This window comes from Rhizobium sp. BT03 (assembly GCF_030053155.1).
Lineage (GTDB): Bacteria > Pseudomonadota > Alphaproteobacteria > Rhizobiales > Rhizobiaceae > Rhizobium.
Genome location: NZ_CP125642.1, coordinates 284,702 through 342,372, shown reverse-complemented (window position 1 = coordinate 342,372; position 57,671 = coordinate 284,702). Strand labels below are relative to the sequence as shown.

At 63.0% G+C, this 57,671-nt stretch carries 48 protein-coding genes (2 of these 48 running past the window's edge); 34 read left to right on the top strand and 14 right to left on the bottom strand.

Going from position 1 to position 57,671, the window contains the following annotated elements:
* The 8 genes from QMO80_RS26340 to QMO80_RS26305 all read left to right on the top strand — a co-directional run.
* Positions 1 to 366: the 3' end of an ABC transporter ATP-binding protein gene (locus QMO80_RS26340; RefSeq protein ID WP_283200842.1), read on the top strand. It extends 1,524 nt beyond the left edge of the window; only the last 366 of its 1,890 coding nucleotides appear in the window; its start codon lies off the left edge, out of view; its stop codon occupies positions 364 to 366.
* Positions 366 to 2,273 carry an ABC transporter substrate-binding protein gene (locus tag QMO80_RS26335; RefSeq protein ID WP_283200841.1) on the top strand — a complete coding sequence of 636 codons (1,908 nt, stop codon included), beginning with the start codon at positions 366 to 368 and terminating at the stop codon, positions 2,271 to 2,273. The genes QMO80_RS26340 and QMO80_RS26335 overlap by 1 nt, the downstream gene beginning before the upstream one ends.
* Before the next feature lie 3 nt (positions 2,274 to 2,276).
* A complete protein-coding gene (locus tag QMO80_RS26330; RefSeq protein WP_003595069.1) occupies positions 2,277 to 3,275 on the top strand; it encodes an ABC transporter permease in 999 nt (332 codons plus the stop codon).
* Positions 3,275 to 4,447 (top strand): ABC transporter permease, encoded by a 1,173-nt coding sequence (locus QMO80_RS26325; RefSeq protein ID WP_283200840.1) that lies wholly within the window; start codon positions 3,275 to 3,277, stop codon positions 4,445 to 4,447. The genes QMO80_RS26330 and QMO80_RS26325 overlap by 1 nt, the downstream gene beginning before the upstream one ends.
* 96 nt (positions 4,448 to 4,543) lie before the next feature.
* The gene (locus tag QMO80_RS26320) at positions 4,544 to 5,749 is read left to right on the top strand and encodes a glycosyltransferase family protein (RefSeq protein WP_283200839.1); all 1,206 of its coding nucleotides are present in this window, start codon (positions 4,544 to 4,546) and stop codon (positions 5,747 to 5,749) included.
* Positions 5,750 to 5,758: 9 nt separating this feature from the next.
* Complete coding sequence (locus tag QMO80_RS26315; protein ID WP_283200838.1) at positions 5,759 to 7,006, top strand: glycosyltransferase; 1,248 nt, start codon at positions 5,759 to 5,761, stop codon at positions 7,004 to 7,006.
* The gene (locus QMO80_RS26310) at positions 7,003 to 8,151 is read left to right on the top strand and encodes a glycosyltransferase family protein (protein ID WP_283200837.1); all 1,149 of its coding nucleotides are present in this window, start codon (positions 7,003 to 7,005) and stop codon (positions 8,149 to 8,151) included. The genes QMO80_RS26315 and QMO80_RS26310 overlap by 4 nt, the downstream gene beginning before the upstream one ends.
* 111 nt (positions 8,152 to 8,262) lie before the next feature.
* Complete coding sequence (locus QMO80_RS26305) at positions 8,263 to 8,958, top strand: YafY family protein (protein WP_283200836.1); 696 nt, start codon at positions 8,263 to 8,265, stop codon at positions 8,956 to 8,958.
* A 66-nt stretch (positions 8,959 to 9,024) separates the two neighbouring features.
* Here QMO80_RS26305 and QMO80_RS26300 read toward each other — a convergent pair whose 3' ends face one another.
* Positions 9,025 to 9,642: a TetR/AcrR family transcriptional regulator gene (locus tag QMO80_RS26300; RefSeq protein WP_283200835.1), complete on the bottom strand. Its 618-nt coding sequence runs from the start codon at positions 9,640 to 9,642 to the stop codon at positions 9,025 to 9,027.
* A gap of 96 nt (positions 9,643 to 9,738) precedes the next feature.
* On the opposite strand from QMO80_RS26300, the gene QMO80_RS26295 reads away from it, so the two are divergent.
* The 6 genes from QMO80_RS26295 (at position 9,739) to QMO80_RS26270 (ending at position 15,567) form a co-directional block, all read left to right on the top strand.
* Positions 9,739 to 9,966, top strand: a complete 228-nt coding sequence (locus tag QMO80_RS26295; protein WP_283200834.1) for a hypothetical protein — start codon at positions 9,739 to 9,741, stop codon at positions 9,964 to 9,966.
* Positions 9,967 to 10,045: 79 nt separating this feature from the next.
* Entirely contained in the window at positions 10,046 to 10,879 is an 834-nt protein-coding gene (locus QMO80_RS26290) for an SDR family oxidoreductase (RefSeq protein WP_283200833.1), read from the top strand.
* A 235-nt stretch (positions 10,880 to 11,114) separates the two neighbouring features.
* Complete coding sequence (locus tag QMO80_RS26285; protein WP_283200832.1) at positions 11,115 to 11,489, top strand: VOC family protein; 375 nt, start codon at positions 11,115 to 11,117, stop codon at positions 11,487 to 11,489.
* A gap of 3 nt (positions 11,490 to 11,492) precedes the next feature.
* On the top strand, positions 11,493 to 11,945 hold the full coding sequence (locus QMO80_RS26280; RefSeq protein ID WP_283200831.1) for an EVE domain-containing protein: 453 nt from the start codon (positions 11,493 to 11,495) through the stop codon (positions 11,943 to 11,945).
* 341 nt (positions 11,946 to 12,286) lie between these two features.
* A complete protein-coding gene (locus QMO80_RS26275) occupies positions 12,287 to 15,001 on the top strand; it encodes an ABC transporter ATP-binding protein (RefSeq protein WP_283200830.1) in 2,715 nt (904 codons plus the stop codon).
* A gap of 98 nt (positions 15,002 to 15,099) precedes the next feature.
* Positions 15,100 to 15,567, top strand: a complete 468-nt coding sequence (locus tag QMO80_RS26270; protein WP_258156801.1) for a cyclic nucleotide-binding domain-containing protein — start codon at positions 15,100 to 15,102, stop codon at positions 15,565 to 15,567.
* An 88-nt stretch (positions 15,568 to 15,655) separates the two neighbouring features.
* Here QMO80_RS26270 and QMO80_RS26265 read toward each other — a convergent pair whose 3' ends face one another.
* From QMO80_RS26265 to QMO80_RS26250, 4 genes are all read right to left on the bottom strand, one after another.
* Complete coding sequence (locus QMO80_RS26265; RefSeq protein ID WP_283200829.1) at positions 15,656 to 16,111, bottom strand: hypothetical protein; 456 nt, start codon at positions 16,109 to 16,111, stop codon at positions 15,656 to 15,658.
* 349 nt (positions 16,112 to 16,460) lie between these two features.
* Positions 16,461 to 16,751 (bottom strand): type II toxin-antitoxin system RelE/ParE family toxin, encoded by a 291-nt coding sequence (locus tag QMO80_RS26260; RefSeq protein ID WP_283200828.1) that lies wholly within the window; start codon positions 16,749 to 16,751, stop codon positions 16,461 to 16,463.
* On the bottom strand, positions 16,748 to 17,206 hold the full coding sequence (locus QMO80_RS26255; RefSeq protein WP_283200827.1) for a hypothetical protein: 459 nt from the start codon (positions 17,204 to 17,206) through the stop codon (positions 16,748 to 16,750). Before QMO80_RS26255 ends, QMO80_RS26260 begins: the two co-directional genes overlap by 4 nt.
* Before the next feature lie 285 nt (positions 17,207 to 17,491).
* Positions 17,492 to 18,823, bottom strand: a complete 1,332-nt coding sequence (locus tag QMO80_RS26250; RefSeq protein WP_071087075.1) for an MFS transporter — start codon at positions 18,821 to 18,823, stop codon at positions 17,492 to 17,494.
* A 376-nt stretch (positions 18,824 to 19,199) separates the two neighbouring features.
* Between QMO80_RS26250 and cyoA the strand changes: the two genes are divergently transcribed.
* The 6 genes from cyoA to QMO80_RS26220 all read left to right on the top strand — a co-directional run bounded on the left by cyoA (position 19,200) and on the right by QMO80_RS26220 (position 25,530).
* Positions 19,200 to 20,384, top strand: a complete 1,185-nt coding sequence (gene cyoA, locus QMO80_RS26245) for a ubiquinol oxidase subunit II (protein WP_283200826.1) — start codon at positions 19,200 to 19,202, stop codon at positions 20,382 to 20,384.
* A 42-nt stretch (positions 20,385 to 20,426) separates the two neighbouring features.
* Entirely contained in the window at positions 20,427 to 22,430 is a 2,004-nt protein-coding gene (gene cyoB, locus QMO80_RS26240) for a cytochrome o ubiquinol oxidase subunit I (RefSeq protein ID WP_283200825.1), read from the top strand.
* 2 nt (positions 22,431 to 22,432) lie between these two features.
* On the top strand, positions 22,433 to 23,053 hold the full coding sequence (cyoC, locus tag QMO80_RS26235; RefSeq protein WP_049735264.1) for a cytochrome o ubiquinol oxidase subunit III: 621 nt from the start codon (positions 22,433 to 22,435) through the stop codon (positions 23,051 to 23,053).
* Positions 23,050 to 23,451, top strand: a complete 402-nt coding sequence (gene cyoD / locus QMO80_RS26230) for a cytochrome o ubiquinol oxidase subunit IV (RefSeq protein WP_283200824.1) — start codon at positions 23,050 to 23,052, stop codon at positions 23,449 to 23,451. The genes cyoC and cyoD overlap by 4 nt, the downstream gene beginning before the upstream one ends.
* A 46-nt stretch (positions 23,452 to 23,497) precedes the next feature.
* Positions 23,498 to 24,256, top strand: a complete 759-nt coding sequence (locus tag QMO80_RS26225) for an SURF1 family protein (protein WP_283200823.1) — start codon at positions 23,498 to 23,500, stop codon at positions 24,254 to 24,256.
* A gap of 122 nt (positions 24,257 to 24,378) precedes the next feature.
* Positions 24,379 to 25,530, top strand: a complete 1,152-nt coding sequence (locus QMO80_RS26220) for an acyltransferase (protein WP_283200822.1) — start codon at positions 24,379 to 24,381, stop codon at positions 25,528 to 25,530.
* A 74-nt stretch (positions 25,531 to 25,604) separates the two neighbouring features.
* On the opposite strand, the gene QMO80_RS26215 is transcribed toward QMO80_RS26220, so the two are convergent.
* From QMO80_RS26215 to QMO80_RS26205, 3 genes are all read right to left on the bottom strand, one after another.
* A complete protein-coding gene (locus QMO80_RS26215; protein WP_283200821.1) occupies positions 25,605 to 27,533 on the bottom strand; it encodes a PAS domain-containing sensor histidine kinase in 1,929 nt (642 codons plus the stop codon).
* 69 nt (positions 27,534 to 27,602) lie between these two features.
* Positions 27,603 to 29,009, bottom strand: coding sequence for an FAD/NAD(P)-binding protein (locus QMO80_RS26210; protein ID WP_283200820.1), 1,407 nt, complete (start codon positions 29,007 to 29,009; stop codon positions 27,603 to 27,605).
* Positions 29,010 to 29,289: 280 nt separating this feature from the next.
* A complete protein-coding gene (locus QMO80_RS26205; RefSeq protein WP_283200819.1) occupies positions 29,290 to 29,907 on the bottom strand; it encodes a flavodoxin family protein in 618 nt (205 codons plus the stop codon).
* A 278-nt stretch (positions 29,908 to 30,185) separates the two neighbouring features.
* Here QMO80_RS26205 and QMO80_RS26200 point away from each other — a divergent pair, with 278 nt between their 5' ends.
* From QMO80_RS26200 to QMO80_RS26185, 4 genes are all read left to right on the top strand, one after another.
* The gene (locus QMO80_RS26200; RefSeq protein ID WP_283201228.1) at positions 30,186 to 31,994 is read left to right on the top strand and encodes an ABC transporter ATP-binding protein; all 1,809 of its coding nucleotides are present in this window, start codon (positions 30,186 to 30,188) and stop codon (positions 31,992 to 31,994) included.
* A 220-nt stretch (positions 31,995 to 32,214) separates the two neighbouring features.
* On the top strand, positions 32,215 to 34,113 hold the full coding sequence (locus QMO80_RS26195) for an ABC transporter ATP-binding protein (protein WP_283200818.1): 1,899 nt from the start codon (positions 32,215 to 32,217) through the stop codon (positions 34,111 to 34,113).
* Positions 34,114 to 34,208: 95 nt separating this feature from the next.
* Positions 34,209 to 34,523: a hypothetical protein gene (locus tag QMO80_RS26190; protein ID WP_283200817.1), complete on the top strand. Its 315-nt coding sequence runs from the start codon at positions 34,209 to 34,211 to the stop codon at positions 34,521 to 34,523.
* A gap of 413 nt (positions 34,524 to 34,936) precedes the next feature.
* Entirely contained in the window at positions 34,937 to 35,974 is a 1,038-nt protein-coding gene (locus QMO80_RS26185; protein WP_283200816.1) for a LacI family DNA-binding transcriptional regulator, read from the top strand.
* 5 nt (positions 35,975 to 35,979) lie between these two features.
* Here the strand turns inward: QMO80_RS26185 and QMO80_RS26180 are convergent, their stop codons facing one another.
* Complete coding sequence (locus QMO80_RS26180; RefSeq protein ID WP_283200815.1) at positions 35,980 to 37,272, bottom strand: MFS transporter; 1,293 nt, start codon at positions 37,270 to 37,272, stop codon at positions 35,980 to 35,982.
* Between the two features lie 138 nt (positions 37,273 to 37,410).
* Complete coding sequence (locus QMO80_RS26175) at positions 37,411 to 38,610, bottom strand: multidrug effflux MFS transporter (RefSeq protein WP_283200814.1); 1,200 nt, start codon at positions 38,608 to 38,610, stop codon at positions 37,411 to 37,413.
* Positions 38,611 to 38,783: 173 nt separating this feature from the next.
* Here QMO80_RS26175 and QMO80_RS26170 point away from each other — a divergent pair, with 173 nt between their 5' ends.
* Positions 38,784 to 39,524, top strand: a complete 741-nt coding sequence (locus QMO80_RS26170) for a TetR/AcrR family transcriptional regulator (protein WP_283200813.1) — start codon at positions 38,784 to 38,786, stop codon at positions 39,522 to 39,524.
* On the opposite strand, the gene QMO80_RS26165 is transcribed toward QMO80_RS26170, so the two are convergent.
* Entirely contained in the window at positions 39,525 to 39,965 is a 441-nt protein-coding gene (locus tag QMO80_RS26165) for a response regulator (protein ID WP_283200812.1), read from the bottom strand. It abuts the gene before it with no gap.
* 281 nt (positions 39,966 to 40,246) lie between these two features.
* Here QMO80_RS26165 and QMO80_RS26160 point away from each other — a divergent pair, with 281 nt between their 5' ends.
* Positions 40,247 to 40,786, top strand: a complete 540-nt coding sequence (locus QMO80_RS26160; RefSeq protein WP_283200811.1) for a murein L,D-transpeptidase family protein — start codon at positions 40,247 to 40,249, stop codon at positions 40,784 to 40,786.
* A 7-nt stretch (positions 40,787 to 40,793) separates the two neighbouring features.
* Here QMO80_RS26160 and msrA read toward each other — a convergent pair whose 3' ends face one another.
* A complete protein-coding gene (gene msrA, locus QMO80_RS26155; RefSeq protein WP_283200810.1) occupies positions 40,794 to 41,501 on the bottom strand; it encodes a peptide-methionine (S)-S-oxide reductase MsrA in 708 nt (235 codons plus the stop codon).
* 207 nt (positions 41,502 to 41,708) lie between these two features.
* Here msrA and QMO80_RS26150 point away from each other — a divergent pair, with 207 nt between their 5' ends.
* The 5 genes from QMO80_RS26150 to cueR all read left to right on the top strand — a co-directional run bounded on the left by QMO80_RS26150 (position 41,709) and on the right by cueR (position 55,041).
* Complete coding sequence (locus QMO80_RS26150; RefSeq protein ID WP_283200809.1) at positions 41,709 to 47,180, top strand: alpha-2-macroglobulin family protein; 5,472 nt, start codon at positions 41,709 to 41,711, stop codon at positions 47,178 to 47,180.
* A complete protein-coding gene (pbpC, locus tag QMO80_RS26145) occupies positions 47,177 to 49,258 on the top strand; it encodes a penicillin-binding protein 1C (protein ID WP_283200808.1) in 2,082 nt (693 codons plus the stop codon). Before QMO80_RS26150 ends, pbpC begins: the two co-directional genes overlap by 4 nt.
* Positions 49,259 to 49,385: 127 nt before the next feature.
* The gene (treY, locus tag QMO80_RS26140) at positions 49,386 to 51,995 is read left to right on the top strand and encodes a malto-oligosyltrehalose synthase (protein ID WP_283200807.1); all 2,610 of its coding nucleotides are present in this window, start codon (positions 49,386 to 49,388) and stop codon (positions 51,993 to 51,995) included.
* A gap of 121 nt (positions 51,996 to 52,116) precedes the next feature.
* Positions 52,117 to 54,642 carry a heavy metal translocating P-type ATPase gene (locus QMO80_RS26135; protein WP_283200806.1) on the top strand — a complete coding sequence of 842 codons (2,526 nt, stop codon included), beginning with the start codon at positions 52,117 to 52,119 and terminating at the stop codon, positions 54,640 to 54,642.
* Positions 54,643 to 54,651: 9 nt separating this feature from the next.
* On the top strand, positions 54,652 to 55,041 hold the full coding sequence (gene cueR, locus QMO80_RS26130) for a Cu(I)-responsive transcriptional regulator (protein ID WP_116276478.1): 390 nt from the start codon (positions 54,652 to 54,654) through the stop codon (positions 55,039 to 55,041).
* 27 nt (positions 55,042 to 55,068) lie between these two features.
* On the opposite strand, the gene QMO80_RS26125 is transcribed toward cueR, so the two are convergent.
* Positions 55,069 to 55,350, bottom strand: coding sequence for a hypothetical protein (locus QMO80_RS26125; RefSeq protein WP_064842889.1), 282 nt, complete (start codon positions 55,348 to 55,350; stop codon positions 55,069 to 55,071).
* Between the two features lie 155 nt (positions 55,351 to 55,505).
* Here QMO80_RS26125 and QMO80_RS26120 point away from each other — a divergent pair, with 155 nt between their 5' ends.
* The 3 genes from QMO80_RS26120 to QMO80_RS26110 are packed head-to-tail and all read left to right on the top strand — an operon-like array spanning position 55,506 to position 57,530.
* Positions 55,506 to 56,045, top strand: a complete 540-nt coding sequence (locus tag QMO80_RS26120; protein WP_283200805.1) for a sigma-70 family RNA polymerase sigma factor — start codon at positions 55,506 to 55,508, stop codon at positions 56,043 to 56,045.
* Positions 56,032 to 56,799 carry an anti-sigma factor gene (locus tag QMO80_RS26115; RefSeq protein ID WP_283200804.1) on the top strand — a complete coding sequence of 256 codons (768 nt, stop codon included), beginning with the start codon at positions 56,032 to 56,034 and terminating at the stop codon, positions 56,797 to 56,799. Before QMO80_RS26120 ends, QMO80_RS26115 begins: the two co-directional genes overlap by 14 nt.
* A gap of 20 nt (positions 56,800 to 56,819) precedes the next feature.
* Positions 56,820 to 57,530 (top strand): Bax inhibitor-1/YccA family protein, encoded by a 711-nt coding sequence (locus QMO80_RS26110; protein WP_283200803.1) that lies wholly within the window; start codon positions 56,820 to 56,822, stop codon positions 57,528 to 57,530.
* A 124-nt stretch (positions 57,531 to 57,654) separates the two neighbouring features.
* On the opposite strand, the gene QMO80_RS26105 is transcribed toward QMO80_RS26110, so the two are convergent.
* Positions 57,655 to 57,671, bottom strand: the 3' portion of a protein-coding gene (locus tag QMO80_RS26105) for an RHE_PE00001 family protein (RefSeq protein ID WP_283200802.1). The gene runs 1,117 nt beyond the window's last position; 17 of the gene's 1,134 nt are visible here — the last part of the coding sequence; the start codon falls outside the window, past its right edge; its stop codon occupies positions 57,655 to 57,657.

The following is a 57,671-nucleotide window of genomic DNA, read 5'->3' as shown; positions in this document are numbered from 1 at the left end:
CTGCAGAAGGAGCTGGGGCTTACCTATCTGTTCATTTCGCACAATCTCGCCGTCGTCGATTACATGGCCGACCGCATCGCCGTCATGTGCAAGGGCCGTATCGTCGAGATCGCGCCGCGCGAGATCATCCTGCGCGATCCGGTGCATCCCTATACGAAATCGCTGCTCGCCGCCGTCCCCTTCCCCGATCTCGACCGGCCGCTCGATTTCAAGGCGCTCCGGGAAAACGGCGCCGCCGACAAGCAAAACTGGGGCGTGACCTTTACCGCCGAGCATGACGACGCCTCCGAGCTTGCCTATGCCGATCTCGGCGACGGCCATCTGGTGCGCGCCCGCAAAGGCGCCGATGCCAAGGAGTTGCGCTGATGGTGACGCGTCGCACTTTTCTCGGCGGCCTCGTCGGCGCGGCGATCGCGCCCACCGTGCTTCGGGCCGAGCAGGCCGTCGAGCCTGAGTTTCTCAAGGAGCGGCTGGCATCGGGCAGCCTGCCTGGTATGGCCGAGCGCATTCCCGCCCGCCCGCGCATCGTCAACTTGAAGGAGATGGGGCTCGAACCCGGCAGCTACGGCGGCACGGTGCGCACCATCATCGGCAGCCAGCGCGATATCCGCTTCATGACGATCTACGGCTATGCCCGCCTGATCGGCTACGACAAGCACCTGCAGTTCCAGCCTGACATTCTCGCCGATTTCAGCTCGGAAGACGACACGGTCTTCACCTTCAGGCTGCGCGAAGGCCATAAATGGTCCGATGGAGAACCATTCACGGCCGACGATTTCCGCTACTGGTGGGAAGACGTCATCCTCAACGACAAGCTGACGCCGGGCGGCGGCGCGCTGGAGCTTCGCCCGCATGGCAGCCTGCCGCGCTTCGAGATGCTCGATCCGCTGACGGTGCGCTATAGCTGGGACAAACCCAACCCGATGTTCCTGCCGACGCTCGCCGGCCCCATACCGCTCGTCATCGTCGGGCCGGCGCATTATCTCAAGCAGTTCCATAAGAAGTTCCAGCCCGACCAGGCGAAGATGGAACAGATGATGCAGGCCAACCGCGTCAAGAAATGGCAGGACCTGCACATCAAGATGGCCCGCTCCTACCGGCCTGAGAATCCCAACCTGCCCACGCTCGATCCCTGGCGCAACACGACGGCGCTGCCGGCCGAGCAATTCGTCTTCGAGCGCAACCCGTTCTTCCACCGCGTCGACGAGACCGGCCGGCAGCTTCCCTATCTCGACCGCTTCATCCTCAACGTCTCCTCCTCGTCGATCATCGCCGCCAAGGCGGGCGCCGGCGAAGCCGACCTGCAGGCGACCGGCATCGATTTCAACGACTATACGTTCCTGAAAGAAGCTGAGAAGCGCTTCCCGGTGAAGGTCAATCTCTGGAAGGTGGCGCGCGGCTCGCGCATCACGCTGTTGCCGAACCTCAACTGCGCCGACGAGGTATGGCGCGGCCTTTTCCGCGACGTGCGCCTGCGCCGCGCCTTGTCGCTGGCGATCGACCGGCATGAGATCAACATGGTCGCCTTTTACGGGCTCGGCACGCCGAGCGCCGATACCGTCCTGCCCGACAGCCCGCTGTTCAAGCAGGAATATGCCGATGCCTACGTGAAGTTCGATGCCGACGAGGCCAACCGCCTGCTCGACGAGATCGGCCTGACCAAGCGCGGCGATGACGGCATCAGGCTGCTGCCGGACGGGCGGCGCGCCGAGATCACCGTCGAAACCGCCGGCGAGAGCAATCTCGATACCGACGTGCTGGAGCTGGTGCACGATCACTGGGCCAATATCGGCCTTGCGCTCTATACCCGCACCTCGCAGCGCGACGTCTTCCGCAACCGCGCGATGAGCGGCTCAATCATGATGTCGATCTGGTACGGCCTCGACAATGGCGTTCCCACAGCCGACATGTCGCCCTCGGGACTGGCGCCGACCCTCGACGATCAGCTGCAATGGCCGCTCTGGGGCATGCATTACCTCTCCGCCGGCCAGGAGGGTGCAGCCCCCGACCTGCCTGAAGCGGCCGAACTGGTCGACCTGCTCAAACAATGGGGCTCGACGGCGAAATTCGAAGAGCGCCAGGTGATCTGGCACAAGATGCTGTCGCTCTATACGCAGCAGGTGTTCTCGATCGGCCTGATCAACAGCACGCTGCAGCCGATCCTTCGCGCCGCCAAGCTGCAGAACCTGCCGGAGAAGGCCCTCTACGGCTTCGATCCCACCTCCTATCTCGGCATCTACATGCCGGATGCATTCTGGTACAAGGAGGCCTGAGGCGTGCTCAGATACATTCTCTGGCGCATCGCCGCCATGGTGCCGACGCTCTTCGTCATTTCGGCGCTGGTTTTCACCATCATCGAGCTGCCGCCGGGCGATTTCTTCGAGAGCCAGATCGCCGAGCTGCGCGCCTCGGGCGAGACCGCCAATCTCCAGGAAATCGAGGAGATGCGCCAGCAATACGGCTTCGACAAGCCGGAGATCGTGCGCTATTTCTACTGGGTCGGCGGCATGCTGCACGGCGATTTCGGCTATTCCTTCGAATACCAGATGCCGGTTTCCGACGTGGTCGGCGAGCGCCTGTGGCTGACGATCCTGGTCTCTTTCACGACCATCCTGCTCACGTGGCTGATCGCCTTTCCGATCGGCATCTATTCGGCCACGCACCAGTATAGCTGGAGCGATTACGGGCTGACCTTCCTCGGCCTGCTCGGCATCGCCATCCCGAACTTCATGCTGGCGCTGATCCTGATGTATTTCGCCAATATCTGGTTCGGCATTTCGATCGGCCATCTGATGGACCAGCAATATATCTCGGCGCCGATGAGCTGGGAGAAGGCACGCTCGATCCTCTCCCACCTGTGGATCCCCGTGATCATCGTCGGCACGGCGGGTACGGCCGGCATGATCCGGCGGCTGCGCGCCAACCTGCTCGACGAGATGCAGAAGCAATATGTGACGACGGCGCGCGCCAAGGGCCTGCATCCGATGCGGGCGCTGCTCAAATATCCGCTGCGCATGGCGCTCAACTTCTTCGTCGCCGATATCGGCTCGATCCTGCCGTCGATCATCTCCGGCGCCGAAATCGTCGCCATCGTCCTGTCGCTGGAGACGACGGGGCCGATGCTGATCAAGGCACTGCAGAGCCAGGACATGTATCTCGCCGGCTCCTTCCTGATGTTTTTGGCCTTCCTCAACGTCATCGGCGTTTTGATCTCCGACATCGCCCTCGGCTTCCTCGATCCCCGCATCCGTCTGCAAGGCAGGAGCACCAAATAATGTCGCCCCTTCCCGCACCCGGCGCGCCGCTTCCCCATTACGTCTCGACCGCGCCTTTCGATCCCTTGGCGACCGAGACCATGACGGCGGCGCAATCGCGCATCCATCTTGCATCGCAGAAGCAGCTGATGTGGTGGAAGTTCAAGCAGCACAGGCTGGCCTTGACTTCAGGCATCTTTCTCGCCGCCGTCTACCTGATGATCCTGATCGTCGAATTCCTTGCGCCCTACGGCCTGCACACCCGCAACGTCGATTTCATCCATGCGCCGCCGCAGCGCGTTCACTTCTTCGACAAGGGAGAGTTCGTCGGTCCCTTCGTCTACGGCCGCAGCATGACGCTCGATCTCGACACGCTGCACCGCGTCTATACCGACCGGCCGAACGACGTGCAGCCGATCCGCTTCTTCTGCCGCGGCGATTCCTATAAATTCTGGGGCCTCGTCGCTTCGAACTATCATCTGGTCTGCCCGTCGATCGGCGGCCAGATGTTCCTGCTCGGTACCGACCGGCTCGGCCGCGACGTGCTCTCGCGCATCCTTTACGGCGCGCGAATATCACTGACGATCGGCCTGATCGGCATTTCGATCAGCTTCGTGCTCGGCATCGTCATCGGCGGTCTCGCCGGCTATTGGGGCGGCGTGTTCGATCTCGTCGTCCAGCGCCTGATTGAAGTGCTGCAGTCGCTGCCGAGCCTGCCGCTATGGATGGCGCTGGCCGCCATCATGCCGGTGACCTGGAGCCCGATCGTCATCTATTTCGGCATCACCGTCATCCTCGGCATCATCGACTGGACCGGGCTAGCACGTGCCGTGCGCTCCAAGCTCCTGGCGCTGCGCGAGGAGGATTACGTCCAGGCGGCCCAGCTGATGGGCGCCAGCACGCCGCGCATCATCGGCCGGCATCTGGTGCCGGGCTTCATGTCGCATCTGATTGCCTCGGCGACGATTTCGATCCCCGGCATGATCCTCGGCGAGACCGCGCTCTCCTTCCTCGGCCTCGGCCTTCGCCCGCCGATCACCAGCTGGGGTATTCTGCTGACCGAGGCAAAAAGCGTCAGCGTCATCGCCTTTTATCCTTGGCTGCTCTATCCGATCATTCCTGTTGTTCTTGTCATTTTGGCGTTCAACTTTCTGGGAGACGGCTTGCGTGATGCGGCAGATCCCTACAAATAGCAGAAAACCCGGCGGCGCCTCATGGCACCGCCCCCGCCACGTGGCCTCCGGACGGTGGGGGTGCTAACTATGTTGTTCACCCCGGAGGGAACACCCATGGCCAGACGTCTCGAAGATGCGCGCATCCTCATGTACAGTCACGACACCTTCGGCCTCGGCCATCTCAGGCGCTGTCGCGCCATTGCCCATGCGCTGGTCGAGGATTATCGCGGCCTCAACATCCTGATCATTTCGGGCGCGACGATCGCCGGCGCCTTCGACTACCGCGCCCGCGTCGATTTCGTGAAGATCCCGAGCGTCATCAAGCTGCGCAACGGCGAATATACCTCGCTTGCCAGCCATATCGACCTGCACGAGACGCTGAAGATGCGCGAATCGAGCATCCGCCACACGGCCGAAACCTTCCAGCCCGATATTTTCATCGTCGACAAGGAGCCGATGGGACTGAAGGGCGAGGTCGAGGATACGCTTGCCTATCTCAAGGCCCGCGGCACCGTGCTGGTGCTCGGCCTGCGCGAGATCATGGACGCGCCGCATCTGCTCGAGGCCGAGTGGAAGCGGAACGGCATCATGCAGAAGATCGACCAATATTACGACAGCGTCTGGGTCTATGGCCCGCCGGATTTCTACGATCCGCTTGTCGGTCTCGACGTGCCGGCGAGCCTGCGCCGGAAGATGGATTTCGTCGGTTTCCTGCAGCGCAGCGTCTCCAAGGGCAAGACCTCGATCAACGCCCGCAAGGATAACTACCTGCTCGTCACCACAGGCGGCGGCGGCGACGGCTCCGATCTCGTCCACGACGTGATGAACGCCTATGAGGCCGATCCGACGCTGACGCAGAAAGCGCTCGTCGTGCTCGGTCCCTATATGCCGGCCGCCGAACGCGCCAAGCTGGTGCAGAAGGGCGAGGCCATTCCCTATATCGAGGTGATCGAGTTCGACAACCACATGGAAGAGCTGATCGACGGCGCCACCGGCGTCGTCGCCATGGGCGGCTATAATACCTATTGCGAGATCCTCTCCTTCGACAAGCCTGCCCTCATCGTGCCGCGGGTCAAGCCGCGCGAGGAACAGCTGCTGCGCGCCCAGCGGGCAAGCGCGCTCGGCCTCGTCGATATGCTGCTGCCGGACCAATCGGCCGATCCCACCATCATGTCCGAGGCGCTGAAGCGTCTGCCTTCCCGCCTGCCGCCGTCGAAGAGCGGCAGCAACATGCATCTCGAAGGGCTCGACCACATCTCGCAGACGGTCGGCCGATGGATCGATGGCCGCGCCAGCCACCTTTCCCTCGTCGCGGAATAGGGCACAGCCTTGCCGCCACGCCGCAAGATCCTCGTCGTGCTGAAAGGCTATCCCCGCCTATCAGAAACCTTCATCGCCCAGGAGCTGCTCGGCTTGGAAAAGGCCGGCTTCGACCTGACGCTGATTTCGATGCGCCGGCCGACCGACAAGAAGCGCCATCCCGTGCATGACGAGATCAAGGCGCGCGTCGTCTACCTGCCGGAATATCTGCACGAGGAGCCGATCCGCGTGCTGAAAGGCCTGATCGCCGGCTTCTCGAAGCCCGGCTTCAAGGCGCTGATCAAACGTTTCCTCGCGGATCTCCCACGCGACATCTCCCGCAACCGCTTCCGCCGTCTCGGCCAGGCGCTGGTGCTGGCACGCGAATGGCCGGATGGAGGCGAATGGCTGCATGCCCATTTCATCCACACGCCGGCTTCGGTGACGGAATATGCGAGCATCCTCACCGGCACACCCTGGACCTGTTCGGCGCATGCCAAGGACATCTGGACGTCGCCCGACTGGGAGCTGCAGGAAAAACTCGGCAGCGCCCGCTGGGCCGTCACCTGCACCAGGACAGGTTATGAGCACATGCGCGCCCTGACATCCCGCAAGGATGCCGTGCACCTCAGCTACCACGGTCTCGATCTCGCCCGGTTCGGCGCCTTTGCCGGCGAGCGTTCGGAGAGGACCGGCAGCGACCCGGCAGATCCCGCCTTCATCTTGAGCGTCGGCCGCGCCGTCGAGAAGAAGGGCTATGACGTGCTGCTGCGCGCACTCGCCCTGTTGCCTAGCGATCTCCACTGGCGCATGGACCATATAGGCGGCGGCGAGGAACTGGCGAAGCTGAAGGCATTGGCCGCCGAGCTCGGCCTCTCCCACCGCATCGTCTGGAAGGGCGCCCTGGCGCAGGAAGACGTGCTCGATCATTACCGCCGCGCCGACCTCTTCGCGCTCGCCTGCCGGATTGCCGCCAACGGCGACCGCGACGGCCTGCCGAACGTGCTGGTGGAAGCCTCTAGCCAGCGGCTCGTCTGCCTCTCGACCGCGGTATCCGGCGTGCCGGAACTTTTGGAGGACGGCGAAAACGGCCTGGTGGTGCCGCCGGAGGATCCGGCGCTACTGGCCAAAGCGCTGGAGACGGCGATCCGCGACCCGGCGCTTCGCAAGCGCCTCGGCGACGCCGCCGAAAGGCGGGTGCGTGACGATTTCGACTATCACTCCAGCATCCGGCAGCTCACCGGCCTGTTCGAGGCCGAATGGCAGAAGGCGTCATGACGGCACCGCGTATCTTCTTCTACGTCCAGCACCTGCTCGGCATCGGCCACATCGCCCGCGCCAGCCGCATCGCCAATGCGCTGGTCAAGGACGGTTTCGACGTCACCGTGGTCACCGGCGGCCTGCCGGTGCCGGGTTTTCCCGGCGAGGGCGTCAAGACTGTGGCCCTGCCGCCGGTCGTCGCCAGCAATGCCGGCTTCTCCGGCCTGGCCGACGCCGATGGCCGCCCAGCCGGCGAGGATTTCCTCAATGCCCGCCGCGATCTGCTGCTCGATGCCTTCCATGCCGCAAGGCCGGATGTCGTCATCATCGAAGCTTTCCCCTTCGGCCGGCGGCAGATGCGCTTCGAACTGCTGCCCTTGCTTGCGGCGATCGACAAGACCGAACCGCGGCCGAAACTCTTGAGCTCGGTGCGCGACATCCTGCAGGAAAACCGCAAGGCCGGCCGCGACGCGGAGACCGCAGCCCTGGTCAGGGCGCATTTCGATGCCGTGCTCGTCCACGGCGATCCCGGCTTCACCAGGCTGGAGGACACTTTCCCGCTGACGGCGGAGATTGCCGACAGGCTGCGCTATACCGGCCTCGTCGCAGCGCCGCCGGCGCCGGAACCGGGCGAAACCTTCGACATCATCGCATCGGCAGGCGGCGGCGCGGTCGGCGCCGCGCTGATCGGCGCGGCGAAAGAGGCGGCGGCCCTGCTGCCGGCCGATCTGCGCTGGCTGCTGATCGCAGGCCCGAACCTACCGGAAGCCGATTTCGCCGCGCTGTCGCAGGATGCCGCCCCAAACGTGACGCTGGTGCGCTTCCGCAAGGATTTTCCCTCGCTGCTGCGCGGCGCGAAAGTGTCGATCTCGCAGGCAGGCTACAACACGGTCGGCGACCTCCTGCGCAGTCAATGCCGGGCGATCCTCATCCCCTTCGTCGCCGGCGGCGAGACCGAGCAGACGGTGCGCGCCGAACGGCTGCAGGCGCTGGATCTCGCCGACATCCTGCCGGAAACGGGACTGACGCCAGGCCATGTCAAGGAAGCGGTCGAAAAAGCGCTCGCCGCGCCGCGCCGCGGGGCGGTCTCGCTCGATCTCGACGGCGCCGAGAAAACCGCCGGCATCATTCGCTCCATGCTGGCCGGCAATTCGACGTTTTGAGGATATCGATGAGCGCGGGCGGCTAAAGACATGGGCGCACGGCTTCGGCAAAGCTGTCCCAATCTCATGCTGCCACTATCTGGCAGCAGCAAGCCTGTATAAGCTTACCGCATGTCCCGCTCCGAACGCCTCCTCGACCTTCTCCAGGTACTGCGCCGCCACCGCCGGCCGGTCAGCGGCGGGGTGCTGGCCGACGAGATCGGCGTCAGTATCCGCACCCTCTACCGGGATATCGCCAGCCTTCAGGCCCAGGGCGCGGCAATCGAGGGCGAACCGGGCGTCGGTTATGTCCTGAAACCGGGATTTCTGCTGCCGCCGCTGATGTTTCCGCCTGAGGAAATCGAAGCGCTCGTGCTCGGCTCCCGATGGGTAGCGGACAGAGGGGACGATCACTTACGCGATGCGGCGCGAAATGCGCTGGCGCGGATCGCAGCCGTGCTGCCGCCCGAATTGCGCGACGCATTGGAGGCCTCCGCCCTTCTGGTGGGGCCAGGCGTCAAAATCCCCGTCGACTCGGTCGATCCGGCCCTGCTGCGCAAGGCGATCCGCACCGAACGCAAGCTTTCGCTCTCCTATAGCGACGGCGCCGGCGTGGCGTCGGAGCGTGTGGTGTGGCCCTTCGCGCTTGCCTTTTTCGATCAGGTGCGCGTCCTCCTCGGCTGGTGCGAACTCCGCCAGGATTTCCGCTCGTTTCGCACGGATCGAATCGTTCAAGCGCAAGCGCTCGACACACGTTATCCCAAGCGCCGGCAGGCGCTGCTGAAGCAGTGGCGGGAGATCCAGGGAATATCGACCCCTAAACATTAAAAGGGCACAGTGTCCGCTCGCGATCCGGCCCATCTGCCGGAGCGCCTGGGCAGGACCGCTCTTCCGCTAAGTGCTCGGCTGCGGGATTGCCAGCCCATCCACCAGAGTGGCAATGGCTGCCTCCAGCGGCGCCGATCCGACCTTTTCTGGCACCAGAAGTCCATCGATCGCAAGCAGGGTGATGCCGTGAATGAGCGCCCATGCGGCGGTCGCCTGTCCCCTGACTGGCCGCTTGCGAATGGTGCCAGCAGCCTGACCGCGTCCGAGCATGTCCAGCACGACGTCAAATACCGCGAGCGCCCTTTGATCGAGATGCATTCCCACGGCCCGCCCCTCCTCCGCGCTGAACATCAGGCGATATAAGGCCGGGTTGTCGGTTCCGAACGCGACATATGCCAGAGATATCGGAGTGATCTCCTCGAGCAGCGATCTGGGGGCTTCGGGTTTCGCCTCCACCAGCGCCTCGCGTAGTCGATCGAACCCAATCATGGCGAGTTCTACCAGAAGGGCAGTCCTATCCGGAAAGTGCTTGTAGGGCGCCGCGTGGCTGACGCCTGCCCGACGGGCGACTTCCCGCAGCGTGAACTGCCAGTCCTTCTCTGTCCGAAGCATGTCCAGAGCAGTTTCAATAATTGCGCGGCGGAGATCACCGTGATGATAGGGGCGGTGGGGTGCAGCCTGCATGGGACCTCAAAGTTTCTCATGGATACATTGTTGACACTGGTAACTTTGTCGCCTATCTAAAGGCGTATGTTTCTTCTGTCTACATCGGAATGCACCATGCACGCCATAGCAAAAATCAACGGCACCATCATGCATGCCGCGCAGGACGTGCCTTTCAGCAGCGTCGGCGCCAGCGGAATAGGTGCCGATCACGACGTAGTGGGTTTCAGGCGTCTGAGCCATGCCAAAGGCATCTATGAGCAGGGACGGTGGAACGCCGTCAAACTGTTCCATCCCCCAGACGGAAAGCTGACCGGGCGCATCCCGAACGTCATGCTCCGGTGAAGATTCAACTTTGCAGGGGCGAACAAGCACGACCCGTGTCAGCTCCTCCGAAATATCCATGCAATTGAAAGGAAAACCAATGCAAAATGTTGTTAACGCGGAAACGCAAACGTCCCTCGTAGGAAAACCGAATAGTGCCGCGCCGAAGCGGGCCCTGATCACCGGTGCGTCCAGCGGCATGGGTCTCGAATATGCCGAACTCTTGGCAGCGCAAAAGGTAAATCTCGTGCTCGCCGCCCGGCGCAGGGAGCCGATGGAGAAGCTCGCCATAGAGCTTCGACAAAAATACGGTGTCGAGATCGTCGTCGAACCGATCGATCTTGCAGTCCCTGGTGCTGCCGCTCGTTTGAAAAGCAGCCTGGACGACAAGTCGCTGCAGATCGATATTCTCGTGAACAATGCTGGCTACGGGCTGCATGGGGACTTTCTGGACACCCCGCTGGAGCGCACGACCGATATGATGCAGCTCAACATCACGGCGGTAACGGAACTGAGCTTTATCTTCGGACAGGATATGGCAACTCGCGGATCCGGACAGATTCTCCTCATCGCGAGCATTCTGGCATTTCAGCCTGTCCCTGGGTTTTCAGCCTATGCAGCAACGAAGTCTTACGTCCTTTCCTTTGGAGAAGCTTTGCACGACGAACTCAGCCCCCGAGGCGTGACTGTCACCTGCCTTTGCCCAGGACACACCGAAACCGGATTCGATTCGGCCGCTAGCGCCCCTGTTTCGCGCATGCTGCGCCTTCTGACGATGAAGCCCCGCCCTGTCGCCGAAAGCGGTCTCCGCGCGCTGTCACAAGGCAAGCCCTCCGTAGTTGCCGGGTTCATGAACAAGATCATCATATTTTCTAATCGCCTGACACCGCGCTCGATGCAGCGAGCCGTCATGAAAAGCGTTACGGGGGGATGAACCGCAGTCGGCCGGCGACCGACGCGTCCGTTGCCGGCCTGTTGATCTTCGCAGCCAGTGTGCATTTTCGGGAAGGTTGTACGGCAATGGCAAACGCCGCCCGTATCACCATACCGTATATCTGTACCCCTTTAGTGTTGGGGGGCCAATATCGCATCGAGACGGATGATACTGCCAGAATTTGGCAGTATCAGGTCATAAGGTTCTGCTGTCCAACGAACAACAGGAGACCCTTATGACCGCCAGCAACAGCATTCTTCTCTACGTGACCGACGCGCCGGCGAGCGCCCGCTTCTACGCCAAGCTGCTCGGGAAGGAGCCCGTGGAAGCGAGCGAAACCTTCGCCATGTTCATCCTGCCTTCCGGCTTGGGGCTCGGTCTCTGGGGCAAGGCCGGCGTCGAGCCCGCGCCGGCAGCAGCCGGCGGCGGCTGCGATATAGGGTTCAAGGTCGCCGCATCAGAGATGGTCGATGCGACCCACGCCGATTGGCAGGCCAAGGGCGCCGATATCGTCATGGCGCCGACCGATCTCGATTTCGGCCGAAGCTTCGTCGCCGCCGATCCCGATGGGCATCGCCTGCGTGTCTATACCGTGGCCGAGGAGGTTTGAGCCATGGCCAAAGCCTGGATCGCCGTCGCCTCCGCAGAGCATGTCCGCATCGGCCGTCAAGCCGGTTTCATGCAGGTCTGTCACGGCAAGGCGTCACCCCTCCGGCGGATCACGCCTGGGGATCGCGTGATCTATTATTCGCCGACCGTCGTCTTCGGCGGCAAGGACCGCCTGCAGGCTTTCACCGCGATCGGTGTGGCCCGCGACGGCGCGCCCTACCTGGTGGAGATGGAAAGCGGTTTCAGGCCCTGGCGGCGGGATGTCGACTGGCGGCCTGCGGAGGAAACCCCGATCCGGCCGCTGCTCGGCCGGCTGGCCTTCACCCGGGTCGGCCCCAATTGGGGCTATCAGCTCCGCTTCGGTTTGTTCGGCATCGGCGATGAGGATGCCGATATGATCGCGGAAGCGATGAGCCATGCCGATCCGAACGCCATGCTTCGCGACGTCGCGGCATGAACCCGGCCGCCTAAAAGAACGTCAATGGCCAACCCCCGGATTTTTCCGGGGGTTTCTTTGCTCGCAGCACCGATCTCAACTTAAATCGGTATCGATTCAGCGATAAAATTATCCAGCAATTCCAAGTGCTGCAGCGTCCTTTGCACGTCTTTTCGGACGTGCGGCGCTGCAATCCAAAATTCCTGTGATATAAGCAAAGTTCGGGCGAGAATCGGCACGTCTGCAGCCGGTCGCTTCGCCTTGTTTTCATTGCGATATCGGCGGTCCGGCTGCATGGTCCTGTTCTCAAGAATCCTCCCCATCCCGGCCCCCGGAATTTCCCAGCACGCTGACGGTTAGCCATGGAAAAAAGCCTCGCCCGCTACATCTGGAAGAACACGCGGCTGCAGCAGCTGTGGATTCTGGCTGTCGTCGCCGCCTCGATGGTGCCCTATTTCCTGTCTTTCGACCTGCCGAAGCAGATCGTCAACGGACCGATCCAGGGCGACGGTTTCGAAGGTCCGGGCGCAAGGCAGACCTTCATGCACATCGCCTACGACATTCCGCTGATCGGCCATGTCGAATTCTTTCAAGGCCTGCAGCTCAACCGCTTCCAGATGCTGATGGCCCTCAGCCTGGTGTTTCTGGCGCTGGTGGTGCTGAACGGTCTCTTCAAGTTCTATATCAACACCTATAAGGGCCGGCTCGGCGAGCGCATGCTGCGGCGCATCCGCTTCGAACTGATCGACCGGGTGCTGCGGTTTCCGCCCATCCACTTCAAGCGGGTGAAATCGGCCGAGATCGCCACGATGATCAAGGACGAGGTGGAGCCGATGGGCGGCTTCACCGGCGATGCCTTCGTTTCGCCCGCCCTTCTCGGCGGTCAGGCAATCACGGCGCTCGCCTTCATCATCGTCCAGAATTTCTGGCTCGGCATGATCGCCGCCGGCATCGTCGGTGTTCAGGCCGTCGTCATTCCCCGCATGCGCAAGCGCCTGCTGGATCTCGGCCGCCAGAGACAGCTGACGGCACGCGAACTGTCCGGCCGCGTCGGCGAAATCGTCGACGGCATCGGCACGATCCACGGCAACGACACCTCCAACCTCGAACGCGCCGACATCGCCTCGCGGCTCGGCCGGATCTTCTCGATTCGCTACGACCTTTACCAGTGGAAGTTCCTGGTGAAGTTCATCAACAACTTCCTCGCCCAGGTCACGCCCTTCCTGTTCTACGCGATCGGCGGTTACCTGGCGCTGCAGGGCCGGCTCGACATCGGCCAGCTCGTTGCCGTCATATCGGCCTATAAGGACCTGCCCGGGCCGCTGAAAGAACTGATCGACTGGGACCAGATGCGCCAGGACGTGCAGGTGAAGTACCAGCAGGTCTACGAGCAGTTCAACGTCGAGCCGCTGATCGACAGCCGCATTCAGGAGCTCGCCACCGCCCCCGTCGGCGCGCTGACCAGCGCGCTCGTCGTCACCAACCTCTCGCTTTCCGACGACAGCGGCGCCCGCCTCGTCGATCACGTCTCCGTCGAGATCAAGCCGAACGAGACGGTGGCGATCGTCGGCCCGAACGGCAGCGGCGCCGAAGCCTTCGCCGAAGCGCTCGGCCGCATGGTCTGGCCCGATTCCGGCCGCATCACCATTGACGGGCGCGACCTCCTGGACTTGCCGGAATCGATCACCGGCCGGCGCATCTCCTATGCCTCGGCCGACACCTTCTTCTTCCACGGCTCGCTCGCCAGCAATCTGCTCTACGGCCTCAAACACGCGCCGATGACCGATCCCGTCTACGACGAGAAGGAAGCGCTCGAGTATAAATGGCATTCCGTCGAGGCGGTGAAGGCCGGCAATCCGACGCTCGACCTCAACAGCGACTGGGTGGATTATCAGGCCGCCGGCGCCAGCGGGCCTGAAGATCTGCTGAAAGCCATCCGCCCGGTGCTCGACGCCGTGCTGATCTCGCAGGACATCCTCGATCTGGCGCTGCGCTCGAACGTCAATACCGACGTGCATGTGGCCGTCAGCGACCACGTCGTAACCCTGCGCGCCTCGCTGCGGGATCGGCTGCGCGACGAAGGGCTCGACGGCATCGTCGTGCCCTTCGATTTCGACGCCTATAACGCCCAGGCGACGGTCGGTGAGAACCTGCTGTTCGGCACGATGAAGCGGCCGCTGATGACCAACCGCCGGCTGGCCGCCCATCCCTATTTCCAGCAGCTGTTCCGCGAGACGGGCCTGAGCACCGATCTCTACGCCATGGGCCTGGAGATTGCCGAGAACGCCGTCGAACTCTTCCACGATCTGCCGCCGGACCATCCGTTCTTCCAGCAGCTGACCTTCATGACGGCGGACGACATTCCGACCTACCAGGCGCTGCTGCAGAAGCTGCAAAGCCGCCGCTTCGAGGACGCCACACCCGAGGAACGTTCGGCCATCATCCGGCTGAGCTTCGCCTATATCGAGCCGCGCCACCGCTTCGGCCTGCTGACCGACGAGCTGATGGACAAGATCGTCAGCGCCCGCAAGCAGTTCCATGAGCATATCCCGGCCGATCTCGCCGAGCTGATCGAGCGCTACGATGCCGAGCGTTTCACCCCGTCGGCCAGCCTGATGGACAATGTGCTGTTCGGCCGCATTGCCTATCAGCAGGCCGACGCGTCCGACCGCATCCGCGCCATCATGGGCGAACTCTTCGACGCGCTCGATCTTTACGACGATGTCCTGTCGATCGGGCTGGAATTCGACGTCGGCTCCGGCGGCAAGCGGCTGACCATGGTGCAGCGGCAGAAGCTGAATCTCGCCCGTGCGCTGCTGAAACGCTCGGACTATTTCATCTTCAACCGGCCGCTGTCGGCGCTCGACCAGCGCGTTCAGGATCAGATCACCCGCAACATCGTCGAAGACCTGCACGAAGAGGGCAAGCGGCCGGCGATCATCTGGGTGCTCTCCAATGCGCGGCTCGCCGAGATGTTCGACCGCATCCTGCTCTTCGACCGCGGCGGGCTGGCGGAAGCCGGAAACTATCCGGAACTTTCCGAGAAAAACGGGATGTTCAAGGAACTGTTATCGTAATATTCTATTGGGGCGGCGATGGTAGGCGTTCCCGGGGGGACGTCCGGAATTGAAGGCGCCTGGTTCCAAGAACCCTGCGTCAGGGGATTGAAACGCTCATGCTGTTGAGAGACGAAGTCGAAATGCTGCGCCGGGTGCCGATCTTTGCGAGGATTGCGCCGGCCAAGCTCAAGCTTTTGGCCTTCACCTCCGATCGCATGACCTACAAGGCCGGCCAGGATCTCTTTCACCAGGGCGATGTCGGCGACGCCGCCTATGTCATCCTCTCCGGCAGCGCCGACATCATCGTCTCCTCGCCGGCCGGCGAGATCAAGGTCGCCGATGTCGAGCTCAACTCCATCGTCGGCGAAATCGCCATCCTCTGCGATGTCTCGCGCACGGCAACGGTGCGCGCCACCTCGCCGCTCGAGGTGCTGCGCATCAGCAAGGAGCACTTCCTGAAGCTGCTCAGCGACTTCCCCGAAATGGCCGTCGAAATCATGCGCGTGCTCGCCGACCGCCTGAACCACACCACCGCGGAACTGACCGCGGCGCGGGCGGCAAAGCAGCCGCAGATGGCGCAGTAGAGTCGCTGAACCAGAATTGCTCGGCAGCTCATACGAAGACCGAACGGGCGGTAAACATCATGGATGTCCGGAGGATTTCGCGGGCGTTTCAACCGGTCTGAAAGAGCTTCATTCGACCGTCATGGATCAGAAGCGCGCTCAAAACACCTGTTTCGCAAGCCCCGCTATCCAGGTTGATCCTGTGCTGGTTGCTGAGAACGACATCGGCGATGGGCGTGTGACCATGTATGATGGCCAGCCCATCTTCATATGGCCCCTTCGAAGAAAGCCAAGGCTCGCGAATCCACGCAAGAGTTTCTGCGGTCTGACGATTGATCGGAACCTCTGCATCGATGCCCGCATGGACGAAAAGTAGTTTTCCGATCTGCACCTTCAGAGACAACGAATGCAGCCACTCAATCATATCGCCGCCTAGAAGCTCCGACACCCTCTCTTCCCACCGGCCGCGAGGGTCAACGCCGAGTTCCTCAAAGAATTCGGTACCGCCATTCGCCAGCCAACGATCCATCATCTTGGCGTCAGGTGCGCGAAGCAACTGAATCAATCGATGTTCATGATTTCCAAGAGGGTGCAGTTGGTCGCACCGGGAATGCCCTGCATGGCTAATCTCAGCGACCGCACGCTTTCCGGCCCCCCGGGTCGATCAGATCGCCCAGATGGATGCAATGAGCAGCACCCGGAGAAATGAGGTGAAATTCGTGCGCAATACCGAGATGCATCTCTCTCAGAAGATCAGCGCGTCCACGAACGTCGCCGATCGCGCAAATGGCTGTCTCTTCATCGATTTCACGGGTGGAGGGCATCCACTCTGAACGGACTATCACTATGGAGCTTCCCAGCAATCAGCTATTAGAAAGGCGCATGATGGTTCATGCTTTCGGGCAGGTATCAGATCAAGATTTCGGCGGCCATTTTTGCGCACCATGGACGAGGCGCAAAATTTCCACCTGTTTGGCTTTTTGGCGGACACGATAGATCACGATGAAAGATGTGCGTGAAATGACCAGTTCGCGCGTTCCATCGATTCGTCCGGGCCGGCCGATCTCCGGCTGATCAATGAGCAAATCGGTCTGACGCTCGATCTCATCAAGTTGGCTTATCGCGGCGCCGACATTCTGGTCGGCGATAAACTGAATGGCTCTTTTGCGATCGGATGCAGCTTTCGCACGCCAGACGAGCTTCACTTGCTCTCGCCCTTAAGCCGCGCCAACAGTTCCGCCCGTTCGCGCGCCATCTCTTCCTTAACGACTTCGTGCGGGATCCAGACCGCGTTCGGATCATCGGCTTCCCGAATCGCTTCCTCGACCTGTTCGCGGAACCATTTGTCGTATTCCGCCGCCTCATGGGTCCGACGCAAAGCGGCGGCCCGATCCGGCCGCGATGCCGTCTCGGGAACGTAATCGGCCGCATCGACATCGAACTGCGAGATGCCGATATCCTTGAGATAGGACACCAGCGTATCCATGCGCTTGAACAGGCGCACCTGCCGGCTGCGCTGGGCGGCGAGCGGACGCTCTGATTTGCCGTAGCGGATGACGACGGACCAGCCGCCGGTCTTGCCGACGACATGCGCGGCATCGACCGCGCCTGCATCGACAAGGCGGGAAAGGGTCGAATGATCGATGGTTTCCGCGGTCATGGCATATCCTCGCTGATCGCGGATATCCTATGCAATTAATTATAGATTGCAATGCGTTCAATAATTGGAATGCATTGCCCGAAATGAAAGTTCGCTTTATTCTTCTGCCCGGTCGGTGCCGATGGCTGCCCCTCACCCTAACCCTCTCCCCGTAAAAAACGGGGAGAGGGGACGTGCCCAGTGAGAGCTTGGCGAGAAACGGAGAGGTCGCGGCTCGGTCCCTTCGCCCCGCAAGCGGGGAGAAGGTGCCCGCAGGCGGATGAGGGGCGGGCCTCGACGACCCGCCTATTCCCGCTGTTCCAGCGCTCTGCTGAAAGCCAGCGCCGCCAGCGTGCAGATGGCGCCGGAGAGAAGGTAGTAGCCGACGAAGGTCAGGCCGAAGCGGCTGGAAAGGCTGAGCGCCACCAGCGGCGCGAAGCCGGCGCCGATCAGCCAGGCGAGGTCCGAGGTGAAGGCAGCACCCGTATAGCGATAGCCGCGGCCGAAGCGCGACGAGATCGAGCCGGTCGCCTGGCCGAAGGACAGGCCGAGTACGCCGAAACCGATGATGACGAAGGCGTCGTGGCCGCTGTTGCCGGAGGCGATCAGGATCGGCCCGACGAAGCTGAAGACGGCGATCAGGACGGCGCAGATGGCAAGCTGGGCGCGCCGGCCGATGCGGTCGGCGATCAGGCCCGAGGCGATGATCGTGAGGATGCCGACCATGGCGCCGACCACCTGCACCACCATGAAGGCGCCGATCGGCTGGTTGCCGTAAAGGCTCATCCAGCCGAGCGGGAAGATGGTGACGAGGTGGAACATGGCAAAGCTTGCGAGCGGCACGAAGGCGCCGATCAGAATATCGCGGCCGTGAACGCGCAGCACGTCCAGGATCGGTGCTGCCTCCAGCTCGTGCTGTTCGAGCAGCGTGCCGAATTCCTTGGTCATGACCAGGCGCAGACGGGCAAACAGCGCCACGACGTTGATCGCGAAGGCGACGAAGAAGGGATAACGCCAGCCCCAGGAGAGGAAATCCTCGCTGGAAAGATTGGCGACGAAATAACCGAACAGGGTGCTGGCCAGCGCAAAGCCGATCGGCGCGCCGAGCTGCGGGATCATCGCATACCAGCCGCGGCGATTGGCCGGCGCGTTGAGCGCCAGCAGCGAGGCGAGCCCGTCCCAGGCGCCGCCGAGCGCAAAACCCTGGCCGAGGCGGAAGAGCGCCAAGAGCGCGATCGACCAGACGCCGATCTCCTCGTAACCCGGCAGGAAGGCGATCGAGGCCGTGGAGCCGCCGAGCAGGAAGAGCGCGATCGTCAGCTTGGTGCCGCGCCCATACATCCGGTCGATGGTCATGAAGACGACGGAGCCGACGGGGCGGGCAAGGAAAGCGAGCGAGAAGATGGCGAAGGAATAGAGTGTCGCCGTCAGCCTGTCGGGCGCGAAGGGGAAGACCAGCTGTGGAAAGACCAGGACCGAGGCGAGGCCATAGACGAAGAAATCGAAGAATTCCGACATGCGGCCGATCACCACGCCGACGGCGATGCTGCCTGGCGAAACCGGTTTGTCGTCGTGAATACGCCGCGCGTCGCGTTCCAGCGACGATGATGACGGCCCGTAGTGCGATGTTGTTGCCATAAACGCCTCCTCGTTAAGGCGCTTCCGGCAAGGCGCCCCAAGCGTGATCTTGATCAAACCCGCAGGCTTATCAAGTCCGTAAGACTGAAATAGTTGATCATCGCGGCGCAAATGAAGCGCAGATAGGAAAAATTGCATGGCCCGAACGGTGATTTTCCCCTGCAAATGCTGGCTTGACCGCTTGTTGGGGATATATTGGACTGAAGCATGCGCCGGCAAAAATCCTTCTGGATTTCATCAGGATTTCAACGCTATAGGACACCAGCATTTACGCCGCAGTGCGGCATGATTGCTGCACTGCGACCAAAGGCCTCATGTCGCGATCAGGTTCAGTGCTTTAGTCGCGAGACAAACGAAACAACAAGAGCTTAGAGACGTGCCAAAACTCATGAAGTTTTCCCGCCTTCTATCCGTCTTGCCGCTGCTTTTCCTGGCAGGATGCAACATGGTGGTCATGGCGCCGTCCGGCGACATCGCCGTGCAACAGCGCGATCTCATCGTCATCTCGACGGTGCTGATGCTTCTGATCATCGTCCCGGTGATCTTCCTGACGCTGCTCTTTGCCTGGCGCTACCGCCACTCCAACACGGCCGCAACCTATGCGCCGGAATGGCACCATTCGACCCGCCTGGAAATCGTCATCTGGGCTGCACCCCTGGCGATCATCATTGCGCTCGGCGCCGTGACCTGGATTTCCACCCATAAGCTCGATCCCTATCGGCCACTCGACCGCCTCGATGCGGCGCGCGCCATCCCGGCCGATACCAAGCCGCTGACCGTCGAGGTCGTGGCGCTCGACTGGAAGTGGCTGTTCTTCTATCCCGAACTCGGGATTGCCACCGTCAACGAGCTTGCCGCTCCGGTGGACCAACCGATCAATTTCAAGATCACTGCTTCTTCGGTGATGAACTCCTTCTACATCCCTGCGCTCGCCGGCCAGATCTACGCCATGCCTGGTATGGAGACGAAGCTGCACGCCGTCATCAACCAGGAAGGCGAGTATGAGGGCTTCTCCGCCAATTACAGCGGCGCCGGCTTCTCGCACATGCGCTTCAAGTTCCATGGCCTTAACCGCGAAGGCTTCGACGCCTGGGTGGCCAAGGTCAAGCAGCAGGGCACGATGCTCAACCGCGACGCCTATCTGAAGCTCGAGAAGCCGAGCGAGAAGGAGCCGGTGCGTTATTATGCCGGCGCCGACGCCGATCTCTACACCGCCATCCTCAACATGTGCGCCACGCCGGGCAAGATGTGCATGAACGAGATGATGCACATCGACATGATGGGCGGCAGCGGCAAGGAAAGTGCCGAGAATCGCGAGAAGCTGCAATATGACAACCGCCATGCCGACGAAGGCATCGTGGCGCCCGCCGCCACCGTGCCGGCAACGGGCGCTCCGGCGCGCAGCGAGCCGGCCAACACAAGCGATGGCAACAGCATGCAGCACGACATGCCCGGCATGCAGGGCACGCCCGGCACGGACATGCGGCATAACGGCCATTCCATGCCCGGCATGACCAACGGCGCCGATCCTGCGCCGGCGCAGCTCAACAACAACAATTAACCTGGCGCTTTGCGTCGCAAGACATAATGAACGGGTTGTTCCATGTTTTCCAATCCTGACCTCCTGAAGTTCGTCTTCGGCCGGTTGACCCTCGATGCCATCCCCTATCACGAGCCGATTCTGGTCGTGACCTTCATCGGCGTCGTCATCGGCGGTCTCGCGCTGCTCGGCGCCATCACCTATTTCAAGTTCTGGGGCCCGCTCTGGCACGACTGGATCTGCAGCGTCGATCACAAGAAGATCGGCATCATGTATGTGATCCTGGCGGTCATCATGCTGCTGCGCGGCTTCTCCGACGCCATCCTGATGCGCATCCAGCAGGCGATTGCCTTCAACGGGTCGGAAGGCTACCTGCCGCCGCACCATTACGACCAGATCTTCACCGCCCACGGCGTCATCATGATCTTCTTCGTGGCGATGCCCTTCGTCACCGGTCTGATGAACTTCGTGGTGCCGCTGCAGATCGGCGCGCGCGACGTCTCCTTCCCCTTCTTGAACAATTTCTCCTTTTGGATGACCACCGCCGGCGCGATCATCATCATGCTGTCGCTGTTCATCGGCGAATTCGCCCAGACCGGCTGGCTCGCCTACCCGCCGCTGTCGGGCGCCGCCTATAGTCCCGGCGTCGGCGTCGACTATTATATCTGGGGCCTGCAGGTGGCGGGTGTCGGAACGACGCTGTCCGGCATCAACCTGATCGCCACCATCGTCAAGATGCGCGCGCCGGGCATGACCTTCATGAAGATGCCGGTTTTCACCTGGACGGCGCTCTGCACCAACGTGCTGATCGTCGCTTCCTTCCCGATCCTGACCGCAACGCTCGTGCTGTTGTCGCTCGACCGCTATGCCGGGACGAACTTCTTCACCAACGACCTCGGCGGCAATCCGATGATGTACATCAACCTCATCTGGATCTGGGGCCATCCGGAGGTCTACATCCTGGTGCTGCCGGCCTTCGGGATCTTCTCCGAAGTCGTCGCCACCTTCTCGGGCAAACGCCTGTTCGGCTACGCCTCCATGGTCTACGCGACCTGCGTGATCATGATCCTGTCCTACATCGTCTGGCTGCACCACTTCTTCACCATGGGCTCGGGTGCCTCAGTCAACTCCTTCTTCGGCATCACCACGATGATCATCTCGATCCCGACAGGGGCGAAGATCTTCAACTGGCTCTTCACCATGTATCGCGGCCGCATCCGCTACGAGGTGCCGATGCTGTGGACGGTCGGCTTCATGGTCACCTTCGTCATCGGCGGCATGACCGGCGTCATGCTTGCCGTGCCGCCGGCCGACTTCGTGCTGCACAATTCGCTGTTCCTCATCGCCCACTTCCACAACGTCATCATCGGCGGCGTTCTCTTCGGCATGTTCGCCGGCGTGAACTACTGGTTCCCGAAGGCTTTCGGCTTCAAGCTCGATCCCTTCTGGGGCAAGCTGAGCTTCTGGTTCTGGCAGATCGGTTTCTGGTTCGCCTTCATGCCGCTCTATGTGCTCGGCCTGATGGGCGTCACCCGCCGCATGAGCCAGTTCGAGGACCCGTCGCTGCAGATCTGGTTCATCATCGCCGCCTTCGGCGTCGGCCTGATCGCGCTCGGCATTGCCGCCTTCCTGATCCAGATCGTCGTCAGCTTCATGAAGCGCGAGGAACTGCGCGACGACAGCGGCGATCCATGGGACGGCCGCACGCTGGAATGGTCGACCGCCTCGCCGCCGCCGGATTACAACTTCGCCTTCACGCCCGTCGTCCACGACCATGACAGCTGGTACGACATGAAGAACCGTGGTTATGCGCGTCCGCTCGAGGGCTTCCGGCCGATCCACATGCCGAAGAACACCGGCACCGGCGCCATCCTCTCCGCCATCAGCGTCGCGCTGGCCTTCGGCCTGATCTGGTACATGTGGTGGCTGGTCGTCGTCTCCTTCGTCGCCCTGCTGGTCGTGGCGATCGGCCATACCTTCAATTACCGGCGCGACTTCCACATCCCCGCCGAAGAGGTGACCGAAACGGAAGGCAAGCGCACCGCGCTGCTTGCCGAGCAGGTGTAACCATGAGCGATCAGACCATCGACACGGCCGAAAAGCCTGAATTCTACCTGACGGAAGATCATCATCCGGAGAACAGCACCAATCTCGGCTTCTGGCTCTACCTGATGAGCGACTGCCTGATCTTCGCGGTGCTGTTTGCCACCCACGGCGTGCTCGGCCGCAATTATGCCGCCGGCCCGTCGCCGGCCGATCTCTTCGATCTGCCGATCGTCGCACTCAACACCTCGATGCTGCTGTTCTCGTCGATCACCTATGGCTTCGCCATGCTGCAGATGGAGCGGAACGCCAAAGCGGAAACGCTGTTCTGGCTTGCCGTCACCGGACTGTTCGGCGCGGCCTTCATCGGGCTCGAGCTCTATGAGTTCATCCACCTGATCCACGAAGGCGCCGGCCCGACGCGCAGCGCCTTCCTGTCCTCCTTCTTCACGCTGGTCGGCACGCACGGGCTGCACGTCACCTTCGGCATCATCTGGCTGATAACGCTGATGGTGCAGGTGTCGATGCACGGGCTGGTCGAAGCCAACCGCCGCCGTCTGATGTGCCTGTCGATGTTCTGGCACTTCCTCGACGTCGTCTGGATCGGCGTCTTTTCCTTCGTCTATCTCCTGGGAGTTCTCGGATGAGTTCGCAAGCACCCGCACATGAGGATGCCCACGAGGCCCATCACGGCCACAGCCACGGTCATCAGGCCGGCCACGGCACCTTCCGCAGCTATATGATGGGCTTCGCGCTCTCCGTCGTCCTGACCGCCATTCCCTTCTGGCTGGTCATGTCAGGCGTGTTCGCCAGCCCGGCGGTGACGGCGGTGCTGGTGATGGCCATCGGCGCCGTCCAGATCGTCGTCCACATGGTCTTCTTCCTGCACATGAACCCGCGCAGCGAAGGCGGCTGGACGATGATGGCGCTGATCTTCACCATCATCATCGTCGCCATCGCGCTCTCCGGTTCCCTCTGGGTCATGCATCATCTCAACAGCAACATGATGCCGATGAGCCCCGAGATGATGAAGAATATGCCGTGACGGTCACCGAGCGCCGGCGGCAGCGCCGCCGGCATCGGGTCAGCCTATGAGCGAGTCTCTCCCGGACAAATCGGAAAGGCGGCCTTTTCAGGCAAAACGCATGATCTTCTGCGTCTGCCTGGCGCTGCTTGCCGCGGCCCTCGCGGCGCTCGGCACCTGGCAGGTGCAGCGCCTCGCCTGGAAGCGCGACCTCATCGCCCGCGTCGACCAGCGTGTGCACGCGGCCCCCCTGCCCGCGCCGGCGCAGGCCGATTGGGGCAAGGTCAATGCCGCCGATGACGAATATCGCCGCGTGAGTGCCACCGGGACGCTGGCGAACGACAAGGAGACGCTGGTCTATGCCTCCACGGCGCTCGGCCCGGGTTATTGGGTGCTGACGCCGCTCATCCTTGCCGACGGCACGGCCATTCTCGTCAATCGCGGTTTCGTGCCGATCGACAGACGCGATCCGGCCACACGCCGCGCCGGCGAACTGTCAGGCCCGGTCGAGATTACCGGCCTCATCAGGATGACCGAGCCGAAGGGATCGCTGCTGCAATCCAACGACATCACTGCCGACCGCTGGTATTCGCGCGATATCGCGGCGATCGCTGAAAAGCGCGGCGTCGGTGCGGTCGCGCCCTATTTCATCGATGCCGACGCCGCCGCCAATCCGGGCGGCCTGCCTGTCGGCGGCCTGACGATCATCCATTTCGCCAACAACCATCTCGTCTATGCGGTCACCTGGTATGGGCTGGCGGCGATGGCGCTTGTTTTGCTGGCATTCATCTTGCGCGGCGAGATCGGAAGAGGCCGCCGGGAGTAGGCCGGGCCTCATATGAGTGCTCCGGCGAATGGTTGCGCCGGGTAGCGTTAACGCAACCGGATTAATATCGTGTAAAGCGATGTCCGATATTTCTGACCGGAACAGAATAGATAAAGCTGCACATGAACCGGCCGGATTACATTCCCAGTCTCGATGGCCTGCGCGGTATCGCCGCGCTGCTGGTCGTTCAAGCCCATGTCGGGCTTATCTTTCCTGGCACATCCGCGCATGTAACGACCATGGGCAGCGAAGCCGTCGGCCTGTTTTTTGCCCTCAGCGGTTTTCTGATGGCCCATCTCTACGGTTTACGGCCGGTGACCAGAGAAAGTGTGCTTGATTTTCTGGTGAGCCGCTTTGCCCGCATCTATCCGGTTTATCTCACGGCCGTTCTGCTCGTGGCGATGCTGTCCGGCATAGCAAATCTGGACTTCGTCCAGCCCATCACCGGCGCCACCGACTTTGTCCGCCATGTCCTTCTTCTCGGCTCGAGCGGCGTTTTCTGGTCGATTCCACCCGAAATTCAATTCTATCTGCTCTTCCCGATCCTATGGCTTTGCCTGGCCCGCCCGCAGCGCTACAGCGGCGTGATCGTCGGTTTCGCAGTCATCGTCGTCGTCGATGGTCTGCTGGAATTGCCTGGGCCTGGAATATTGCTCGTTTCCAAACTCCCCTACTTTCTTTTCGGTGCACTTGCCGGGCGGATGCATTCCTACTGGGATAGATGGACGCCATCCGCGCTCACGGGAATTTTGACGCTCTTCCTTCTGGCGGTGTTCTTCACCTACCGGAATCTCGCGCCTGGTTTTTCCCCTGAATTCTGGAGCCTGCAAAGCGCGGTCGCCGCAGCCGTCATCGTGGCGCTTGTCGCGCGACAACCGCCCATCGCGGCAAATGTCCTGGCAGCTGCACCGGTGAGGTTTCTCGGGACGATCAGCTTCTCACTCTATCTCTTCCATGTCCCGATCATGTTCCTGGTGCATCGGACTTTTGCCACTCTGATGTCGGAACCGGCGCTCATCGCGGTCGCGCTTTTCGTTGCGGTGGGAGGAGCATGGTTCCTGCATGAGACGATCGAAGTCCCGAGCCGACGCCTGCTCGTCGGCTTGTGGCAGCGTCATCGGAAGCGCGTCGAAACTCCGGCTGAGCAGATCGAACGCGCGATCCTTGACCTGCAAGAGACAGAAAAGCGGCTTCTGAGCGGCGCAGCTTCGGCCCCGGCCGTGGCCGACGGTGCCGTCATCCAGGATGACGGCGACGAGAAGCGTCGCGCCTAACACACGCCGCTCGAGCTTTTCGTTTTTACGCAATTCCGGACGGAAAACCGCTTCACACTTTTCCTGGAATTGTTCTAAGAAGCGACCCGGCTGATCGCATCGGCGAGTTGCGCCTGCGAGAAGGGCTTGCCGAGGCGGGGCAGATTGGCGATGCCGGTGCCTTCGGGGAGCTCGGCGTAACCGGTTGCGAGAATGATCGGCATCTCAGGCCACTCCCCGCGGATCACCTCGGCAAGCTCCGCACCCGTCATACGCGGCATGGCGTGGTCGCAAATCACCAGATCGACCGGCTGCTTGCGCATGATTTCAAGCGCCTCGGGACCTGCCATCGCCTCGAACACGGTGTGACCGAGATCCTCCAGCATCAGCGTCGTATTCATCAAGACCAGACCATCGTCATCGACGGCGACGATGCGCAGCCCGCGCGGCGTATTTTCCGCACGTTGCGGCGGGTCGGCGGTGACCTCGGCCGCTTGCTCGAGCGTGACGACCGGGAACCACAATTCAGCTGTGGTGCCTTCGCCGAGGCGGCTCTTCAGCATCAGGCGGCCTCCGGACTGGGAGGCAAGACCCTGCACCATGGAAAGGCCGAGACCGGTGCCCTTGCCAACACCCTTCGTGGTGAAGAACGGCGTAATTGCCTGCTCCATCGTCTTTGCATCCATGCCCTCGCCATGATCGATCACCGCGATGCGGACATAGCGGCCGGACGGCAGCGGCCCCTTGCCCGGCGGCACTGATTCCTCGGCCGCGCGAAGCAATATCCGCCCGCCGGACGGCATGGCGTCGCGGGCGTTGACGACGAGATTGAGGATTGCCATCTCCAGCTGGTTCGGATCGGTAAGGATCGTCGGCAGCCGGATAGGGAAGGAGGTCTCGATCCTGGTGAGGGGGCCGAGCGAACGGCTCAGCATATCCATCATGCCGCGCACCAGGCCGGAGACGTCGATCGGCTCCATATGCAGTTCCTGCCGGCGAGAAAAGGCCAGCATGCGCTGTGTCAACGCCGCGCCGCGCTGGGCACCCTGCATGGCATTGTCGACAAGCGATGTCAGCGACAGATCCTGCGGCATGCGTTTCTTCAGGATTTCGAGACTGCCGAGCACGGCCATCAGCAGATTGTTGAAATCATGGGCGATACCGCCGGTCAATTGGCCGATCGCCTCCATCTTCTGCGACTGGAACAGCTCTTCGCGTGCCTGCTCCAGCGCCCGTTGAGTCTCCATCTTCTCGGTGATATCGCGGGTGATCTTTGCGAAACCAATAACCTGGCCGTCATCGTCGCGGATGGCGTCGATGACGATACTCGCCCAGAAACGAGTGCCATCCTTGCGCACGCGCCAGCCCTCCCGCTCGAACCGCCCTTCGGCGCGGGCGATGCCCAGCGCGGTCTGCGGCACGCCGGCGGCTCGGTCCTCTGGGGTATAGAAGGTCGAGAAATGCCGGCCGATGATTTCATCAGGCCGGTAACCCTTGATCCGCTCGGCGCCGAAATTCCAGCTGCTGACATTGCCGTCGGGATCGAGCATGTAGATCGCATAGTCGGAGACGCCCTGGACCAGCCGGCGGAACTGTTCCTCGCTCTGGCGGATTGCGTTTTCAGCGGCCCGGCGTTCCGTCAAATCACGCGTGATCTTGGCAAAACCGATAAGTTCGCCGGAGGGACGGCGGATCGGATCGATGATCACATGCGCCCAGAAGCGGCTGCCGTCCTTGCGCTGGCGCCAGCCCTCCCCTTCGAACCGGCCTTGCTCCCTCGCGGTGGTGAGCGCGCGCTCCGGAATGCCCGCGGCGCGGTCCTCTTCCGAATAGAAACGGGAAAAATGCTCGCCGAGAATTTCGGAAGGCTTGTAACCTTTGAAACGCTGAGCCCCGGTATTCCAGCTGGTGATGATGCCTTCGGGGCTGAGCATGTAGATGGCGTAGTCGGTGATGGCATCGACCAAAAGGCGAAAGCGTCCCTCGTCGTTAAGAGACGGGTCTTGTCGATTCAGCGCTTCCATCAGGCCCTCTTGATCACCAGCGCTGTATAACGCGGCGGCGGCCGGATGGTTCCGAAGCGGCTTCAATTTTCAGACCGCCTTGACCTGTGGATAGAACCGTTCACCGACCCGCTCGGCAGCGGCATAGGCCTGCGAGACGATCTCCGGCACCAGATCGATATCGGGCAGGCTGCCGAGGCCGAGCGAGCCGACGGCAAAGAGCCCGGCAACGGTCGAACCGTCCTCCAGGAAGGGCTCGCCGCGCGCATTGACCGCCAGCCCGAGCGAGAGTTCGTCGGGCATGGCGAGGCCGGCGGAAAACAGGCTCCCGATCAGCGGCGCGGATAGATCCGGCGCCTGACAACGGCAATCGATGACGCGCTCGGCATGGATGACCTCCTCGACCATGGAACCGGCCGGCGTGAAAAACAGGCCGCTCAGGCCTCGGCGGCCGGCCCGCCCGCGGCGCAGCACCGTGCGGCCTTCGGCAAGCTCGCGTTTCAGGCGCAGATGCATCGCCTCCGGCAGGCGGTTGCGATGGCTGTCGTAGATTGCCCGCAAATGCCGGTTGAACTGGTGTTTGTGGCGCGCCGGCAGCGAGCGCCAGAGCGAGCGGGCGTGTTTCCTCAGGCCGTTCATCACCGATTGCCAGCTTCGGCCCTCCTCCTCGGCCTCACGGCAGGCCTGGCGGATGAAACGGACGATGTCGGGCAGGCTTTCCGGCAGCGCTTCGGCCGGAAACACCGGATCGGCGGAATTCGGCGTATGGCTCTGGGGCAGGAAGCCGCGCCGGGAAATGATCGTCACCTGGCCGGCATAACCGGCATCGCGCAGCTGCAGCAACTGGTCGACGACGCGGATGCCGCTGCCGAGCAGCACCGCATGCGGCCGCGCGACGAGCCGCTGCGCCCTGACCGGCGAAGCCTCCTCGCCGCCGGCGCCCTCACCGTTCAAGCCATAGCCGGTGGCCAGCATCACCGTATCGAACAGCGGATTGGCCGGATTGGCGCTTTCGAGCAGGAAGCGATTGCCGTGGCTCCTGCGGATCGCCACCACCGGATCGTTGCAGACCTGGACAGTGATGTCCCGGCGCGCGGCCAGCGCTTCGGAAAAGCGCTGGTAGACATAATCGCTGAAGATGTCCTTCGGCACGAAGATCTGCCGGAAACCGGGTATGGCGGCCGGCACGGCGGCACGGAAGGCTGTATTGCTGCAGAGCCAGTCGTTGAAGTCGTCGCTGTCGCCGACCGCGACCGAGAGATCGCGCACACGGGTATTGAGGATCGTCGAAGAGCGGACCGAGGCCAGCGCCTGCCCGCCGCTGACCGAGGAATTCGGATCGAACAGCTGCAGATGGAAGGGCGCACGCACCGTCTTCATCAGCGCGATAGCGGCCATCATCCCGGAAAAACCGCGCCCGACGATGGCAATCCGCGGCACGGCCGAAATCTGCGCCGCCGCATTGGCTCTGGCGGAAAAAAGTCCTTGAACCGTCATCGCAACTCCTTGGCGGCTTCATCCGCACCGTGTGTCGATCGAGGTTTCAACGCATAGACAGCGGATCATGCGTTGATGAGGTTCATGCGGCCATTCACGATTTGCCGCAGGATCGAGGTCCGGGCCGGAGGCCGCGGAAGTCCATGAGCGGAGCAGTCACGCCCGTCTATAGTCTATCAAACTAGTCGTGTATGAAAGCGCCAAATGGCGCCCGTGGCAAGAGCTTTATTGCCAGGGCGATGCAAGTCTTTGAAAGATAAACGATTTAGACGGGCCGACTTCAGCCGTGCTCGCCCGGATATTGCTTGGCCTTCAAGAGGCCCGCCAGATGCGCCGCGTTGCGCGCCAGCATGTCGACTGATGTCGTCACGACCTTCGGCACCTTGTCGAGATCGACGAAATTCTTGGAACCCATCGCCTCGCCGACCCAATAGGCGACCGCGCTCGCCGGAATGGTGAAACCGACATCGTTCAGCGCCTGGAAAAGCTCGGCCGACACATGATGGGCGCCGTCCTCGTTGCCGACGACGGCGACGGCCGCGACCCTGCCATAGGATACCATGCGGCCCTGACCGTCGGTCTCGTCGAGGAAGGCGTCCATGCGCTCCAGCGCCCGCTTGCAGACACTCGACGGCTGGCCGAGCCAGATCGGCGTCGCCATGATCAGGATGTCGGCGGCGAGCACCCTGGCGCGGATATCGGGCCAGTCGTCGCCGGCACCTTCGTCGGATGTGACGCCCGGCTTGACGTTGAAATCGGCAAGCCGAAGCACCTCGGTCTTGACGTCATATTCGGACAACGCCTTGTCGATGAGACCGATCATCCGGTCGGTCGAAGACGGCTCCTTGGCGTCGCTGGTCTTCAGTGTTGCATTGAGAGCGAGGGCTTTCAGCGGCATGGATCTCTCCCCGGTAACGGCTGCCTGACAGGGTTTGCCTGCTGCAACCCACCCGCGCGCCGATTGTTCCCGTAAGGATGCGGGGCGACCTCACGTAAAAATAACCAGTTGGTGAATTCTTTACTTGAACCCCCAAATGGAATCGGCAAAAGTGACGATGCTATCAATCCTTTCATGGATTTGCCGTCTTTTCGGGCCAGCGTCCGACCACACATCATATTGGAAAAAACACCGTGAGCAGCGATGCGTTAATACGCGCGACGAAGCCTTCGGCTTCGATGGCGCTTGCAACTGCGGCAGGCTGGGGCCGAGGCCTCTTCACATTGGTGCGCATCACCATGATGGCCTTCCGCCACCCCTGGCAATCGGGCTTTGCGATCGGCGCCACGCTTGTCGCCTCCACCTTCCAGCTGATGATCCCCCGCCTGCTCGGCCAGGCGGTCGACCACACGCAGATGGCGATGAGCGGCGGCGCGGCGGGCCAGGCGGCACAGGACGCGCTTCTGACGACGGCGCTGCTCCTGCTCGGCGCCAGCGTGCTGCGCGGCCTCTTCACCATGGTCCAGAACTATTACAGCGAAGCCGTCGGCCATCACATCGGCTACGAATTGCGGCTGGCCTGCTATGAAAAGATCCAGCGGCTCTCCTTCAGCTTTCACGACACGGTGCATTCCGGCGATCTGATCACCATCGGCCTGCTCGATCTCGAAGGCGTGCGCATGTATTTTTCCACGGCGCTCGTCCGGATGATCCTGCTGTCGATCCTGATCGGCATCGGCGCCTATATGCTGCTGTCGACCGACATCGTGCTCGGCCTTCTCGCGCTCTCCTTCGTGCCCTTCGTCGGCTGGCGCTCCTCGGTGACGCAGCTCAGGCTGCGCGCCACCTGGCTCGACCTGCAGGAGCGGCTGTCGGTGCTGACCCGCATCATGGAGGAAAATCTCGGCGGCATCCGCGTCGTGCGCGCCTTTGCCGCACAGGACCACGAAATGTCGAAATTCGAGGCGGCGTCGAAAAACGCGCTGGCGCTCGCCCATCAGCGCGTCGGCATCCGCGTGACGAATACCAGCGCGATGACCTTTTCCTTCTTCGCGGCGATGGGACTGGTGCTCTTCGTCGGCGGCGGCAAGGTCATGTCGGGCGAGATCACCGTCGGCACGCTCGCCTCGTTCCTGACCTTCATGACCATTTTGCAGATGCCGGTGCGCCAGCTCGGCCTGATGGTCAATGCCTTTGCCCGCGCCTCCACCTGCGGCTCGCGCCTCTTCAACCTGCTCGATCTCGACATATCGATCAAGGATGCGCCGGATGCCAGGGAATTGGCGGTGAGCGACGGCGTGCTGCGCTTCGAAAATGTCGGCTTCGCCTATCCGGGTTCGGAAAAACGCACCGTGCTTCACGACGTCTCCTTCGAAGCCAGGCGCGGCCAAACGATCGGCATCGTCGGACCTCCCGGCAGCGGCAAGTCGACGATCGCCCATCTGATTCCGCGCTTCTACGATGTCGGCGCCGGCAGGATCACCATCGACGGCCAGGACATCCGCAAGGCGACGCTGCAATCGCTGCGCCGGGCCGTTGCCGTCGTGCAGCAGGATTCCTTCCTGTTCACCACGACGATCGAAAACAACATCGCTTATGGCGACCCTTGGGCGAAGGAAGGCCGCATCGAACGCGCCAGTGAAAGCGCTCAGCTGCACAATTACGTGCTCGGCCTGCCCACCGGCTACGGCACCGTCGTCGGCGAACGCGGCGTTTCGCTGTCCGGCGGCCAGCGGCAGCGTCTTTCGATCGCCCGCGCCCTGATGCTGAAGCCGGCGGTGATGGTGTTCGACGATTCGACCGCGGCGATCGACGCGGCCACCGAGCAGCGCATCCGCAGCGCCATGCGCCGTTATGCCGCCGACCGCGTGACGATCATCGTCGCCCATCGCCTGAGCTCGCTGATGCATGCCGACCAGATCCTGTTCGTCGAAGACGGAAGGATCGTCGAGCGCGGCACGCATGAAGCGCTGCTGGCGCTCGGTGGGCGCTACAAGGCGCTCTACGAGCTGCAGGTGCGGCCGGGCGACGAGGTGTTGAGCGCGTAATTCCCTCTTCTCCCCACTGGGGAGAAGTGCCTAGCAAAGCGAGGCGATGAGGGGGCGAGGCGCGATAGCGACGAGTGCGCTGAGCGGAAGCGAAGGGCAAATAAGGGCGTGCCGTGCGGCCCCTTCATCCGCCCTCCGGGCACCTTCTCCCCGCTGGGGAGAAGAGAGGAAAATCAATGAGATGCAGGCCACCCGACGTCATGGCCGCAGGAGGAATGAGATGGCCGAGGAACTGGAAACCGAGCGTCCCGACGTTCGCGAGGATGGGCGCCGCCCGCCGCGGGCGGTGGTCGGTTCGCATCGCATCGAGGAGGAGATGTTCGGCAAGGCCTTCGACGGCAACATCATCAAGCGTATCTGGGCTTTCGTTCATCCCTATCGCCGCCAGGTCGCCTGGTCGGTCGTCGCCGTCCTCACCTTCACGATGATGCAATTGCTGATCCCGCTGATCATCCGCTATGCCATCGATCACGGCATGGCGCCGGGCGGCAGCCCTTCGGCGCTGATCTGGGCGATCGCCGCCTTCGCCGTCGCCATCCTTATCAACTATGCGGCAAGCTATGCGCAGGAGACGCTGGTCGGCGGCGTGGCGGAAGACGTGCTCTTCGATATCCGCAGGGCGATGTTTTCGCATCTCCAGCGCGTCTCGCTCTCCTTCATGGACAAGACCGAAGTGGGGCGGCTGATGTCGCGCCTGCAGGGCGACGTCAATTCGATGCAGGAATTCCTCGAAACCTCGGTTCTCTCGGTCGGCGACATCGTGCTGCTCTTCGGCATCGTCTTCGTCATGCTCTATCTCGATTTCAAGCTGGGGCTGCTGACGCTTGCGGTGCTGCCGGTGCTCTTCGTCGTCCGCCTCTTCTGGCTGCCGCTCGCCCGCAAATCCTTCATGGCCGCGCACGAGACCAATTCGGTGGCGAACGGCGCGCTCGCCGAAGCGATCCACGGCGTGCGCGCCGTCCAGAGCATGGACAGGCAGGGCGTCAACTTCACGCTTTACGACGACAAGGCGCATGCCAACCTCAAGACGCATCTGACGGCGGCGCGGTATGCGCAGGTGATGGTGCCGATCGTCGACAGCCTGACCGGCGTCGCGATGGCGCTCGTCATCGTCGTCGGCGGCGCTCGCGTTCTCAACCAGGCGCTCGATGTCGGCGTGCTCGTCGCCTTCCTGTTCTACATCCAGCGCTTCTTCGACCCGATCCGTTCGCTGACCCTGCAATATTCGGTGATGCAGCGCGCCATGGCATCCGGCCAGCGGCTGACCGAAGTGCTCGACGTGCCCGTCGACATCAAGGACGCGCCCGACGCCAAGGCGCTATCGCGCGACATGGACGGTTCGGTCGAATTCAAGGACGTCGTCTTCGGCTACAATCCGAAGCATCCGGTGCTGAAAGATGTGAGCTTCAAGGTCAATCCCGGCGAGACGGTGGCGCTGGTCGGGCCGACGGGCTCCGGCAAATCGAGCTGCATGTCGCTGATCCACCGCTTCTACGACGTGCAGCAGGGCCAGGTGCTGGTCGGCGGCCACGATGTGCGTGATCTGACCCAGGATTCGCTTGGTGCGCAGATCGCCATGGTGCTGCAGGAACCCTTCCTGTTCACCGGCACCGTCTTCGAAAACATCCGCTACCACAAGCTTGAGGCGACGCGCGAACAGGTGATCGAGGCGGCCAAGGCGGTCGGCGCCCATGAATTCATCATGCGCCTGCCCGATGGTTACGACAGCGTTCTCGGCGAACGCGGCGGCAATCTTTCGCTCGGCCAGCGCCAGCTTTTGAGTTTTGCCCGCGCGCTGGTGGCGGATGCCAAGATCCTGGTGCTCGACGAGGCGACGGCCAATATCGACAGCTATACCGAGATGCTGATCCAGAAGGCGCTGGTGAAGCTGCTCGAAAACCGCACCGGCCTCGTCATCGCCCATCGCCTGGCGACGATCCGCGAGGCCGACCGCATCATCGTGCTGCAGAACGGCGAAATCATCGAGAGCGGCGACCATCGCCAGCTGATGAAAAACAACAAGCTATACTCCAGGCTCTACAACCTCAATTACGCCTCTTTCGACGATATTCCCGAAGATGTCTTGGAGGAGACGACGGCGACGCAATCGGCAACCTGACGTGCGTTACCGACTGTCGCAAAGTTTGAACGAACAAACGCCTTGCTGCCGCATTTTCCTTTTATCCGGGGCGAGTGCCCACTGAGGAGAGCGTTATGAAGAGAATTATTAGCAGCCTGTTGATCGCGACGGCCCTTGTTGGATCGGCTATTCAGCCCGCTGCCGCGCGTGACCACCACCATCACGATAATACCGGCCGCATCATCGCCGGCGGCGTCGCCGCAGGTGTGGTCGGCGGCCTGATCGGCGGCGCAATCGCGAATGGCGGCGGCCCTCGCTACGTCGATGAAGGCCCTCGTTATGTGGAGAGCCCCCGCTATGTCGAACCGAGATGCTGGTATGAGGACCGCGACGTGCGCAATCGCTATGACGGCGGCTACCACGCCGAAACCGTGCGGGTCTGCGAGTAGATCTGAAGTTTTGAAGTGGTGCTGAATCGTCAGCGCCGCTCGCCCCTCAGCCGAGGCTGCGTTGCGCAGCCTCGGTTTTTTTAGTGCATATCAACGGCATGTCGACCAGGAGAGCCGCCCCTCATCAAACGGGGCGAGGGGACCAAGCCGCCGCGACCTCTCCGTCCCTCGCCAACGTCTCGCGGGGCACGTCCCCCGAAGCTCCCAGCCGTAACCTTCCCTCCCATGGCTTTTCGCAGGCGTCGTCCTGTGGCAAGAAGGGCCATGACACCAGAGCATGATGCCGAAAAGTGTGAGCGGTTTTCGGGCGACATCATGCTCTAATTCTTTAAATGTAGAACAGGATGATTTTAGGCCAAGCGGGCCTAAAATCATCCTGTTCCAGGCGCTGCACGGGAGGAAGATCGCCAGAGATGAAGGGTATTCGCCAGCTCGCCGAGCATCTCGACATTTCGATCGGCACCGTGTCGCGTGCGCTGAACGGCAAGCCCGATGTCAATGACGAAACGCGCCGGCGCGTGCTGGCGGCCGCCGAAGAGCTCGGTTACGTCGCCAATCAATCCGGTCGCAGCCTTCGCCAGGGCATGACCAACGTCATCGGGCTGATGCTCGAGGTCAGCCGCGAGACGGTGGAAAACAGCGACGACTTCTTCCTCGGCGTCACCGACGGGCTGCAGAGCGTCTTTTCCCGCCACAAGCTCGATCTGGTCATGCTGCCCTGCCCTGACGACGAGGATCCGCACGAATATCTGAAGCGCATGGTGGCGCGCCGCCTGGTCGACGCAATGATCATCTCGGCGACGCGGCGCACCGACCGGCGCATCGAGCTTCTGGAGAAGGCCCGCATCCCCTTCGTGGCGCTCGGCCGCAGCGCGTCGGGCGGCAGCTATACCTGGATGGACCTCGATTTCGAGGGCGTGGCGGCGCGCGGCGTCGACCGGCTCGTCGCCAAGGGCCATCGGCGCATCGCGGTGGCCGCCCCCTCCTCCGATATCAATCTCGGCTATATCTTCCTCGACAGTTACCGTCAGGCGCTGCAACGCCACGATATTGCCTTCGACCCGGCATTGGTCATCCGCGTCAAGTCGAGCGAACAGGGGGGCTATCAGGCCGGCCACGAACTGCTGATGATCGAAGAGCGGCCGACCGCGATCATCCTGATCCATGAACTGATGGCGATCGGGCTTTACCGCCGGCTGGCAGAGGCCGGCATCGTGCCCGGCCGCGACCTCGCCGTCGTCGGCTTCCGCGAGGAGCCGCGCACGCATTTCCTGCAGCCGTCGCTGACCTCGTTCCGCATGTCGCTGCGCGATCTCGGCGCCCAGCTCGGCGAAACCCTGCTCGCCAGCATGCCGGCCTATGCCGAGCACTATCCGCAGGGCGCCCGCAACCGGATCTGGCCGCTGGAGCTCGTTCCCGGCGAAAGCGACGCTTTCACGCTGACCGGCTGAAGTCCTCAGACCCGGCTCGGCGCCGCCGAAGCCTCCCGGCTCGACAGCTGACGCGTGACGAAGAAGACCAGGAGGGCGCCGGCGGCAAGGCAGGCGGCCAGGAAGAACATCGGCGCAATCGTGCTGCCGCTCTCATCCTTGATCCAGGGCACGACATTCTGGGCGACGAAACCGCCGAGATTTCCGACCGAATTGATGGCGGCAAGGCCGGCGGCGGCGCCCGCACCTTTCAGGAAGCGCGAGGGCAGGCTCCAGAACACCGGCTGCGGCGCGAAGATGCCCGCAGCGGCGATGCAGAGGAAGGCGAATTGCAGGGTGTGGTTCGGGATCAGCGCCGAGAGCAGCAGGCAGGCGGCGCCGATGAAGGCCGGAATGACGATATAGGGTGTCTTCGATTGCGCCTTGTCGGCCATGACAGGCACGGCATAGAGCGCCACCGCCACCAGCAGCCAGGGAATGACGTTGAGGAAGCCGTTCACCGTGTTGCTGACGCCGAAGGCCTTGACGATGGTCGGCAGCCAGTAGCTCAGCCCATAGGCCGACAGCGGGAAGGCGATATAGCAGAGCGCCATCAGCAGCACGCGCGGGTCGATGAGCGCCTTGAAACCATCTCCGGCGTTTTCGCCCATGCCGGCATTTTCCGAGGCGAGCCGGCGTTCGAGCCAGGCCTTTTCCTCACTGCTCAGGAAGCTCGCATTCTCAGGCCGGCCGGGAAGATAGAAGAAGGTGACGATACCGGCGAGGACCGCCGGAATGCCGGTCGCCAGGAACACCCATTCCCAGCCGGCAAAGCCGTAGAGGCCATCGAGATCGAGCAGCACGCCGCCGAGCGGCGCGCCGACGGCATTGGCGATGGCGCTGAAGATCATGAACAGCCCGACCATCCTGCCGCGATAGGCGGCGGGAAACCACAGCGTCAGCAGATAGAGCACGCCGGGAAAGAAGCCGGCTTCGCAGACACCGAGCAGGAAACGCAGGATATAGAACATCGTGGCGTTCTGCGTGAAGGCGAGCGCCACGGTGACGAGGCCCCAGGAGACCAGGATGCGGGCGAACCAGACGCGGGCGCCGAGCCTGTCGAGGAAGAGGTTGCTCGGCACCTCGAAGAGAAAATAGCCGATGAAGAACAGCGAAGCGCCGAGACCGTAGGCATATTCGCTCATTCCGAGCGCATCGACCATCTGCAGCTTGGCGAAGCTGACATTCTGCCGGTCGATATAGGCGATGAGATAGAGGATGCCGAGAAACGGCATCAGCTTCCAGGTGATTTTCGAGATGAGCCGCTTCTCGTCGACCATGCGTCTTCTCCGGAATGACAATGCTTCGTCAGGCGTAGATAGCGCTACCCACCAATATTCAATTGCGCGAGGTATTTTCTCCGACGACGCAACCCTGATTGGTGACCGCACCCGGCAGCGGGTGCGGCCTCTCCTTGCTTATTCGGCGGCGGCGACGGCAGCGCGGCGGCCGATCGTTGCCTGGGTCAGCACGAAGGCCGCGGAGGCGCAGAGCGCGATACCGGCGGCCATCGGAACGGCCGTGCCGTCGAAAAACAGGCTCGATATCACCATGGCGACGGCGGCGATGACGAAATGCAGCGTGCCCATCAGCGACGAGGCAGTGCCGGCGATCGCGCCGTGATCCTCGAGCGCCAGCACGGCGCTCGTCGGAATGACCAGGCCGAGGAAGCCGTAGCCGATGAACAGGAAGCTCGCCATGACGGGCAGCTGGTTGAAGCCTGAGGCCATCACCACCGCCATGACGACCATGGCAAGCGCGAAGGCGCTGACCGCAATGCGCATGACGCGCACTAGGCCGAACCGCTCGCCGAGCCAGCCTGTCGCCTGCGATACCGCGAAGAAGGAGACGGCATTGATCGAGAAGGCGAAGCTGTATTGCGTCGGCGTCAGCCCGTAATGCTGGATCAGCACGAAGGGCGAATTGGCGAGATAGACGAGGAAGCTCGAAATGCCGAGGCCGCCGATGAAGGTCAGCGTCAGGAAGTTGCGGTCGGCAAGCAGCAGCCGGTAGGCGCTCAGGGCGCTTCTCAGGCCGCTGCCGCCGCGCTCCTTGGCGGTCCGGGTTTCCTCAAGCTGGGTGGCGAGCAGGACGAGGCCGATGAAGGCGGCGATCATCACCGCCCAGAACACGCCGCGCCAGCCGTAGAACTCGATGACGGCGCTGCCGGTCAGCGGCGCCAGGATCGGCGAGATCGAGAAGACCAGCATCAGCAGCGACATCAGGCGCGCGGCCTGCACGCCGGTATGCATGTCGCGGACGATGGCACGCGGGATGACCATGCCGGCGGCACCGCCGATGCCCTGGACGAAGCGGAAGGCGATCAGCGTTTCGATACTGGTCGCGAGCGCGCAGCCGATCGAGGCGACGGCGAAGAGGCCGATGCCGAGATAAAGCGGCAGCTTGCGGCCCCACATATCCGACAGCGGACCATAGACGAGCTGGGCAAGCGCAAAGGAGATGAAGAAGGCGAGAAGGGTTAGCTGGGTGACGTTGTTATCGGCATGCAGATCCTGGCCGATGGATGGCAGCGCAGGCAGATACATGTCGATGGCGAAAGGTCCGATGGCCGAGAGAAGGCCGAGAATGAGGGCGATGCGAAAGAAGGAAGCCGTCATAATAGTGATCTTTCATAAAAGCGCGGGCGAAGGCGCCGAATCGTCGCTCCGCCGCAGTACTCTTAAGGGCTCAAGATGATCGTTCGCGCGGAGACGAAGTTGGGAGCTCATATCTCCAGCGGCGAAATCAGGCGTGTCAATAAATTTGGACACGGATGTAAAATTAGACACCATTGTCTAAAACGTCAAGACGTCTTATCTTCGTCGCCATGAAAGATCGCATGACACCGGCAATCCGGATGGGAGGGCATACGCAGCGCGGACAATGCGCCAAGCGCATGTCGATCCTCGATGCCGCCGCCGACGTCTTCTGCCGCCAGGGTTTTGCCGGTGCCAGTATCGACGAGATCGCCGCCGTCGCCTGCGTCTCCCGCCAGACGATCTACAATCACTACCGCGAGAAGGAAACGCTGTTCGTCGCCGTCGTCGAGGACGTCATGAACCGCGCCAACGCCATGCTCTTCTCCGTGCTGTCGAGCTTCCCCGAGAATACCGACAATCTGGAGGACGGGCTGACGGCTTTTGCCGTGCGCCTCAACAAGAACTGCATCTGCAATCACGACGGAAAATTCCTGCGCAAGCTGGTGCAGACCGAGGGTGAGCGCTATCCGCACCTGTTCGAAAGCTGGCGTCAGCAGGGCCCGGGCAAACTGACCACCGCCCTTTCCGCGCTCCTCGCGCGGCTCGCTCACACGGGCGCGCTCATCATCGACGATTTCGACGTCGCCGCCCGGCAGTTCGTGGCGCTCGCCAATGCCGACATGCAGATGATGACGCTGTTCGGCGGTACGCCGACCGACGAAGAGCTGGAGAAGGCGGCGCGCAATGCCGTCCGCACATTTCTCAGGGCCTATGGCAGGCCGGCCGCAGATAATGCCGCCCGTCCGCCGGAGCTTGCGGCCACAACGGGCTGATCAGGCAAAGACCGTCATCTGCGCGGGCACGACCGCGAACATGCCGACGCGGCGCGCGGCAAGGTAATTCACCAGTTGCTGGACGACGGAGGGCATGACCGGCTTCTGCACCACCCCGACCGCGCCCTTGACGCCATCGGCGACGACCTCCGGATTGCCGGTCATGAAGACCACCGCAATGCCATGCTCCTGCGCCAGCCGCCGGCCGATCTCGGGCCCGGTCGGGCCGTCGGCGAGATTGACGTCGACGAAGGCGATATCGGCAAGCGGCGCCAGCCGCAGCGCCTGTTCGCGATCGCTCGCAAGGCCTGCCACCTGCATGCCCATGCCTTCCACCGTCGCCCCGAGATCCAGGGCGATGAGGAATTCATCTTCGACGATCAATACTCTCTGTCTCATGAGATCATCTCGTTGCCAGCGCCGCACGACATTGGTGGCCATGATACGTCCCCTTGTTACGCACATACTTCGAAAGAGGCATCCGCTCCGGCAGCTGTCCCTGCGCGAAACTCCTTGTCGTAACGGGCAACTTGACGATATGTTCCGCGGTGGAACGCGATTTTTCTCAATTAAGACATTGTTAACGTTGGTAAATTTTTAACAAGAAAGCCGGCAAAGCAAAACCGGCGCTAAATTGTGGTCAATCTCAAGCGCGCAGCTTCTGGATGAAGGCGCAATGACACGATATGGTTATTCCATTGGCTTGAAGATCGGGGCGCACATTGAAAACCAAACTTATCGTCCTGGCCATCGTGATCGTCAGCCTGTTCGCCTATACGAAATTGATGGCAAGGATCGGCTCGGGCTCGCCGCCTCCGGATGCGCCGCCCGCGCAACAGGCCGACCTCATCCGCGTTTATAAATCCGAGCGGCGCATGGTCCTTCTCAAAGGGGATGTTCCGATTTCGACCTATCGGATTTCCCTGGGGCAGGCTGCCGATGCCGGTCCCAAGCAACGGGAAGGCGACGAAAAAACGCCGGAAGGGCGTTATGAAATCGACTGGCGCAATCCCAAGTCGATGGCGCATCTCAGCCTGCATATTTCCTATCCAGGCCCTGAAGACCGGCGCAATGCCGAATCCAACGGCTTTCCGCCCGGCGGCAATATCATGATCCACGGGCTTCCGAACGGCTGGGGCCTGTTCCGGCAAGCCCATCGGCTGTGGGATTGGACCGATGGCTGCATTGCCGTCACCAATGCTGAGATGCGCGATATCTGGGCTCGCGTCCCCGATCATACGCCCATCGACATCCTGCCCTGACGGGTAATCAGCCCTTGGAGCCTTTCCTGACGAGGACCGGCTGGCTGCGATAATCGGCGGGAAACAGCGACTTCAGGTTCTCGATTTTCGGCAGGTCGTTGTAGACGATATAGGGATAGGTCGGATTGAGCGTCAGGAAATCCTGATGATAGGCCTCGGCCGGATAGAAACCGGTGGCGTCGGACACTTTGGTGACGATCGGCTGGGCGAAGACATGCGCCTTGTCGAGCTGGCCGATATAGCGCTCGGCGATCTTACGCTGCCCGGCATCGGTGACGAACAGCGCCGAGCGATACTGCGTGCCCTGATCCGGGCCCTGGAAATTCAGCTGCGTCGGGTTATGCGCCACCGAAAAGAAGATCTGCAGCAACCTGCCGTAGCTGACCTCTTTGGGATCGAATTTCACCTCGACGGATTCGGCATGTCCTGTCGCACCGGTGCTGACGGTTTCGTACTGCGCCGTTTTGGCCTCGCCGCCGGCATAACCGGAGACGGCGCTCTTGACGCCTTTGACGTGCTGGAAGACGCCCTGCACACCCCAGAAACAGCCGCCGGCGAAAATGGCGGTCTCGGTGCCGGACCCGCCGGCTTCGTCAACGTCGGGCGGCGGGATGACGACGGCATCTTCGGCCGCGCCAGCGGCACCCGCACAGATTGAGAAAATTGTGGCTGCCAGGAGTGCGGCGAGGCTCCTGCGGCGGCAAGACGTGAACATGGCACTACCTCCAGCGATGGCCCAAATCCTTGCTCATCCTTGCAAAAGCCGCAAATCACAAGGCGGTCACTCACGCCGATGTGACAGCCGGACGAAAGCTTCTGTACGAAGACGAAACAGCGCGCGAGTCGAGTTGACAATCTCGCGTAGAGTGACGAGAGTGCCGCCGGTCAGAGCCAGCATCGCCTGTATCCTTGGGGGGAACCTATGTCCGTGCGCTCGTTCTTTGCTTTCGCCACTATTGCATTTTTTTCCACGATCGCCGCCAGTTTTCCAGCCGCGGCTGCGGAGACCAAGCGCGACATCCAGACGATCAAGGACGCCGATTTCTTCGGCTTCGATCTTCGCACCGAGCAGAACGTCTCGCTCGATCAGTGCAAGACCTCCTGCATCGGCGATAAGAGCTGCAAGGCCTTTACCTACAATCCCAAGGTGAAATGGTGCTTCCTGAAATCCGATTTCAAGACGATGAACGCCTTCCCCGGCGCCATTGCCGGCAAGATCGTCGAAACCGCCGCCCAGAAGGAACCGGATCTCGGCGCCGCGCCGCGCCTGACCTTCCTGAGCAATGACCTCATCCAGCAGGCCCACGACTTCAAGGATAATCTTGCGCTGACCGACGCCCAGCAGGGCCAGGGCGTCGACAGCCTGACGGCCAATGCCCGTCTCGACATGACCGCCAACAATCTGGTCGACGCGCTGATCGCCTTCCATGGCGCGCTGTCGATCACCCCCGATGATGCCGATCTCTGGCTCGAAACCGCCCGCGCCGCCGCTTCGCTCGGCAGCGCCCAGACCGGCACGAGCGGCCAGGCCGTGCTCGACGCGCTGAATGGCTACGAGCTGACGCGCACCAAGCCCAAGCGCGCCGAGGCACTCGCCGTGCTGGCCGACGCCCTGGACCGAAACGCCAATTACCGCCCTGCCCTTTACGCCTACAAGGCCAGCCTGGCGCTGGTCGCCTCCGACGATGTGCAGGCGGCCTATCTGCAGCTGAAATCGACGCAAGGATTCCGCATCACCGAACACACGGTCGATGCCGACAGCGCCACGCCGCGGGCCTGCGTCAGCTTCTCCGAGGCACTCGTCAAGACCACCGACTACACGCCCTTCGTGACGCTGAACGGCGCCGCCCCCAAGGCGCTCGAAACCAAGGACAAGCAGATTTGCGTCGAGGGGCTGACCCATGGCGAGACCTACAAGATCGCCTTCCGCACCGGCTTGCCGTCATCCGTCGATGAGGCGCTCGAAGCACCGGTCAGCATCGACGTCTATATCAAGGACCGCAGCCAGATGGTGCGCTTCACCGGCGACAGCTTCGTGCTGCCCTCGACGGCGCGCCGCGGCATCCCGATCGTCTCGGTCAACCTCGCCTCTGCCAACCTCAAGCTCTACCGCATCGGCGATCGCGCCATTGCGCCGCTCCTGACCAATTCGCAGTTCCTCAGCCAGCTCGACGGCTACAGCGCCCAAAACATCCAGGATCAGAACGGCGAGCTCGTCTGGCAGGGCTCGATCGACATCGCCAACGAGCTCAACAAGGACATCGTCACCAGCTTCCCGGTCGACGAGGCGCTGCCGCAGCGCAAGCCCGGCATCTACGTGCTGACCGCGACGGCGCCGAACGCCCCGGCGCAGGAGTGGGATTCGCAGGCGACGCAATGGTTCCTCGTCTCCGATATCGGCATCACCACCTATGCCGGCACGGACGGGCTCAACGTCTTCACCCGTTCGCTCGCTTCGGCCAAGCCGATCGCGGGCGTCGAGCTGCAGCTGCTGGCCAAGAACAATGAAGTACTCGGCACCGCGACCACAGACGAAAACGGCCGCGCCACCTTCACCGCCGGCCTGATCCGCGGCACGGCGGCGCTGACGCCCGCCGTCATAACCGCCAAGAACGGCACCTCGGACTACGTCTTCCTCGACATGACGCGGGCCGGCTTCGACCTCTCCGACCGCGGCGTCACCGGCCGTGCCGCACCCGGCGCGATCGACGTCCTGACCTTCACCGAACGCGGCATCTACCGCGCCGGCGAGACGGTGCATGCCCAGGCGCTTGCCCGCGATACCGACGGCAACGCTATCGAGAACCTGCCGCTCACCTTCATCTTCAGCCGTCCCGATGGCGTCGAAGACCGGCGGATCGTCAGCCAGACCAGCAATCTCGGCGGTTACAGCGTCGATTTCGCCACCCAGGAAAACGCCATGCGCGGCACCTGGACGATGAACATCTATACCGACCCCAAAGGCAGCGCGATCGCCAGCAAGAGTTTCCTGGTCGACGATTTCGTGCCGGATCGCACCGACATGGAGATCAAGACCGAAGCCAAGGAAATCGGCCCGGATCTGCCGGCGACGATCAATGTTTCCGGCAAATATCTCTATGGCGCGCCGGCCGCCGGCCTGACGCTTGAGGGCAATGTCGTCGTCAAGCCGACGCGCGAGAGCGCCGCCTATAAGGGCTTCCTCTTCGGGCTTGCCGACGAGGAGGCCAGCGAAGATTCGCGCCTGCCGATCGAAGGCCTGCCGGAACTCGACGAGAACGGGCAAGCCTCGACCGATCTCACCATCGGCGAGCTGCCGGCAACGACCCAGCTGCTCAACGCCACCGTCTATATCAGCATGCAGGAAGCCGGCGGCCGCGCCATCGAGCGTTCGCTGATCCTTCCGGTGAAGAATGACCGCGCTTCGATCGGCATCAAGCCGGAATTTTCCGACGAGCTGCCCGAGAATTCGATCGCCAATTTCACGGTGATCGGCGTCAACGCCGACGGCGAGAAGCAGGAGACCAAGGGCCTGCGCTGGAAATTCTACAGCCTCAACCGCCAATATCAGTGGTATCGCGAGGGAACGGCCTGGAAATACGAGCCGGTCTACACCGCCGAGCAGATTTCCAACGGCAGCGTCGACGCGACGACCGACGGCGGCAAGATCTCCGTGCCGGTCACCTGGGGCCGCTATCGCCTCGAAGTGGAAAGCCCGGATGCCGACGGCCCGACCTCCAGCGTCGAATTCGACGCCGGCTGGTTCGTGACCTCGACCTCGACCGAAACACCGGACGGGCTGGAAATCGCCCTCGACAAGGACAGCTACAAGGTCGGCGACACCGCCAAGCTGAAAGTCACCTCGCGTTATGGCGGCGAGCTGATGGTGACGGCCGGAACCGAAAAGCTGGTCGCGGTGCAGAACGCCACGATCGGCGAGACCGGCGGCGAGCTCGACATCCCCGTCACCGCGGACTGGGGCGCCGGCGCTTATGTCACCGCCACGCTCTTCCGTCCCGGCGACGCCCAGGACAGCCACATGCCGATGCGCTCGATCGGCATCCAATGGCTGAAGGTCGATCCCGAGCAGCGGGCGCTGCAGGTCAAGCTCGACACGCCGGAAAAAATGCTGCCGCGCGGGCCGTTGAATATCGGTCTGCAGGTGGCCGGTGCCGGCGCCAATGAGGATGCCTATGTCACGGTTGCCGCCGTCGATGTCGGCATTCTCAACCTGACGCGCTACGAACCGCCGAACCCTGAGGATTGGTATTTCGGCCAGCGCCAGCTCGGCCTTGAAATCCGCGACCTTTATGGCCGCCTGATCGACGGCTCGCTGGGTGCGACCGGCAAGCTCAGGACCGGCGGCGACGGCGGCGCCATTGCGCTGCAGTCGAGCCCGCCGACACAGAAGCTCGTCGCCTTCTTCTCCGGTCCGGTGAAGCTCGACGCCGAAGGCAAGGCCAATGTCTCCTTCGATATTCCGCAATTCAACGGCACGGCCCGCGTCATGGCTGTGGCATGGTCGAAATCCGGTGTCGGCCACGGCGTCAAGGATGTCATCATCCGCGATCCGGTCGTCGTCACGGCCAGCCTGCCGAAATTCCTCGCCCCCGGCGACAAGGCCAATCTGCGCCTCGACATCGCCAACACCGATGCGCCGGCCGGCGATTACAAGCTGCAGCTGACCGGTAACGACGCGGTCGGCATCGAACAGGCCTCCGCTGCGCAGACGATCCGCCTCGAAGCCGGGGCGAAATCCGAGCTGACGCTGTCGCTCATCGGCAAACAGCCTGGCGCCGGCAGCGTCTCGATCAACCTCTCGGATGCTTCCGGCCTGTCGCTCGACCAGACCGTCGACGTGCCGGTGCGCCCGTCATCCCTGCCGATCACCGAACGCAGGGTGCTGGCGCTGAAGCCCGGGGCAAAGCTTACCGTCGACAAGAACCTGCTCGCCGACAGCGTGCTGCCGGGTGCTGCCATCAGCGTCAACGTCACCCGTTCGGCCGCCTTCGATATTCCGGCACTGCTGATGACGCTCGACCGTTATCCCTTCGGCTGCGCAGAGCAGACCACCAGCCGGGCGCTGCCGCTGCTCTACCTCGCCGAAGTGGCGAAGCAGGCCGGCATCGCAAACGACGACGATGTGCATAAGCGTGTGCAGGATGCGATCTACCGCGTGCTCTCCTACCAGGCCTCGGCCGGCAGCTTCGGCCTCTGGGGACCGGATTCGGGCGACGTCTGGCTGGATTCCTACGTCACCGATTTCCTGACGCGGGCTCGCGAAATGAAATACGACGTGCCGGAAAGGGCCTTCGTGCAGGCGCTCGAAAACCTGCAGAACACCCTCTCCTACACCACCGACATCAAGGGCCAGGGCGACCAGATCGCCTATGCCATCTATGTCCTTGCCCGCAACAAGAAGGCGGCGATCAGCGATCTGCGCTATTATGCCGATACGATGATCAACGACTTCCCGACGCCGCTTGCCAAGGCGCATATCGCCGCAGCACTGGCGCTCTACGGCGATGCCCAGCGTTCGAAGAACATATTCCTCGACGCGCTGCAGATGTCGCAGCAATCGATGGTATCGCGCGTGAACCTGTCGCGTACCGATTACGGCACGATCCTGCGCGACGGCGCGGCGATCCTGGCGCTCGCCGCCGAAAGCCGGCCGGTGCCGCCCGTCGTCCCGGATCTCGCCAAGGCCGTCGCCAAGGAATGGCAGCGCAGCAAATACAAGAGCACCCAGGAAGAAGCCTGGATGCTGCTTGCCGCACGCGCCATTCAGGGCGGCGATGACGGGTTGAAGGTCGACGTCAACGGCGCGGCCCATACCGGCGCCTATATGGCCCGCATGACCGGCGATGCGCTCGCCGATCATCCGCTGACGCTGACCAACCAGACGAACGACACGGTCTCGGCCATTGTCACCACCGTTGCCGCCCCGACCGTGCCGCTGCCGGCCGGCGGCGACGGCTTCCTCATCGAGCGCAGCTATTACACGCTCGACGGCGAAGAGGCGAATGTCAGCGAGGCCAAGCAGAACGAACGCTACGTCGTCGTCATCCATGTCCGCGAAAGCAATGACTGGCCATCGCGCATCGTCATTACCGACCTGCTGCCGGCCGGCTTCGAGATCGACAATCCGAACCTCGTCGACAGCGCCCAGATGACGAACTTCGACTGGATCGGCGAGATCTCCACCGCCCATACCGAATTCCGCTATGATCGTTTCGTCGCCGCCTTCAACCGCGCGGCGGGCGACAACCGCGAATTCAACGTCGCCTATGTCGTGCGCGCCGTCACCCCCGGCACCTACGACCATCCGGCCGCAAGCGTCGAGGACATGTACCGTCCGGAGCTCTCGGCCCGCACCGCGACCGGCAAGATGGAGGTCGTGGCAGCACAACAATGAGGCTGTGGCGCAAGTTTGCGATCGGGTCCGCCGCCGGCATCATCCTTGCCGGCGCGGCCCTCTTCGCGCTCGATGCCGCCGACAAGGCCTTTCCGCCGCCGCTCGACAAAGCGGATGTGGTCTCCGCCGAAGTGCTCGATGCCGACGGGCAATTGCTGCGCGCCTTTGCGGCCTCGGAAGGCCGCTGGCGGCTGAAGACCACGGTTGCCGACGTCGATCCGCAATTCCTGCGTATGCTGATCGCCTATGAGGATCAGCGTTTCTACGATCACGGCGGCGTCGATGCCTGGGCGCTCGGGCGGGCCGCCACGCAATTCATCCGCAACGGCCGCATCGTCTCCGGCGCCTCAACGCTGTCGATGCAGGTGGCACGGCTGATCGAGCCGCGCGCAGGGCGCTCGCTTTCGGCAAAACTGCTGCAGCTGGCGCGCGCCGTGCAGATCGAGCGGCGGCTGTCGAAGGAGCAGATCCTCGACCTCTATCTCACCCATGCCCCCTATGGCGGCAATCTGGAAGGCGTGCGGGCCGCAAGCCTTGCCTATTTCGGCAAGGAGCCGCGCCGCCTGACCGTCGCCGAAGCCGCCCTGCTCGTCGCCCTGCCGCAATTGCCGGAACGGCGCCGGCCGGACCGCAATCTCCAGGCGGCGAAAGAGGCGCGCAAACGCGTGCTCGAGCGCGCCGCGGTGGCCGAGGCCGTCGGAGAGGGCGAAGCCGAGCGGGCCGAGGCTGTCGCTGTCCCGATGCGACGCATGCAATTGCCGGCGCTCGCCGCCCATGTCGCCGAAGCCGCGCTGCGCAAGCAGCCGGATGTCCTCAAGCACCAGACGACACTGAAAAAGCAGGTGCAGCAGGGGCTGGAAGCGGTCGCCCGAGCCGCGGCGATGAAACTCGGGCCGAAGCTTTCGCTTGCCATGGTGATGGCCGATGCCCAGACCGGCGCCATCGTCGGCGAGGTCGGCTCGGCCGATTATTTCGACGCCAGCCGCTCCGGCTGGATCGATATGACCCGCGTCAACCGCTCACCGGGCTCGACGCTGAAGCCCTTCATCTACGGGCTCGCCTTCGAACAGGGCCTCGTCTCCCAGGAGACGATCATCGAGGACCGGCCGGCCGATTTCTTCGGCTACCGGCCGCGCAATTTCGACATGAGCTATCAGGGCGACGTCACCGTGCGCGAGGCCCTGCAACTCTCCTTGAATGTGCCGGCCGTCAAACTGCTCGACGCCGTCGGGCCATCGCGGCTGCTGGTGCGCTTCCGCCGCGCCGACGTGCGCCCGGCTCTGCCGCCGAACGAGACGCCGGGGCTGGCGATCGGTCTCGGCGGCGTCGGCATCACGCTGAAGGATCTGGTGCAGCTCTATACCGCACTCGCCAATCGCGGTCAGCCGGCAAGGCTTGGCGACGGCATCACCGGCACACCGGGCAAGCTCGACGGTGAACCGCTTTTGGAGCCGGTCGCGGTCTGGAACATTGCCGATATTCTCTCCGGCGTCATTCCGCCTGCCGGCGCGCCGCAGCGCGGCATCGCCTACAAGACCGGCACGAGCTATGGCTACCGCGACGCCTGGTCGGTCGGCTATGACGGGCGTTATGTGCTCGGCGTCTGGGTCGGGCGGCCCGATAACAGCGCCGTGCCCGGCTTGACCGGCTATGGCACCGCCGCCCCCATCCTGTTCGAAGGTTTTGCCAAATCCGGCATCGCGACGACGCCGCTGCCCCGCCCGCCCGCCGGCGCCGTGCGTATCGCCCAGTCCGAGCTGCCGATCAGCCAGCGGCGTTTTGCGTTGAACGCCAGCGGCCTGCTCGTTGCCTCCGGCCGCGAACCCGCGCCTCAGATCGTCTATCCGCCCGAGGGCGCCCATATCGATCTCGGCGCAGGCGCCGGCGACCTGTCGCCGCTGATGCTGAAACTGCAGGGCGGCCGCGCGCCCTTCCGCTGGCTTGCCAACGGCAGGCCGCTGCCAGACCTCTCCCGCCGCCGCACCCAGCAATGGCTGCCCGACGGCGGCGGCTACTCGAAACTGACCGTTATCGACTCGGCCGGACGCGCCGCCAGTGTCGGCGTTTTCATCGACTAGCACGATGCGTAGATTCAAAAATGTTACAGCGTCCTTTGCGCGTCTCAAAAGACGCGCGGCGCTGTGAGGGAACCAAAACCCTGACACAACCGTTGGGTAGAGGCTTCCTCCAACGTCAGACGGCCTCATGACCCTTCCGACCGCGACCTACCGGATACAATTCCGCAACGGCATGACCTTCGATCGCGCCTGCGGCCTCATTCCCTACCTCAAGACACTCGGCATCAGCCACCTCTATGCCTCACCGATCTTCACCGCCGTCAGCGGCTCGACCCACGGCTATGACGTCATCGACGCCAACGACATCGATCCGGCGCTCGGCGGCCGGGCGGGGTTCGAGCGGCTGACGGAAAGCCTCGCCGCGGCGGGCATGGGCCTCATCCTCGATATCGTCCCGAACCACATGGCCGCCTCGCCTGAGAACGGCTGGTGGCGCGACGTGCTGGCGTTCGGCCGGCAGAGCGCCTATGCCGGCCACTTCGACATCGACTGGAACGAGCCGCTGACCCTGCCGCAGCTCGGCCAAGATTTCGCTGCGGCGCTCGCCGCTGGCGAGCTGCGGATCGCGCTCGACGAAACGCATGGCAACTTCGCCTTCGGCTATTTCGAGACGCTGCTGCCGCTCAACCCCAGCAGTTACGGCGCGATCGCAAACCGGCTCGACGATCCGGTGGCAACGAGAATGGCGGAGGCCGCAGCCGTCACGTCGGGCGAGGACTTTGCCCGCGCCATGCGCGACATCCTGTTCGAAGGCGGTGACCGCGCCGTGCTCCGGCAAAAGCTCGAGGATATCTCGGCCGATCGCGATTTCCTCGAAAGCCTGCATGAGGGACAGCATTGGCGGCTCACCCATTGGAAGGAGGCGGCACGGCATCTGAGCTATCGCCGTTTTTTCGAGGTCACCGGGCTGGTCGGCACCCGCGTCGAAAATCCCTCCGTGTTCGAGGACATGCACCGGCTGACGATCGAGCTGGTGCGCCATGGCAAGGTGCAGGGCCTGCGCATCGACCATGTCGATGGGCTCGCCGAACCCAAGGCCTATCTCGACCGGCTGAGGGCGGCAGTCGGGCCGGACAGCTATATCGTCGTGGAAAAGATCCTCGGGCCTGGCGAAGTGCTGCCGGAGAGCTGGCCGGTCGCGGGCACCACGGGATATGAATTCATCGCGGCGCTGAGCGAACTCTTCATCGACGGCGGCGGCCTGCGCAGATTGGACGATGCCTATCGCAGCCTCGCCGGCGAGACCGGCGATCTCGATGAGGGCCGGCGGCTTGCCAAGCGGCTGATGGTCGAGCGCAACTTCGCCGGCGAGACTGGCAGGCTGGCAGCAATCGCCGCGGGGATCTTTCCGGAGATAAACAGAGATGAGCTCGCCACGGCGCTGAGCGAACTGCTGATCGCCTTCCCCGTCTACCGCACCTATGGCGACGGCGGTCCGCTCGCCTGGCAGGATTCAGCCGTCCTTGCCGCAACCGCATCGCAGGCCATGGCCCGGCTCGATGATCGGCGTGCCCTCGATCATGTGCTGAGGCTTCTCGAAGGCAAGGTCGAAGGGGATGCGGCCCACGAATTTCGGATCCGCTTTCAGCAATTGAGCGGGCCGGTGATGGCCAAAGCGACTGAGGACACGCTGTTCTACCGCTACAACAGGCTGCTTGCCGCAAATGAAGTCGGCGGCGAACCGGGCAAGACGCCCGACGGCCCGGAGGGATTCCATCGCCGCATGGCCGAGCGGGCGCGGCTGCAGCCGCACGGCCTGTCGGCCAGCGCCACGCACGACACCAAACGCGGCGAGGATGCGCGCGCCAGACTTTATGCCTTGAGCGAGGGCGCGGATGTTTTCGGGCAGGCGGTGGCGCGCTGGCGTGAGATGAACCGGTCGTGGCTGAGGGACCTGCCGGATGGTGCGGCGCCGGAGCCGAATGTCGAATGGATGCTCTATCAGGCGCTGGCCGGCGTCTGGCCGGAAGATTTCGACCGAGGGCAGACGGAAGAGCTTCGCGCGCGCTTCACCGATTACGCGGTCAAGGCAGTGCGCGAGGCCAAACTCCACACCGGTTGGATCGAGCAGGATGCCGCCTACGAAGAAGCGGTGGCGGCCTATGCGGCAGCGCTGGTGTCGCCGGAGAATGACGCCTTCCTCGAAGATTTCGAAACGGTGCTGCAGCCCTTCATCGCGGCGGGTTACCTCAACAGCCTGTCGCAGACGCTGCTCAAGCTGACGGCGCCCGGCATTCCCGACATCTACCAAGGCTCCGAGGGATTCGATTTCAGCCTCGTCGATCCCGATAACCGCCGGCCGGCCGATCATGCGCGGCTGGCGGCCTGGCTTGATGAAGCAGGGCCGATCGCCAAGCTTCAGGCGGCAGCTTTGAAGCAGCGCATCATCGCGATCGGCCTGCAGCTGCGCCAGCGGCAACCGGCGCTCTTTGCCAGAGGCGATTATCTGCCGCTGAAGGTGACGGGCGGCCGGCGCGAGCACGTGCTGGCTTTTGCCCGGGTGCACAAGGATAATTTCGCCATCGTCGCTGCACCCAGGCTGATGTTCGGCTGGCTCGACCCCGGCGTGCTGTTTGCCGGCCCGGAATTCTGGGAGGATACGGCGATCGCCGTCCCCTCCCCTCTTCACGGGCTGAAGGCGGATCTGGTAACCGGCAAGACGATCGAACCCGGCGGCAGCATTGCGGTCGCCGGGTTGCTCGGCAGCCAGCCCGTCGGGCTGATCAGCCCGATCTGAGGATCGGGCGACAGAGCGGTTGCCTTCGAAAAATCGGCGTCGCCGAAATTAGCGCTTGACCTTCCAGTTGCTGGAAGGTGGATAAGCCTCTCCAACTGCCCCTCGGGCATAGGAGACAGTCATGAATATCAAACACGATCACGATCATCATCACGGCCACGCCCATGCCGGCGATCACAGCTGTTGCGGCCATGGCGGGGAAAAGACTGCCGACGCCACGATTCGTGACCCCGTCTGCGGCATGACTGTCGATCCGGAGGCCGGCAAGCCTTCGCTCGATCATGCGGGCCGCCTCCATCACTTCTGCTCGGAGGGCTGCCGGACGAAGTTTGCCGCCGCGCCGCAGGATTACCTGACCGCGAAGGATCCGGTCTGCGGCATGACCGTCGATCGCTCGACGGCGAAGCATTTTCTGAAAATCGAGGGCGAGAAATTCTATTTCTGCTCAGCCGGCTGCCGGACAAAGCTCGAAGCCGATCCCGCAGCCTATCGCGACGGCAAACGCCCTCCGGCAAAGCCGGCGCCGAAGGGCACGCTCTATACCTGCCCGATGCATCCGGAGGTCGTCAGCGACGGCCCCGGCGACTGCCCGAAATGCGGCATGGCGCTCGAGCCGATGGGCATTCCGCCTAATGACGAAGGCCCGAACCCGGAACTTGTCGATTTCACCAGACGGCTTTGGGTGAGCGCCATCCTTGCTCTGCCGCTGCTCGCTCTCGGCATGGGACCGATGCTCGGCCTGCCTTTGCGGGAGATGATCGGCGAGCCGCAGGCGACCTATATCGAACTGCTGCTGGCAACGCCGGTCGTGCTGTGGGCGGCCTTGCCGTTTTTCCGCCGCGCTTGGGCCTCCCTCGTCAACCGCAGCCCGAATATGTGGACCCTGATCGGTCTCGGCGTCGGCACCGCCTATGTCTACAGCCTCGTCGCCACGCTTACGCCCGGCATCTTCCCGATGAGTTTCCGCGGCCACGGCGCAGCCGTGCCGATCTATTTCGAGGCGGCCGCCGTCATCGTCGCTCTCGTATTCGTCGGCCAGGTGCTGGAATTGAAGGCACGCGAGCGCACCGGTTCGGCGATCCGCGCGCTGCTCGATCTCGCGCCGAAGACGGCACGCCGCATTGGTGCCGATGGCAGCGAGAGTGACGTGCCGGTGGACGAGATTGAGACCGGCGACCGGCTGCGCGTGCGCCCGGGCGAGCGTGTGCCGGTGGATGGCTCCGTCCTCGAGGGCCAGTCGACCGTCGACGAATCGATGATTACAGGCGAGCCTCTGCCCGTGGAGAAGTCGAAAGGCGACGGACTGACCGGCGGCACGATCAACAAGAACGGCGCGCTCGTCATGTCGGCCGAGAAGGTCGGCGCCGAGACGGTGCTGTCGCGCATCGTCGACATGGTCGCCAAGGCGCAGCGCTCGCGCGCGCCGATCCAGGGTGCGGTCGACCGGGTGTCTGCCTTCTTCGTGCCGGCGGTCGTCGCCGCGGCCATCCTTGCCTTCATCGTCTGGGCAGCGGTCGGCCCGGAGCCGAGCCTTGCCAATGCGCTGCTGGCCGCCGTCGCCGTCCTGATCATCGCCTGCCCCTGCGCACTCGGCCTTGCGACACCGATGTCGATCATGATCGCGACGGGGCGCGGCGCTGGAGAAGGCGTGCTGATCAAGGACGCCGAAGCACTGGAGCGCTTTTCCAAGGTCGATACGCTGATCGTCGACAAAACAGGCACGCTGACCGAGGGAAAGCCGAAGCTTACCGACGTCGTCGCCTTCGGTGAAACCGAGGAGAACCGGCTGCTGTCGCTGGCGGCAAGCCTGGAGCGCGGCTCCGAACATCCGCTGGCCGAAGCGATCGTGTCCGGCGCCGAGGAGCGCGGCGCCACCTTCGTCGAGGTCACCGGCTTCGAGGCCAAGACCGGCAAGGGCGTTCAGGGTCTTGCCGGCGACACCATGGTGGCGCTCGGCAACGCGGCGATGCTTACCGATCTCGGCATCGATCCTTCGGCGCTGGCCGAGAAGACCGAAGCCCTGCGCGGCGAGGGCAAGACGGTGATGTTCGTCGTCGTCGACGGCACCCTTGCCGGTCTGGTCGCCGTTGCCGACCGGATCAAGCCGACGACGGAAGCCGCCATCAAGGCGCTGCACGACAGCGGCCTGAAGATCATCATGGCGACGGGCGACAATGAGCGCACGGCGCGGGCGGTGGCAAAAAGCCTGGGGATCGACGAGGTCCGCGCCGACATGCTGCCGGAGGGCAAAAGCGCGCTGATCGAGGAACTGCGCGCCAAGGGCGCCATCATCGCCATGGCCGGCGACGGCGTCAACGATGCGCCGGCGCTTGCGGCCGCCGATGTCGGCATCGCGATGGGCACCGGCGCCGATGTTGCAATGGAAAGCGCCGGCATCACCCTGGTAAAGGGCGATCTCACCGGCATCGTCAGGGCGCGGCGGCTGGCGGAGGCGACGATGCGCAACATCCGCCAGAATCTCGGTTTCGCTTTCGGCTATAATGCGCTCGGCGTGCCGGTGGCCGCCGGCGTGCTCTATCCGATCTTCGGGCTGCTGCTGTCGCCGATGATCGCGGCGGCGGCGATGAGCCTCTCATCCGTCTCGGTGATCTCAAATGCACTGAGACTGCGCTTTGCAAAATTATAGGAGATGACGATGAATATCGGCGAAGCATCGGAGCGTTCAGGTCTGCCTTCGAAGACGATCCGCTACTACGAGGATATCGGCCTCATCCGCCCCGAAAGGGGCGGCAACGGCTATCGCGACTATGCCGCGACCGATGTTCACAAGCTGCGCTTCCTGCAGCGGTCGCGCGGTCTCGGCTTTTCCGTCGAGGAGTGCCGGCAATTGCTGGCGCTCTACGAGGACAAAGCCCGCGCGAGCGCCGACGTCAAGGAGATCGCCGAGACCAAACTTGCCGAGATCGACCGCAAGATCCGCGATCTCTCGGACCTGCGGCGCACGCTGGAGCATCTCGTTCATGCCTGCCACGGCAATGACAGGCCGGACTGTCCGATCCTCGAAGGGCTTTCGGACGGCGGCTGATCATCGCGAAAGATGCAGGCGGCAGCTTCAGGAAAGCTGCGGCATGTTCTGGTTGGCTGCCTGCGCGGATGGGGCCCGCCCGTCTTCGCCGTCATCCAGCCGATGCTTGATCGCAAGCGCGTAGATCACGTCGAGAATATTGCGGTCCCTGAGATGAGGGTCGATGAGAGCGAGAAGCGAGGCCCGGACGATCTTCTTGCTGGTGGCGTTTGGGCAACGCGCCTTGACGAAATCATAGAGCGCCTGATCCGTCAGCCCTTCCATGGCGCCGTCTACGAGAGCTTCGTAGACCCGCTTCTTTTCCTTCATTCTTGATTTTCCCCTTCAAATCAGCGGCGTCATGATCTGTCATGTAATTGTCATAAACAATCGCGGATTTAAGCTGCGGCGATGGCGTCTGCGGCCAGCGTGATTTTTTTACCGCCGCCGGGAATAAAATCGGCCGTGCTTGCGTATACTCAATCATGGAACGCAAAGACCGCCCCTTCGACGTCATCGGACAGCTTGCAGCGCTGAGGCGCTACGCTCGCTCGCTGGTGCGCAATTCGGACGAGGCTGAGGATCTGGTGCATGATGCGCTGGTGCGCGCACTGGAGAAGAAAAAGAGTTTCCGCAGCGGCGGCAATCTGCGCACCTGGCTGCTCTCCATCCTGCACAATGCTCATATCGACCGTCTGCGCCAGAACCGGTCGCTGACGCGCCGCCATGACGAGGCGGCTGTCGAGGCCGAACAGTCGCTGCCCGCTGGGCAGGAACATGCCGTGCGCCTGCAGCAGGTGCGCGACGCCTTTTTCGACCTGCCGGAGGAACAGCGCGAGGCGCTGCATCTCGTGGCGATCGAAGACCTATCCTACCAGGAAGCCGCCAATGCGCTCGGCATTCCTGTGGGAACGCTGATGTCGCGCATCTCCCGCGCCCGCGCGCAATTGCGCGAATTCGAGGAGAAGACACCGCGCAAGTCGCATCTGAGACTGATTGGAGGGGACGGCAATGAAAGCAATTGATCCCATCCTCGATGCCGATCTCGACGCCTATGTGGATGGCGAACTCGATGTCGCCCGCCGCATCCAGGTGGAATCCTATCTTTCCGGCCATCCGGCGATTGCCGCCAAGGTCATGGCCGACCTCAGCGTCAAGGGCGAGTTGCGCCTGGCGCTTGCCGGCGAAAGCGCCTTCGGCCGCCCCGAGACCCGCGACGCCGCCCGCCGGCTGGAACGCGGTCTTTCCTATGGCCGCATCTTCCATTCCATGCAGCGCATTGCCGCTGTCGGTATTCTGGTCACCGCCGGCTGGGTGGCGCATAATTCCTTCGGCGCTTTCTCGGCAACCGAGGTATCGGCATCGGTGCCGGCACCCGCCTATGTCGAGGATGCCGTCCGCGCCTACCAGACCGCGGCGCTACGCCAATCGATGCCGCCGCAGACGCCGGCCACCTACAGCGCCGACGATATTCGCGCCGCCACCGCGATCGTGATGCCGGAACTGCCTGGAGATTGGAAGGTCGCCGACGTGCAGATCTTCCCGTCCGAATTCGGCCCCAGCGTCGAGATGGCGATCGAGCAGTCGGATGGAAAGCGGCTGTCGCTTTTCGCCGTCCGCCCGGGCGCCTTCGAGGTCAAGCCGGTCAGCCATCTCGCGCTTGAGAAAGCAGAAGCCGCCTATTGGCAGATCGGCGAGGTCGCCTATGCGCTGATCGCCGACGAAAGCGGTCTCAATCTCGATCAGGCGGCCGAACGGCTCGCCCGCTCGCTCTATTAGTTCAAACCGAGGAGATCAGCATGAACCCGATCAATTCCCGCTACGGCGCCGTGGCCGGCTCCCAGGCCGTCTTCGACGAAGGCCTGCGCCAGCATATGCTGCGCGTCTACAATTACATGGCTCTCGGCCTTGTTATCACCGGCCTCGTCGCCTTCGTCGTCGGCTCGACGCCGGCCCTCTACGTGCCGATCTTCGGGTCGCCGCTGAAGTGGGTGGTGATGCTGGCGCCGCTCGCCTTCGTCTTCTTCTTCTCGTTCCGCATCCAGACGATGTCGGCCAGCACCGCGCAGATCACCTTCTGGGCCTTCTGCGCCGTGATGGGCCTGTCGCTCGCCTCCGTCTTCCTGGTCTTCACCGGGATGAGCATTGCGCGGACCTTCTTCATCACCGCCACGATGTTCGGCGCCACCAGCCTTTACGGCTATGTGACGAAGCGTGACCTGTCGCGCATGGGCTCGTTCCTGATGATGGGTCTCATCGGCGTTATCATCGCCAGCATCGTCAACATCTTCCTGGGTTCGTCCGCGCTGCAGTTCGCCGTCTCGGTGATCGGCATCGTCGTCTTCGTCGGCCTCACCGCTTACGACACGCAGAACATCAAGGAACAGTATTCGGAAAACTACGATCAGGAATCGAACCAGAAGCTCGCCGTCTTCGGCGCGCTGTCGCTCTACCTGAACTTCGTCAACATCTTCCAGCTTCTGCTCAACTTCACGGGCGAGCGGGAATAGGGATCGCGCTTCCGGGGGCAAAGGAAGCGCAAGAGCACCCGGTCTGCACTCTGTGACAGGATGGCAGATCGGGTGTTCACCTTAAAAATGAAAGCGGCCGGGTTAACGCCCGGCCGCTTTCATGTCAGATGATGCCCCAGG

Excerpts from the sequence above, each read along its gene's own strand:
- QMO80_RS26335 (WP_283200841.1), top strand. The coding sequence starts at position 366 with ATGGTGACGCGTCGCACTTTTCTCGGCGGCCTCGTCGGCGCGGCGATC.
- QMO80_RS26325 (WP_283200840.1), top strand. The coding sequence starts at position 3,275 with ATGTCGCCCCTTCCCGCACCCGGCGCGCCGCTTCCCCATTACGTCTCG.
- QMO80_RS26320 (WP_283200839.1), top strand. The coding sequence starts at position 4,544 with ATGGCCAGACGTCTCGAAGATGCGCGCATCCTCATGTACAGTCACGAC.
- QMO80_RS26310 (WP_283200837.1), top strand. The coding sequence starts at position 7,003 with ATGACGGCACCGCGTATCTTCTTCTACGTCCAGCACCTGCTCGGCATC.
- QMO80_RS26305 (WP_283200836.1), top strand. The coding sequence starts at position 8,263 with ATGTCCCGCTCCGAACGCCTCCTCGACCTTCTCCAGGTACTGCGCCGC.
- QMO80_RS26300 (WP_283200835.1), bottom strand. The coding sequence starts at position 9,642 with ATGCAGGCTGCACCCCACCGCCCCTATCATCACGGTGATCTCCGCCGC.
- QMO80_RS26295 (WP_283200834.1), top strand. The coding sequence starts at position 9,739 with ATGCACGCCATAGCAAAAATCAACGGCACCATCATGCATGCCGCGCAG.
- QMO80_RS26290 (WP_283200833.1), top strand. The coding sequence starts at position 10,046 with ATGCAAAATGTTGTTAACGCGGAAACGCAAACGTCCCTCGTAGGAAAA.
- QMO80_RS26285 (WP_283200832.1), top strand. The coding sequence starts at position 11,115 with ATGACCGCCAGCAACAGCATTCTTCTCTACGTGACCGACGCGCCGGCG.
- QMO80_RS26280 (WP_283200831.1), top strand. The coding sequence starts at position 11,493 with ATGGCCAAAGCCTGGATCGCCGTCGCCTCCGCAGAGCATGTCCGCATC.
- QMO80_RS26275 (WP_283200830.1), top strand. The coding sequence starts at position 12,287 with ATGGAAAAAAGCCTCGCCCGCTACATCTGGAAGAACACGCGGCTGCAG.
- QMO80_RS26270 (WP_258156801.1), top strand. The coding sequence starts at position 15,100 with ATGCTGTTGAGAGACGAAGTCGAAATGCTGCGCCGGGTGCCGATCTTT.
- QMO80_RS26255 (WP_283200827.1), bottom strand. The coding sequence starts at position 17,206 with ATGACCGCGGAAACCATCGATCATTCGACCCTTTCCCGCCTTGTCGAT.
- QMO80_RS26250 (WP_071087075.1), bottom strand. The coding sequence starts at position 18,823 with ATGGCAACAACATCGCACTACGGGCCGTCATCATCGTCGCTGGAACGC.
- cyoB (WP_283200825.1), top strand. The coding sequence starts at position 20,427 with ATGTTTTCCAATCCTGACCTCCTGAAGTTCGTCTTCGGCCGGTTGACC.
- cyoC (WP_049735264.1), top strand. The coding sequence starts at position 22,433 with ATGAGCGATCAGACCATCGACACGGCCGAAAAGCCTGAATTCTACCTG.
- cyoD (WP_283200824.1), top strand. The coding sequence starts at position 23,050 with ATGAGTTCGCAAGCACCCGCACATGAGGATGCCCACGAGGCCCATCAC.
- QMO80_RS26225 (WP_283200823.1), top strand. The coding sequence starts at position 23,498 with ATGAGCGAGTCTCTCCCGGACAAATCGGAAAGGCGGCCTTTTCAGGCA.
- QMO80_RS26220 (WP_283200822.1), top strand. The coding sequence starts at position 24,379 with ATGAACCGGCCGGATTACATTCCCAGTCTCGATGGCCTGCGCGGTATC.
- QMO80_RS26215 (WP_283200821.1), bottom strand. The coding sequence starts at position 27,533 with ATGGAAGCGCTGAATCGACAAGACCCGTCTCTTAACGACGAGGGACGC.
- QMO80_RS26210 (WP_283200820.1), bottom strand. The coding sequence starts at position 29,009 with ATGACGGTTCAAGGACTTTTTTCCGCCAGAGCCAATGCGGCGGCGCAG.
- QMO80_RS26205 (WP_283200819.1), bottom strand. The coding sequence starts at position 29,907 with ATGCCGCTGAAAGCCCTCGCTCTCAATGCAACACTGAAGACCAGCGAC.
- QMO80_RS26200 (WP_283201228.1), top strand. The coding sequence starts at position 30,186 with ATGGCGCTTGCAACTGCGGCAGGCTGGGGCCGAGGCCTCTTCACATTG.
- QMO80_RS26195 (WP_283200818.1), top strand. The coding sequence starts at position 32,215 with ATGGCCGAGGAACTGGAAACCGAGCGTCCCGACGTTCGCGAGGATGGG.
- QMO80_RS26190 (WP_283200817.1), top strand. The coding sequence starts at position 34,209 with ATGAAGAGAATTATTAGCAGCCTGTTGATCGCGACGGCCCTTGTTGGA.
- QMO80_RS26185 (WP_283200816.1), top strand. The coding sequence starts at position 34,937 with ATGAAGGGTATTCGCCAGCTCGCCGAGCATCTCGACATTTCGATCGGC.
- QMO80_RS26180 (WP_283200815.1), bottom strand. The coding sequence starts at position 37,272 with ATGGTCGACGAGAAGCGGCTCATCTCGAAAATCACCTGGAAGCTGATG.
- QMO80_RS26175 (WP_283200814.1), bottom strand. The coding sequence starts at position 38,610 with ATGACGGCTTCCTTCTTTCGCATCGCCCTCATTCTCGGCCTTCTCTCG.
- QMO80_RS26165 (WP_283200812.1), bottom strand. The coding sequence starts at position 39,965 with ATGGCCACCAATGTCGTGCGGCGCTGGCAACGAGATGATCTCATGAGA.
- msrA (WP_283200810.1), bottom strand. The coding sequence starts at position 41,501 with ATGTTCACGTCTTGCCGCCGCAGGAGCCTCGCCGCACTCCTGGCAGCC.
- QMO80_RS26150 (WP_283200809.1), top strand. The coding sequence starts at position 41,709 with ATGTCCGTGCGCTCGTTCTTTGCTTTCGCCACTATTGCATTTTTTTCC.
- pbpC (WP_283200808.1), top strand. The coding sequence starts at position 47,177 with ATGAGGCTGTGGCGCAAGTTTGCGATCGGGTCCGCCGCCGGCATCATC.
- treY (WP_283200807.1), top strand. The coding sequence starts at position 49,386 with ATGACCCTTCCGACCGCGACCTACCGGATACAATTCCGCAACGGCATG.
- QMO80_RS26135 (WP_283200806.1), top strand. The coding sequence starts at position 52,117 with ATGAATATCAAACACGATCACGATCATCATCACGGCCACGCCCATGCC.
- cueR (WP_116276478.1), top strand. The coding sequence starts at position 54,652 with ATGAATATCGGCGAAGCATCGGAGCGTTCAGGTCTGCCTTCGAAGACG.
- QMO80_RS26125 (WP_064842889.1), bottom strand. The coding sequence starts at position 55,350 with ATGAAGGAAAAGAAGCGGGTCTACGAAGCTCTCGTAGACGGCGCCATG.
- QMO80_RS26120 (WP_283200805.1), top strand. The coding sequence starts at position 55,506 with ATGGAACGCAAAGACCGCCCCTTCGACGTCATCGGACAGCTTGCAGCG.
- QMO80_RS26115 (WP_283200804.1), top strand. The coding sequence starts at position 56,032 with ATGAAAGCAATTGATCCCATCCTCGATGCCGATCTCGACGCCTATGTG.
- QMO80_RS26110 (WP_283200803.1), top strand. The coding sequence starts at position 56,820 with ATGAACCCGATCAATTCCCGCTACGGCGCCGTGGCCGGCTCCCAGGCC.